The sequence below is a fragment of the Streptosporangium sp. NPDC050148 genome (genome assembly GCF_055586505.1).
In genome coordinates, this window is record NZ_JBVJIA010000020.1 from 17,121 (window position 1) to 71,726 (window position 54,606).

General features: G+C 73.7%; 57 protein-coding genes (1 of these 57 cut by a window edge). 30 read left to right on the forward strand and 27 right to left on the reverse strand.

Annotated features, from left to right (window positions below):
* Together ACZ6RT_RS22550 and ACZ6RT_RS22555 are read right to left on the reverse strand one after the other, a co-directional pair.
* On the reverse strand, positions 1 to 458 hold the 5' portion of the coding sequence (locus ACZ6RT_RS22550) for an SDR family oxidoreductase (protein ID WP_470155837.1). 73 nt of this gene lie to the left of the window's left edge; only the first 458 of its 531 coding nucleotides appear in the window; its start codon is at positions 456 to 458; its stop codon lies beyond the left edge, outside the window.
* A 12-nt stretch (positions 459 to 470) separates the two neighbouring features.
* On the reverse strand, positions 471 to 1,724 hold the full coding sequence (locus ACZ6RT_RS22555; protein WP_470155838.1) for an MFS transporter: 1,254 nt from the start codon (positions 1,722 to 1,724) through the stop codon (positions 471 to 473).
* A 79-nt stretch (positions 1,725 to 1,803) separates the two neighbouring features.
* Here ACZ6RT_RS22555 and ACZ6RT_RS22560 point away from each other — a divergent pair, with 79 nt between their 5' ends.
* On the forward strand, positions 1,804 to 2,703 hold the full coding sequence (locus ACZ6RT_RS22560; RefSeq protein ID WP_470155839.1) for a LysR family transcriptional regulator: 900 nt from the start codon (positions 1,804 to 1,806) through the stop codon (positions 2,701 to 2,703).
* 107 nt (positions 2,704 to 2,810) lie between these two features.
* The gene (locus tag ACZ6RT_RS22565; protein WP_470155841.1) at positions 2,811 to 3,467 is read left to right on the forward strand and encodes a GAP family protein; all 657 of its coding nucleotides are present in this window, start codon (positions 2,811 to 2,813) and stop codon (positions 3,465 to 3,467) included.
* A gap of 76 nt (positions 3,468 to 3,543) precedes the next feature.
* Here the strand turns inward: ACZ6RT_RS22565 and ACZ6RT_RS22570 are convergent, their stop codons facing one another.
* Positions 3,544 to 4,962, reverse strand: a complete 1,419-nt coding sequence (locus ACZ6RT_RS22570; RefSeq protein ID WP_470155843.1) for an MFS transporter — start codon at positions 4,960 to 4,962, stop codon at positions 3,544 to 3,546.
* A 99-nt stretch (positions 4,963 to 5,061) separates the two neighbouring features.
* On the opposite strand from ACZ6RT_RS22570, the gene ACZ6RT_RS22575 reads away from it, so the two are divergent.
* A complete protein-coding gene (locus tag ACZ6RT_RS22575; RefSeq protein WP_399196674.1) occupies positions 5,062 to 5,568 on the forward strand; it encodes a MarR family winged helix-turn-helix transcriptional regulator in 507 nt (168 codons plus the stop codon).
* 126 nt (positions 5,569 to 5,694) lie between these two features.
* Here ACZ6RT_RS22575 and ACZ6RT_RS22580 read toward each other — a convergent pair whose 3' ends face one another.
* From ACZ6RT_RS22580 to ACZ6RT_RS22590, 3 genes are read right to left on the reverse strand one after another with little or no spacing between them, the layout of a single operon-like run.
* The gene (locus ACZ6RT_RS22580; RefSeq protein ID WP_470155845.1) at positions 5,695 to 7,407 is read right to left on the reverse strand and encodes an ABC transporter ATP-binding protein; all 1,713 of its coding nucleotides are present in this window, start codon (positions 7,405 to 7,407) and stop codon (positions 5,695 to 5,697) included.
* Positions 7,404 to 9,242, reverse strand: a complete 1,839-nt coding sequence (locus ACZ6RT_RS22585; protein ID WP_470155847.1) for an ABC transporter ATP-binding protein — start codon at positions 9,240 to 9,242, stop codon at positions 7,404 to 7,406. The genes ACZ6RT_RS22580 and ACZ6RT_RS22585 overlap by 4 nt, the downstream gene beginning before the upstream one ends.
* Before the next feature lie 28 nt (positions 9,243 to 9,270).
* Positions 9,271 to 10,167, reverse strand: a complete 897-nt coding sequence (locus tag ACZ6RT_RS22590) for an alpha/beta hydrolase (protein ID WP_470155849.1) — start codon at positions 10,165 to 10,167, stop codon at positions 9,271 to 9,273.
* A 117-nt stretch (positions 10,168 to 10,284) separates the two neighbouring features.
* Here ACZ6RT_RS22590 and ACZ6RT_RS22595 point away from each other — a divergent pair, with 117 nt between their 5' ends.
* Positions 10,285 to 11,319 (forward strand): PucR family transcriptional regulator, encoded by a 1,035-nt coding sequence (locus tag ACZ6RT_RS22595; protein WP_470155851.1) that lies wholly within the window; start codon positions 10,285 to 10,287, stop codon positions 11,317 to 11,319.
* 104 nt (positions 11,320 to 11,423) lie between these two features.
* Here the strand turns inward: ACZ6RT_RS22595 and ACZ6RT_RS22600 are convergent, their stop codons facing one another.
* Positions 11,424 to 11,870, reverse strand: coding sequence for a DUF6223 family protein (locus ACZ6RT_RS22600; protein ID WP_470155853.1), 447 nt, complete (start codon positions 11,868 to 11,870; stop codon positions 11,424 to 11,426).
* Positions 11,871 to 12,086: 216 nt separating this feature from the next.
* Here ACZ6RT_RS22600 and ACZ6RT_RS22605 point away from each other — a divergent pair, with 216 nt between their 5' ends.
* The gene (locus ACZ6RT_RS22605) at positions 12,087 to 13,214 is read left to right on the forward strand and encodes a sensor histidine kinase (protein ID WP_470155855.1); all 1,128 of its coding nucleotides are present in this window, start codon (positions 12,087 to 12,089) and stop codon (positions 13,212 to 13,214) included.
* Positions 13,211 to 13,873 (forward strand): response regulator, encoded by a 663-nt coding sequence (locus tag ACZ6RT_RS22610; protein WP_399196666.1) that lies wholly within the window; start codon positions 13,211 to 13,213, stop codon positions 13,871 to 13,873. Before ACZ6RT_RS22605 ends, ACZ6RT_RS22610 begins: the two co-directional genes overlap by 4 nt.
* A gap of 10 nt (positions 13,874 to 13,883) precedes the next feature.
* Here the strand turns inward: ACZ6RT_RS22610 and ACZ6RT_RS22615 are convergent, their stop codons facing one another.
* From ACZ6RT_RS22615 to ACZ6RT_RS22665, 11 genes are all read right to left on the reverse strand, one after another.
* A complete protein-coding gene (locus tag ACZ6RT_RS22615) occupies positions 13,884 to 15,263 on the reverse strand; it encodes a sensor histidine kinase (protein WP_470155857.1) in 1,380 nt (459 codons plus the stop codon).
* Positions 15,264 to 15,354: 91 nt separating this feature from the next.
* Complete coding sequence (locus tag ACZ6RT_RS22620; protein ID WP_470155858.1) at positions 15,355 to 16,623, reverse strand: NAD(P)/FAD-dependent oxidoreductase; 1,269 nt, start codon at positions 16,621 to 16,623, stop codon at positions 15,355 to 15,357.
* Positions 16,620 to 18,104 (reverse strand): FAD-dependent oxidoreductase, encoded by a 1,485-nt coding sequence (locus ACZ6RT_RS22625; protein ID WP_470155859.1) that lies wholly within the window; start codon positions 18,102 to 18,104, stop codon positions 16,620 to 16,622. The genes ACZ6RT_RS22620 and ACZ6RT_RS22625 overlap by 4 nt, the downstream gene beginning before the upstream one ends.
* Entirely contained in the window at positions 18,101 to 19,534 is a 1,434-nt protein-coding gene (locus ACZ6RT_RS22630) for an FGGY family carbohydrate kinase (protein WP_470155860.1), read from the reverse strand. Before ACZ6RT_RS22630 ends, ACZ6RT_RS22625 begins: the two co-directional genes overlap by 4 nt.
* Positions 19,531 to 21,120, reverse strand: coding sequence for an amino acid permease (locus ACZ6RT_RS22635; RefSeq protein WP_470155862.1), 1,590 nt, complete (start codon positions 21,118 to 21,120; stop codon positions 19,531 to 19,533). Before ACZ6RT_RS22635 ends, ACZ6RT_RS22630 begins: the two co-directional genes overlap by 4 nt.
* Positions 21,121 to 21,246: 126 nt before the next feature.
* The gene (locus tag ACZ6RT_RS22640) at positions 21,247 to 22,068 is read right to left on the reverse strand and encodes a DeoR/GlpR family DNA-binding transcription regulator (RefSeq protein ID WP_470156040.1); all 822 of its coding nucleotides are present in this window, start codon (positions 22,066 to 22,068) and stop codon (positions 21,247 to 21,249) included.
* A gap of 113 nt (positions 22,069 to 22,181) precedes the next feature.
* On the reverse strand, positions 22,182 to 22,739 hold the full coding sequence (locus ACZ6RT_RS22645; RefSeq protein ID WP_470155864.1) for a CGNR zinc finger domain-containing protein: 558 nt from the start codon (positions 22,737 to 22,739) through the stop codon (positions 22,182 to 22,184).
* On the reverse strand, positions 22,717 to 23,112 hold the full coding sequence (locus tag ACZ6RT_RS22650) for a nuclear transport factor 2 family protein (protein ID WP_470155865.1): 396 nt from the start codon (positions 23,110 to 23,112) through the stop codon (positions 22,717 to 22,719). The genes ACZ6RT_RS22645 and ACZ6RT_RS22650 overlap by 23 nt, the downstream gene beginning before the upstream one ends.
* 3 nt (positions 23,113 to 23,115) lie before the next feature.
* Positions 23,116 to 23,577, reverse strand: a complete 462-nt coding sequence (locus ACZ6RT_RS22655; RefSeq protein WP_470155867.1) for a hypothetical protein — start codon at positions 23,575 to 23,577, stop codon at positions 23,116 to 23,118.
* Between the two features lie 168 nt (positions 23,578 to 23,745).
* The gene (gene rpsR / locus ACZ6RT_RS22660; protein ID WP_470155868.1) at positions 23,746 to 23,973 is read right to left on the reverse strand and encodes a 30S ribosomal protein S18; all 228 of its coding nucleotides are present in this window, start codon (positions 23,971 to 23,973) and stop codon (positions 23,746 to 23,748) included.
* The gene (locus ACZ6RT_RS22665; protein WP_470155870.1) at positions 23,970 to 25,121 is read right to left on the reverse strand and encodes a CobW family GTP-binding protein; all 1,152 of its coding nucleotides are present in this window, start codon (positions 25,119 to 25,121) and stop codon (positions 23,970 to 23,972) included. The genes rpsR and ACZ6RT_RS22665 overlap by 4 nt, the downstream gene beginning before the upstream one ends.
* 120 nt (positions 25,122 to 25,241) lie before the next feature.
* On the opposite strand from ACZ6RT_RS22665, the gene rpmG reads away from it, so the two are divergent.
* The 12 genes from rpmG to ACZ6RT_RS22725 all read left to right on the forward strand — a co-directional run bounded on the left by rpmG (position 25,242) and on the right by ACZ6RT_RS22725 (position 32,327).
* On the forward strand, positions 25,242 to 25,406 hold the full coding sequence (gene rpmG / locus ACZ6RT_RS22670; RefSeq protein WP_470155872.1) for a 50S ribosomal protein L33: 165 nt from the start codon (positions 25,242 to 25,244) through the stop codon (positions 25,404 to 25,406).
* 4 nt (positions 25,407 to 25,410) lie between these two features.
* Positions 25,411 to 25,656: a type B 50S ribosomal protein L31 gene (locus ACZ6RT_RS22675; protein ID WP_470155874.1), complete on the forward strand. Its 246-nt coding sequence runs from the start codon at positions 25,411 to 25,413 to the stop codon at positions 25,654 to 25,656.
* Positions 25,656 to 25,892 (forward strand): 50S ribosomal protein L28, encoded by a 237-nt coding sequence (gene rpmB / locus ACZ6RT_RS22680; protein WP_470155876.1) that lies wholly within the window; start codon positions 25,656 to 25,658, stop codon positions 25,890 to 25,892. Before ACZ6RT_RS22675 ends, rpmB begins: the two co-directional genes overlap by 1 nt.
* A complete protein-coding gene (gene rpsN, locus ACZ6RT_RS22685) occupies positions 25,892 to 26,191 on the forward strand; it encodes a 30S ribosomal protein S14 (RefSeq protein ID WP_470155878.1) in 300 nt (99 codons plus the stop codon). Before rpmB ends, rpsN begins: the two co-directional genes overlap by 1 nt.
* 3 nt (positions 26,192 to 26,194) lie before the next feature.
* A complete protein-coding gene (gene rpmF, locus ACZ6RT_RS22690) occupies positions 26,195 to 26,362 on the forward strand; it encodes a 50S ribosomal protein L32 (RefSeq protein WP_470155880.1) in 168 nt (55 codons plus the stop codon).
* Between the two features lie 197 nt (positions 26,363 to 26,559).
* The gene (locus ACZ6RT_RS22695; protein ID WP_470155882.1) at positions 26,560 to 27,585 is read left to right on the forward strand and encodes an ABC transporter substrate-binding protein; all 1,026 of its coding nucleotides are present in this window, start codon (positions 26,560 to 26,562) and stop codon (positions 27,583 to 27,585) included.
* A gap of 72 nt (positions 27,586 to 27,657) precedes the next feature.
* A complete protein-coding gene (locus ACZ6RT_RS22700; RefSeq protein WP_470155883.1) occupies positions 27,658 to 28,428 on the forward strand; it encodes a class I SAM-dependent methyltransferase in 771 nt (256 codons plus the stop codon).
* The gene (locus tag ACZ6RT_RS22705; protein WP_399191822.1) at positions 28,425 to 29,510 is read left to right on the forward strand and encodes a FecCD family ABC transporter permease; all 1,086 of its coding nucleotides are present in this window, start codon (positions 28,425 to 28,427) and stop codon (positions 29,508 to 29,510) included. The genes ACZ6RT_RS22700 and ACZ6RT_RS22705 overlap by 4 nt, the downstream gene beginning before the upstream one ends.
* Entirely contained in the window at positions 29,507 to 30,295 is a 789-nt protein-coding gene (locus ACZ6RT_RS22710; RefSeq protein ID WP_399191820.1) for an ABC transporter ATP-binding protein, read from the forward strand. Before ACZ6RT_RS22705 ends, ACZ6RT_RS22710 begins: the two co-directional genes overlap by 4 nt.
* 114 nt (positions 30,296 to 30,409) lie before the next feature.
* Entirely contained in the window at positions 30,410 to 30,751 is a 342-nt protein-coding gene (locus ACZ6RT_RS22715) for an ArsR/SmtB family transcription factor (RefSeq protein WP_470155886.1), read from the forward strand.
* A gap of 60 nt (positions 30,752 to 30,811) precedes the next feature.
* Positions 30,812 to 31,930: an ACR3 family arsenite efflux transporter gene (arsB, locus tag ACZ6RT_RS22720; protein WP_470155888.1), complete on the forward strand. Its 1,119-nt coding sequence runs from the start codon at positions 30,812 to 30,814 to the stop codon at positions 31,928 to 31,930.
* Positions 31,923 to 32,327 carry an arsenate reductase ArsC gene (locus ACZ6RT_RS22725; RefSeq protein ID WP_399191814.1) on the forward strand — a complete coding sequence of 135 codons (405 nt, stop codon included), beginning with the start codon at positions 31,923 to 31,925 and terminating at the stop codon, positions 32,325 to 32,327. Before arsB ends, ACZ6RT_RS22725 begins: the two co-directional genes overlap by 8 nt.
* 20 nt (positions 32,328 to 32,347) lie before the next feature.
* On the opposite strand, the gene ACZ6RT_RS22730 is transcribed toward ACZ6RT_RS22725, so the two are convergent.
* A complete protein-coding gene (locus ACZ6RT_RS22730; protein ID WP_470155890.1) occupies positions 32,348 to 33,667 on the reverse strand; it encodes an MFS transporter in 1,320 nt (439 codons plus the stop codon).
* 558 nt (positions 33,668 to 34,225) lie between these two features.
* On the opposite strand from ACZ6RT_RS22730, the gene ACZ6RT_RS22735 reads away from it, so the two are divergent.
* The 4 genes from ACZ6RT_RS22735 (at position 34,226) to ACZ6RT_RS22750 (ending at position 38,226) form a co-directional block, all read left to right on the forward strand.
* Positions 34,226 to 35,143, forward strand: a complete 918-nt coding sequence (locus ACZ6RT_RS22735) for an ABC transporter ATP-binding protein (protein WP_399191810.1) — start codon at positions 34,226 to 34,228, stop codon at positions 35,141 to 35,143.
* Positions 35,144 to 35,310: 167 nt separating this feature from the next.
* Positions 35,311 to 36,096 (forward strand): ABC transporter permease, encoded by a 786-nt coding sequence (locus ACZ6RT_RS22740; RefSeq protein WP_470155892.1) that lies wholly within the window; start codon positions 35,311 to 35,313, stop codon positions 36,094 to 36,096.
* A gap of 46 nt (positions 36,097 to 36,142) precedes the next feature.
* The gene (locus ACZ6RT_RS22745) at positions 36,143 to 37,447 is read left to right on the forward strand and encodes a sensor histidine kinase (protein WP_470155893.1); all 1,305 of its coding nucleotides are present in this window, start codon (positions 36,143 to 36,145) and stop codon (positions 37,445 to 37,447) included.
* Between the two features lie 101 nt (positions 37,448 to 37,548).
* Positions 37,549 to 38,226 carry a response regulator gene (locus ACZ6RT_RS22750; RefSeq protein WP_399191847.1) on the forward strand — a complete coding sequence of 226 codons (678 nt, stop codon included), beginning with the start codon at positions 37,549 to 37,551 and terminating at the stop codon, positions 38,224 to 38,226.
* Between the two features lie 45 nt (positions 38,227 to 38,271).
* Here ACZ6RT_RS22750 and ACZ6RT_RS22755 read toward each other — a convergent pair whose 3' ends face one another.
* From ACZ6RT_RS22755 to ACZ6RT_RS22765, 3 genes are all read right to left on the reverse strand, one after another.
* The gene (locus ACZ6RT_RS22755) at positions 38,272 to 39,339 is read right to left on the reverse strand and encodes a GlxA family transcriptional regulator (protein ID WP_470155894.1); all 1,068 of its coding nucleotides are present in this window, start codon (positions 39,337 to 39,339) and stop codon (positions 38,272 to 38,274) included.
* A gap of 449 nt (positions 39,340 to 39,788) precedes the next feature.
* Positions 39,789 to 40,724 (reverse strand): LysR family transcriptional regulator, encoded by a 936-nt coding sequence (locus tag ACZ6RT_RS22760; RefSeq protein WP_470155896.1) that lies wholly within the window; start codon positions 40,722 to 40,724, stop codon positions 39,789 to 39,791.
* A gap of 59 nt (positions 40,725 to 40,783) precedes the next feature.
* Positions 40,784 to 41,611: a TetR/AcrR family transcriptional regulator gene (locus tag ACZ6RT_RS22765; RefSeq protein WP_470155898.1), complete on the reverse strand. Its 828-nt coding sequence runs from the start codon at positions 41,609 to 41,611 to the stop codon at positions 40,784 to 40,786.
* 85 nt (positions 41,612 to 41,696) lie between these two features.
* Between ACZ6RT_RS22765 and ACZ6RT_RS22770 the strand changes: the two genes are divergently transcribed.
* Genes ACZ6RT_RS22770 through ACZ6RT_RS22780 form a run of 3 tightly spaced genes read left to right on the forward strand, consistent with a single transcriptional unit; the run spans position 41,697 to position 44,009 of the window.
* Positions 41,697 to 42,641 (forward strand): ATP-binding cassette domain-containing protein, encoded by a 945-nt coding sequence (locus ACZ6RT_RS22770; RefSeq protein WP_470155899.1) that lies wholly within the window; start codon positions 41,697 to 41,699, stop codon positions 42,639 to 42,641.
* Positions 42,638 to 43,456 carry an ABC transporter permease gene (locus ACZ6RT_RS22775; RefSeq protein WP_470155901.1) on the forward strand — a complete coding sequence of 273 codons (819 nt, stop codon included), beginning with the start codon at positions 42,638 to 42,640 and terminating at the stop codon, positions 43,454 to 43,456. Before ACZ6RT_RS22770 ends, ACZ6RT_RS22775 begins: the two co-directional genes overlap by 4 nt.
* A 7-nt stretch (positions 43,457 to 43,463) precedes the next feature.
* Entirely contained in the window at positions 43,464 to 44,009 is a 546-nt protein-coding gene (locus ACZ6RT_RS22780; RefSeq protein ID WP_470155903.1) for a DUF1707 SHOCT-like domain-containing protein, read from the forward strand.
* A 34-nt stretch (positions 44,010 to 44,043) separates the two neighbouring features.
* Here ACZ6RT_RS22780 and ACZ6RT_RS22785 read toward each other — a convergent pair whose 3' ends face one another.
* From ACZ6RT_RS22785 to ACZ6RT_RS22800, 4 genes are all read right to left on the reverse strand, one after another.
* Entirely contained in the window at positions 44,044 to 46,500 is a 2,457-nt protein-coding gene (locus tag ACZ6RT_RS22785) for an excinuclease ABC subunit UvrA (RefSeq protein WP_470155905.1), read from the reverse strand.
* Positions 46,497 to 47,048 carry a PadR family transcriptional regulator gene (locus ACZ6RT_RS22790; protein WP_399191790.1) on the reverse strand — a complete coding sequence of 184 codons (552 nt, stop codon included), beginning with the start codon at positions 47,046 to 47,048 and terminating at the stop codon, positions 46,497 to 46,499. Before ACZ6RT_RS22790 ends, ACZ6RT_RS22785 begins: the two co-directional genes overlap by 4 nt.
* 71 nt (positions 47,049 to 47,119) lie before the next feature.
* A complete protein-coding gene (locus ACZ6RT_RS22795; RefSeq protein WP_470155908.1) occupies positions 47,120 to 47,758 on the reverse strand; it encodes a response regulator in 639 nt (212 codons plus the stop codon).
* Complete coding sequence (locus ACZ6RT_RS22800) at positions 47,755 to 48,873, reverse strand: sensor histidine kinase (protein ID WP_399191786.1); 1,119 nt, start codon at positions 48,871 to 48,873, stop codon at positions 47,755 to 47,757. The genes ACZ6RT_RS22795 and ACZ6RT_RS22800 overlap by 4 nt, the downstream gene beginning before the upstream one ends.
* A gap of 167 nt (positions 48,874 to 49,040) precedes the next feature.
* On the opposite strand from ACZ6RT_RS22800, the gene ACZ6RT_RS22805 reads away from it, so the two are divergent.
* From ACZ6RT_RS22805 to ACZ6RT_RS22825, 5 genes are all read left to right on the forward strand, one after another.
* Complete coding sequence (locus tag ACZ6RT_RS22805; RefSeq protein WP_470155910.1) at positions 49,041 to 50,507, forward strand: alpha/beta fold hydrolase; 1,467 nt, start codon at positions 49,041 to 49,043, stop codon at positions 50,505 to 50,507.
* The gene (locus ACZ6RT_RS22810; protein ID WP_470155912.1) at positions 50,504 to 51,421 is read left to right on the forward strand and encodes an ABC transporter ATP-binding protein; all 918 of its coding nucleotides are present in this window, start codon (positions 50,504 to 50,506) and stop codon (positions 51,419 to 51,421) included. Before ACZ6RT_RS22805 ends, ACZ6RT_RS22810 begins: the two co-directional genes overlap by 4 nt.
* A complete protein-coding gene (locus ACZ6RT_RS22815; protein ID WP_470155914.1) occupies positions 51,418 to 52,170 on the forward strand; it encodes a hypothetical protein in 753 nt (250 codons plus the stop codon). The genes ACZ6RT_RS22810 and ACZ6RT_RS22815 overlap by 4 nt, the downstream gene beginning before the upstream one ends.
* A gap of 342 nt (positions 52,171 to 52,512) precedes the next feature.
* Positions 52,513 to 53,253 carry an NPP1 family protein gene (locus tag ACZ6RT_RS22820; protein WP_399191778.1) on the forward strand — a complete coding sequence of 247 codons (741 nt, stop codon included), beginning with the start codon at positions 52,513 to 52,515 and terminating at the stop codon, positions 53,251 to 53,253.
* A 135-nt stretch (positions 53,254 to 53,388) separates the two neighbouring features.
* Positions 53,389 to 53,556, forward strand: a complete 168-nt coding sequence (locus ACZ6RT_RS22825) for a hypothetical protein (RefSeq protein ID WP_470155916.1) — start codon at positions 53,389 to 53,391, stop codon at positions 53,554 to 53,556.
* 121 nt (positions 53,557 to 53,677) lie between these two features.
* On the opposite strand, the gene ACZ6RT_RS22830 is transcribed toward ACZ6RT_RS22825, so the two are convergent.
* Positions 53,678 to 54,400, reverse strand: a complete 723-nt coding sequence (locus tag ACZ6RT_RS22830; protein WP_470155918.1) for a VOC family protein — start codon at positions 54,398 to 54,400, stop codon at positions 53,678 to 53,680.
* Positions 54,401 to 54,606 lie beyond the last annotated feature (206 nt).

Here is a 54,606-nt window from a genome sequence, read left to right on the forward strand (position 1 = left end):
ACGCCCCCCCCCCCCCCCCCCCCCCCCCCCCCCCCCCCCCCCTCCCCCCCCCCCCCCCACCCCCCCCCCCCCCCCCCCTCCCTCTTCCCCCCCTCCCCCCCCCCCCCCCCCCCCCCCCCCCCCCCCCCCCGCTCCACCCCGGCCTGGCGCGCGGCCCAGAGGGCGTTCATGTTGTTCTCCGGGGCGCGCGGGCCGTTCGGGGTGAGCAGCCACAGGTCCTGCACGCCCTCGAAGGCGGGCGGCAGCGACCGGGCGTCGTCGAGGTCACCGGCGACGACCTCGGCGACCTCGGCGAGCCCGGCGAGCCCGGCGACCCTGGGGTCCTGCCCGCCCGGGCCGTCCGCCCCGGGCCGGTCGCGGACGAGGGCGCGGAGCTTCACGCCGGTCCCCCGCAGCGCGTTCGTCAGCGCGGTGGACACGGTCCCGGTGGCCCCGGTGATCAGTACGGTACGTGACACGCTCGTTCTCCTTCAGGAATCGGAGGAATCGGGGGAATCGGAGGGGCGGGGGGAGCGCGGGGAACGGGAGGAGCACCGGCGGCCGGTGACGCGCTCCAGGACCCAGAGCACGACGGTCCCGGCCGACAGGACGGCGCCCAGGACGCACACGCCGGTCCAGCCGCCGCTGACCCAGGCCAGCGACGTCAGCGCGGAACCCGCCGCGCCGCCGAGGAACAGGCAGGTCATGAAGGCCGAGTTGATCCGGTTGCGGGCCTCGGGCCGCAGCGCGTAGAGGACGTTCTGGCTGCTGTTGAGCACCGCCTGGTGCGCCAGGTCCAGCACGAGCACGCCGGCGAGCAGCCAGACCAGCCCGTGCGCCCCCGCGGCGATCGCCGGCCACGACGCCAGCAGCAGGACCGTCCCGGCGCCGGTCACGGTCTGGACGTGCCCGCGGTCGGCCAGCCGCCCCGCCACCGTGGCGGTCAGCGCGCCCACGACGCCGACCAGGCCGACCAGGCCGATGGCCGACTCCGGCCAGCCGTAGGGCGGGCCCGCCAGCAGGAAGGTCAGCGCCGTCCACAGCACGCTGAACGAGGCGAGGCTCAGTGCGCCGATCCCCGCCCGCCAGCGCAGCAGCGGCTCGTACCGGAACATCGCGACCGTCGAGCGCAGCAGCGCCGGGTAGGACAGGCGCCCGCCGTCCCCGCCGAGCCGGGGCAGGAAGACCCGCAGCAGCACGGCCATCAGCGCCATCAGGGCCGCGTGCACCCAGTAGACCGTCCGCCACCCGCCCAGCTCAGACAACGCGCCGGAGGCGGTACGCGCCAGCAGCAGGCCGAGCATCAGCCCGGTCATCACCGTGCCGACCACCCGGCCGCGCTCGGCCGGGGCCGCCAGCGTCGCCGCGAACGGCACCACCACCTGCGCCCCCACCGAGGTCAGCGCGGTCAGGGCGGTGGAGGCCAGGAGCACCGTGCCGTCGGCGGCGGTGGCCGACACCAGCAGGAACACCGCGGTCGCCGCGTAGAGCGACACCGCCAGCCGCCGTCGCTCCATCAGGTCACCGAGCGGCACGAGCAGGATCAGCCCCAGCGCGTACCCGCCCTGGGCGGCCGTCACCACCAGCGCCGCCCGGGAGGGGCCGATCCCCAGCTCCCGGCCGATCAGGTCGAGCAGCGGCTGCGCGAAGTAGTTCCCGGCGACCGCAGACCCGGTCGCCACCGACATGAGCAGGAGCAGCCCGCGCGACAGGCCGCTTCCGGTACGAGATGTCGTCGCCGTCATGCCCCCAGCCTGGGCCAGGGAAGATCGATGAGTCCAACGCATGTTTGTCATCGGACCGATCGCGCGTCACGATTGATCCATGGAGCTTCAGCAGATGCGCTACGTCGTCGCCGTCGCGGAGACGAGCAACTTCACGCGCGCCGCCGAGCGGTGCCTGGTCGTCCAGTCCGCGCTGAGCCACCAGATCGCCCGCCTGGAACGCGAGCTGGGCGCCAAGCTGTTCGAGCGCACCAGCCGCCGCGTCCGGCTGACCCCCGCCGGCGCGGCGTTCCTGCCCGCGGCCCGCCAGGCCCTCGAGGCCGCCGAACGGGCCCGCGCCGAGGTGGCGGCCGCCACCGGGGAGATCCGGGGACGGCTCGCCGTCGGCGCCATCCCCACCGTCGCGGCGGTCGATCTCCCGACCGCGCTGAAGCGCTTCCACCTGCTGCACCGGCAGGTGCGGATCAGCCTCCGTTCGGGCGCCAGCGAGGAGCTGATCGAGGGGGTGCGGCAGGGCACCCTGGACGCCGCGTTCCTGGGGCTGCCGGTGGGCGTACGGCCCAGGGGCGTCAGCGGCCACGAGCTGGCGCGCGGCGAGCTCGTGGCCGCCGTGGCGCCCGGCCACCCGCTTGCGGGCAGGGCACGCGTGGACCTGCGCGAGCTGTCGGACGAGCCGTTCGTCGACTTCCCCCCGGGCACCGCCGCGCGGATCCAGACGGACGAGGCGTTCGCGGCGGCCGGGGTCCTGCGCGAGGTCGCCTTCGAGGTGACGAACATGGACTTCATGGCCCGCCTGATCCGTCAGGGACTGGGCATCGGGATGCTGCCCGCGGCCTTCGTCCCCGAACTCCCGGACCTGCCCGTCCTGCGGGTGCGCGACGCCCCCGCCCGCATGGAGCACCTCATCTGGAGCCGCCATCCCCCCTCTCCCGCGGCCGCGGCGTTCCTGTCCCTCCTCGACGTCCCGGCGGCGGATCCCGCCGGATCACCGGAGCCGTGACGCCGGGTGCCCGGCGCGCGTACAGGACCTTCGTCGACACGGGCGTGTCGTCACGGCTTTCCGGCTCTCGTGAGGAGACGAGTTCGTCGATCGAGACGATCGGGGCGGTGCTCGGGCTCGCCGTGCTCGACACGCTCAGCCCCACCGTGATCGGGGTCACGCTCTACCTGCTCCTGTCCAGGCCACGCCGCCTGGTCGCGCTGCTCGGCGTGTACCTGGCGTCGGTGGCGGTCGCGTACTTCGTCCTGGGCGTCCTGGGCGTCCTGCTCATGCTCGGCCTGGGCGCCGTCGTGCCGCTCGTCGACGACACCGTGTGGGCCTGGGTGCAGGGCGCCTTCGGTGTGGCGCTCATCGTGGGAAGCTACTTCGTCTCCGACGAGGACCCCGAACGCGCGGCCGCCCGGCAGGAGCGGTCCTTCACCGTGCGCGCGATGCTGCTGCTGGGGCTGGGGACCTGGCTGTTCGAGTTCGCCACCGCCGTGCCGTACTTCGCCGCGATCGGCATCATGACCTCGGCCGGCCTGTCCGCCGCCCAGTGGGCACCGCTCCTCGGCGCGTACGTGACCATCATGGTGCTCCCGGGCCTCCTGCTCCTGCTCGTGTGGGCCGTCCTGGGCGAACGGATGCGTGAACGGTTCGAACGGTGGCGCGACAGGCTCTCCTCCGGGTCGCGCTCGACTGTGCGCTGGATGGTCGGGATAGCGGGGGTCCTGATCCTCCTGAGCGCCCTGCCGGGCCAGATCACCTTCACGACGGGGCCCTGACCCCCGCACCGGCACCCCGGTGAGGCTCCCGTACGCCGCGCCGCAGGTCGCCGCAGGTCGCCGCGGGCCGTCGTGGTCAGGGGCGGCGGTCCCGGGGCAGCAGCAGGCCGGCCAGCGCGACGGCCAGGCCGAACCCGGCGGCCAGGAGGAAGACCAGGTCGTAACCGGCGGCCAGGGCGGCCGGGGAACTCCCGTCGGCCTCCATCGCGGCCCTGGCACCGGCGGCCGTGGCGAGCACCGCCAGGCCCACCGCCCCGCCCACCTGGGCGGAGGTGTTGGCCAGGCCGCCGGCGATCCCGGCGTCGCCCTCGGGAACGCCCGAGGTCGCCACGGCCATGAGGGTGGGGAAGGTCAGCCCGATACCGGCCGCGACGAGCAGCGTGGGCCCGAGCACGCCCGTGACGTATCCGGTGCCGACGTGGGCCTGGGCGAGCCAGCCGAAACCCGCCACGAAGCAGGCGCAGCCGGCCGCCACCAGGGGACGCGCGCCGGTCCTCGGCAGCAGCGAGGACGCCGACCGCGCGATCACCACGAACGCCACCGCCGCGGGCGTCTGGCCGAGGCCGGCCTGGAGCGCGGTGTAGCCGAGGACGTTCTGCATGAACAGCGACGTGAAGTACCACATCGCCATGGCGATCCCCCCGAACAGCAGCAGCATGCCGTTGCCGACGGCCACCCGGCGGATCGCGAACAGCCGCGGGGGCATCATCGGCCGGGCGGCGAAACGCGCCTCCACCACGACGAAGACGGCGAGCAGGAGCAGGCCCGCCACGGTCGGCACGACGACCGGCGGGGACGCCCAGCCGTGGTCGGCGCCCTGCATGACCCCGTAGATCAGCGCGGCCAGCCCGGCCGTCCCGGTGACCGCGCCGGCGAGGTCGAGCGGTTCGCGCCGGCCGGCCCGCGCGCCGGCCAGCGACGCCACGGCCACCGCGATCAGCACCGCGCCGATCGGCACGTTGATCAGGAAGACCCACCGCCACGACAGGCCGGTCGTGATGGCCCCGCCCGCGATCGCGCCGGCCATCCCGCCCACGCCTCCCGAGGCGGACCACGCGCCGAACGCCCGGGCGCGCGCGCCCTCCCCGGTGAAACCGGTGTTGATCACGGCCAGGGTCGACGGGGCCAGCATCGCGGCCCCCACGCCCTGGGCGAGACGGGCCGCCACCAGGACCTCCGGCGTGCTCGCCAGGCCACCGGCCAGGCTCGCCGCGGAGAACACGGCCAGCCCCGCGACCAGCATCCGCCGATGGCCGAACAGGTCGGCGGCGCGGCCGCCGAGCAGCATGAAGCCGGCGAAGGTGAGCAGGTAGCCGTTCACCACCCAGGCCAGGCCGGTGGAGGTGAAGCCGAGGTCCCGGCGGACCGAGGGCAGGGCGACGTTCATGATGGACGCGTCCAGGATCACCATGAACTGGCAGGCGCACACCAGCGACAGGACCAGCCACGCGGGGCCCGCGTGGGCTCCGGCCCGCCGGGTCGCGGTACCGGTCATGACATCTTCTTCTTGGTCATATCAGACTCCTGACGGGTCCTGTAGAATTAGTTACGCGCATAATATTATGCACGTAACTAATTCCGTCAAGGAGAGCCCATGGACTTCGAGCACGCAGACGCCATCAACCAGGCCGTCCGCCTGCTGAGCCTGCGCCACCGGGCCAGGGCCGCGACGATGCTGGCCCCGCTGGGCCTGCACCCCGGCCAGGAGGCGCTCCTGCTCGAACTCGACCGCAACGGCGCGATGATCCAGGCCCAGCTCAGCGAGGCGCTCGGCTGCGAGCCGCCCAGCGTCACGCTCATGACCCGCAAGCTGGAGGCGTCCGGTCACATCCGCCGCAGGCCCGCCCCCACCGACAGGCGCGCCAGCATCGTCGAGCTCACCGACAGCGGCAGGGCGCTGGCCGGGCAGGTCAAGCGGATGTGGTGCGTCCTGGCCGAGGAGACCGTGACCGGCCTGCCCGCCGGGACGGTGGCGGAGCTGCCCGGCATCCTCGCGGCCATGACCGCCAACGTGGACACCAGGCGCTCGGGCGACCCCCACGGCCGCAGGCCCGGCCTCGTCGCCGAACCGGGCGGGACCACGACGGACCGGGCACGCTGATCAGGCCTGGACGCGCGCGTTCCGCCCGCCGGGGCCCTCACGACCTCCGGCCCCGCGACCGCGGGGGAGGGCCGGAGACGGTGTCCCCGCCCTCGCCCACGGCGCCCCCGCCCGCGGCGTGCCGGCTCATCCGCCCGCCGGTGTCATGGAGATGTCCCAGAAGTCGGCGTAACGGCCGCCGCGGCGCAGCAGCTCGTCGTGGCCGCCCTCCTCCACGATCCGGCCGCCGTCCAGGAAGACGACGTGATCGGCGCGCCGTACGGTCCGCATCCGATGCGCCACCATCACCACCGTCCGGCCCGCCATCAGGCGCTCGATCCCCGCGTGGACGGCCGCCTCGTTCACCGGGTCCAGGGCCGAGGTCACCTCGTCCAGCAGCACGACGGGCGCGTCCTTCAGCAGCGCCCGCGCGATCGAGACGCGCTGGCGCTCACCTCCCGACAGCAGCGCGCCGCCCTCGCCGACGTTCGCCGCCCATCCGCCGGGCAGCCGCTCGATCACCTCGTCCAGCCGTGCCGCGGTCGCCGCCGCCCGGACCTCGGCCTCACCGGCGCCGGGACGGCCCAGGCGGACGTTCTCCTCGATCGTGCCGTCGAAGAGGTAGACGTCCTGGAAGACGATGGCGATCCGCGCCATCAGCACCCGCGGGTCGATCACGCGTACGTCCACGCCTCCCATGCGCACCGCGCCCGCGTCCGCGTCGTGGAACCGCGCGATCAGCTGCAGCAACGTGGTCTTGCCGCTGCCCGACGGCCCGACGACGGCGAGCCGCCGCCCCTCGGGCACGGACAGCGACACGTCGTCGATCACCGTGCGGTCGCCGTGCCGGAAGACGACGGACGCGAACTCCAGGTCGTGGCGTGCCGGCCGGATCGGCTCGCGGGCCTCCGGCAGCGGCTCGGTGCTCAGCACCGCGTCCAGCCTGTCCAGCTCCGACCGCGCGGCGCGGAGCCTGCCGCCGATGTCCGACAGCGACAGCAGCGGGTCGGCGCAGCGGGCGGCGAGCACCAGGATCGTCAGGAGCTCGGCCGCGCCGATGCTCCCGCCGAGCGCGAGGTAGGCGCCCAGGGCCAGCAGCGCGGTGAAGACCGCCTGCACCGTGAGCGTCAGGCCCACCGCGCCGGGCAGCACCGCCAGCACGGTACGGCGCGACGCGCGCCGGACGTCCCGCAGTGAGTCGTCGAGCAGCGCGAAGCGCTCGCCGGTCCGGCCGCCGGCGCGCAGCACCGGCTGGGCCTGGAGGAACTCGACGACCCGCCCGGCGGCCTCCGTGTCGCGCTCGTGGCGCTCGGCGTCGGCGGCGGCCGTCGAGCGCGCCGTCCAGACCTGGATCACCGCCACGACGGGTACGGCGGCCAGCGCGGCCAGCCCCAGCCGCCGGTCGTAGGCGAGCATCACCGCGACGATCGTCAGCGGGGTCACCAGGGCGGAGACGAACGGTCCCAGCAGGTGCGCCGCCACGCCCATCGCCTGCAGGAGCCCGCGGCCGGCCATGACGGAGACCTCGCCGACCCGGTCGGCGCCGTACCAGCCGATGGGCAGCCGGGCCAGGTGCTCGCCGAGCCGGTGGTACATGCCGCGCAACATCGTGGTCCCGACCCGCATCCCGGACACGTCGCTGACGTAGCGCAGCACCGCGTAGAGCGCGACCGCCGCCCCGAACGCGACCAGCCACGGCCGGGCGTCGCCGGGACGGTCCCCGAGCAGCGCCCGCAGCACCGGGACCAGCAAGGCGTACGACAGGCCCTCGACGACCGCGGTCACCGTCATCAGGACGATGGTGCGGCGCATCGCGCGGGCGTACTCCCGCCCCAGCACGCGGAGCAGCATTCGGATCATCGGGACCCGCCTCCTCGCGGTGCGCCGGCGTGGGCCTCGGCCTCGTCGCCGACCGCCGCCTGATGCGACCGCCAGAACGCGGCGAACCTTCCGTCCCGTTCCAGCAGTTCGGCGGGCCTGCCCTGCTCGACGATCGTCCCGTTCTCCAGCACCGCCACGACATCGGCGCCGGCGACCGTCTCCAGGCGGTGGGCGATGACCAGGACCGTCCGGTCGCCGCCCAGCGTCGTCAGGGCCCGGCGCACCGCCTGCTCGGTCCGCGGGTCGGCGAAGGCGGTCGCCTCGTCGAGCACCAGGACGGGCGCGTCGGCGAGCAGGGCGCGGGCGAGCGCGACGCGCTGCGCCTCGCCGCCCGACAGCCGGGCCTCCTCGCCGATCACCGTCTCGTACCCGCGCGGCAGCTCCAGGATCCGGTCGTGGACGTTCGCCAGCCGGGCGGCGCGGATCACGTCCTCGCGGCCGGCGTGCGGCACCGCCAGCGCGATGTTGTCCGCGACCGACGCGCGCAGCAGGCGGACGTCCTGGAAGACGAAGGAGACCGTCCGGTACAGCTCCCGCTCGTCGATCTCGCGCAGGTCGGCACCGCCCAGGACGACCGAGCCGCCGGTCGGGTCGAAGAAGCGCGGCAGCAGCCGGACCAGCGTGGACTTCCCGCTTCCCGACGGTCCCACGATCGCGGTGACCGTGCCCGGTTCGAGCACCAGGTCGACGCCGCGCAGCACCTCGTGGCCGTCCTGGTAGCCGAACCGGACGCCGCGCAGCTCCACCCGGTGTCCCCGTGGCACGGCCGGACGCCCGGGTTCGGGAAGCGGTGCCACTTCGAGCACCTCCCTGATCCGCCCGACCGCGCGCCGGGCGGCCTGCAGGTCGTCGAAGCCGTGCCCCAGGGCCGCCACCGGAGCGGTCAGGGCCGGCCCGAGCAACAGGAAGGGCAGCAGGCCGGCCGGGGCCAGGCCGCCGGAGGTGATCAGGACCGCGCCGCCGGTCAGCACGACCAGCAGCACGAACGGCGGCGACAGGGCCAGCTGCATTCCCGCGGCGACCAGGGACATGCCGCGCACCCACCGGGAGAAGACGGCCACGAAGTCGTCGGTGGCCACCAGGAACCTGCGGTGGGCGCGCTCGGACCCGCCGAACGCCTTGACCACCGCGATGCCCTGCACGAACTCGATCACGGAGCCGGCGATCCGTCCCATGGCCGCGTCGAACTCCTCCTGCTCGCGCTGCCGGGCGGGGAGCATCAGCAGGGGGACCAGCGCCACCGCCGTCACCACCGGGACCAGCGTGATCAGTGTCAGCCGCACGTCGACGGTGAACAGGTAGACCAGCGACACCAGCGGCACCACGAACGCGGAGACGAGCTCGCCGGGGGCGTGGGCGATGAACGGGTGCACGGCGCCGACGTCCTCGCCCACCACCTTCGCCAGCTCGCCGGTCCGGCGCCGGGAGAACCAGCCGATCGGCACGCGCCCCAGCCGCGCCGCCAGCCTTCGGCGGAGCGCCAGCTGCACCCGGCCGTCGAGGAGGTGCCCGAGCCCGGAAGAGGCGGCCGTGAACAGCAGCCGGACGAACAGGCCGGCCGCGCCCGCGACGACGACCGTCCGGACATGACCGTGGTCGACGGGGCCGGGCGACAGCAGGACGCGGCCCAGCTCGACGACGGCCAGCAGCGGCGCCAGGCCCGCGAGGGCGCCGACGACCTGAAGGACCACGACGGTGGCGAAGCCCCGCAGGTGGGGGCGCAGCAGCCCCGCGGCGTCCCGTCCCGCCTCGGGGCCGGCGTCCGGTGGTGGTGCGGGCCGCTCCCTCGCCTCGGCGAGGTCGGTGGTGGTCATGTCTCTCCCGTCCTCGTCGATCTCGCCGTCACCTCGCCAGGGCCCGGCGCAGGGCGGCGCCGAGCTCGGCGATCTGCCGCTGCGACACCTCGGCGGACAGGATCGCCTGCGACCCGTGGAAGGTGCCGGGCCACTGGTGCAGCTCGACCGACACGCCCGCCTGCAGCATGCGCAGCGCGTAGTCGATGTCCTCGTCGCGGTTCGGGCAGAACTCCGCGGAGGCGACGTAGGCGGGCGGCAGGCCGGACAGGTCGGTCGCCCGCGCCGGGGCGGCGTACGGCGAGGCGGGGGTGGAGCCCAGGTAGTGCCCCCACAGCTGGGTGGTCTTGTTCCTGTTCATCCAGGGCGTGTCGGTGAAGTTGCGCGCCGACCACGTCTGCTGGCGGTCGTCGAGACCGGGCTGGTTGAGCAGCTGGAAACAGATCGGCGGCCCCTGCAGGTCCCGCGCCCGCAACGCCACCGCGGCCGCGAGGCCCGCACCGGCGCTGTGGCCCCCGACCGCGATCCGCTCGGGGTCGACGCCGAGCTCGGCCGCGTGCCGGGCCGTCCAGGTCAGCACGGCGTGGACGTCGTCGAGGGCGGCCGGGAACGGGTTCTCGGGGGCCAGGCGGTAGTCCACCGAGATCACCACCGCGCCGGAGGCCTCCGCCAGCCGTGTGGCCCACGGGTGCTCGGTGTCCAGGTCGCCCATGACGAACCCGCCGCCGTGCATCCAGACGATCGCGCCCTGCGCCGGGTGCGGGCGGTAGATCCGCACGGCCACGTCCGGGTCCGCGGGTACCGTGCGGTCCTCGATCTCCATGTTCGAGGTGTCCGGTACGGGCATCGCGGTGGCGAGCCCGGCGAAGTTCGCGCGGGCCGAGACCGGGTCGGACAGGTCGGTCGAAGGGAACAGCGGGACGAAGGCATCGAGTTCGGGATCCATGCCGACCATCCTCACGGCCGTCACCCCCCGGGGCACCCGCCATCCGTCGGGCATCCCGCCCCGCTCGCGCGCCGATCGGCGCTCACCCCGCCGCCCGCGCGGTCCTATGCTCCTGGCATGGAGGCACTGGCCGTACGGCTGTCGCACCTGGACTCGCAGGCCGGGGGAGCGATCCGGGTGATCATGTTCTACGACACCCTGATGCGCAGGCGGGTGGACCTGCCCGCGCTGGCCCGCGCCTCGGCGGTGCTGGCCGAGTGCGTGGCCGGGATCCGGCTCCACGGCACGGGACGGGTGATCCGCGCCTCGTCCGACGGCGGGCAGGCCCCCGCCCCGGCGTCCCCCGCGTCCAGCGCGGCGCCGGTCACGCTCGACGAGGAGGAGATCGGCACGGTGTGGCTGGAACGCCCCGGCCCGCCCAACCCGCTCGACGACCTGCTGCTGGACCGGCTCGCCATCGCCTCGGCGGCGGTCGTCGAGCGGTACGGCCCGGCCCGTACCACCATGGCCGATCCCGCCCTGATCGAGCTGGTGATCAGCTCCGGGGGGGACGAGGCCGCCAGGGCCCGCGCGTTGCGGCTGCTGGGATTCGCCGCCGATCTGCCGGTCCGCGTCGTCGCCGTACGGTCGCCGCTCCCGCTCGACCGGATCGGCGGCCTGGTCTGCCCGGCCCGCCTGGTGAAGGCGGCGTCGATCGCCGGCACGGGCGTCCTGCTGGCCACCACCGTGGACCCGGCCCGCTTCCCCGAGGGCGTACGCGCGGGCATCGGCGCCGCCGAGAGCCCCGACCGGTCGTGGCGGGAGGCCCGCACCGCCCTGCGCTTCACCACCCCGCGCAGACCGGTCGTCCCCTACGACGACCTGGGCGCGATGGCCCTGCTCGCGCAGGTGCCCCGGGAGGCCGCGCGGGGCAACGCCGACGTGGCCGCGATCGCCCGGACGGCCGCGAACCCGGAGGACCTGGAGACCCTGGAGGCCTACTGCGAGACCGGCTCCCTGCGCCGGGCCGCCGACCTTCTCCACCTGCACCACAGCAGCGTCGCCCGCCGCGTCGAGCAGCTCGGGAGGGAGCTGGGCCTCGACCTCACCGAGCCCACCGGGCTGGTGCGGGCCAGGCTCGCCCTCACCGCGTGGCGGCTGCTCGACGACTGAGCACGGCCCGCCCCGCTCCCGGCCCGTCCCGCCCGCGGCGTGACCGTGTCGGCGACGCGATCGTGCCGGCGACGCGGGAGCAGGGGCGGGACCGGGCGGCGCGGTCAGGCGCCGCGGCCGGAGGACGCGGACGAGCGGCGGGAGCGGGCCAGGACCAGCCCGCCCAGGGCCGTGGCGACCAGCCCGACCACCAGCGATATGTAGCCCCCGACGATCCCGTAGCCGGTCCCGGGACCCCCTTCGGCGGCGGCCACGACCAGCCCGCCGACGACCACGCCGGCCGCCCCGGCCACCAGGGCCACGATCGCCCCCCTCCTGCCGTCGCCGTTGCCGATCCGGCCGGTGGAGCGGGCCAGGGCCAGCCCGCCGACGACCGCGCCGGCCAGCCCCAGTACCCCTCCCACCATGGACCAGGCCCGCCCGGCGGTCAGGGTGTACGACCCGACGGGCTCCGGCTGGACCAGGGCGTGCGCGGCCGCCGGTGCGGCGAGAGCGACACCCGCGAGCAGGACGGCCGCGACGGCGGCGGCGAGCAGATGACGGACGGGCATGGGTACTCCTTCTCCCTGCGGATGGACGTCGTCCGATCATGTCCACCGGACCGGCCCCGGGTCGTCCCCCGGGCGCGGACACCTCGCGCTGCCACCGGCGGCGGACCCCGGCCACCGCGGGCGCCGCAGGATCCGGGCGCCTACCACGGCCGCGGTAGGCGGGCCCTCGTCCGTGCGCGGGAGTCGCCCGGGCGCACATCCGGTTAGGGTGCGCCCATGAGCACAGGACGGCCCGGTCTCCGGGCGGGCGTCACGGACTGGGTGGTCGCCGTCGGCGTGGCGGCGACGCTGCTGTTCACCGGGCTGTCCGCACGGCACCCCGGAACCCACCCGGACCTGCTCGGCCACGCGCTGCTGACGGTCGGGGGCCTGGCGCTGGCCGCGCGCCGCCGGGCGCCGGTCGCCGTCCTGGCCGTCACCGGGCTGTGCGCGGCGGGGTACCAGGCGGCCGGTTTCGACGTGCCCGCGGTCGCGTACCTGTTCGCGGTGTACGCGGCCGTGCGGGCGGGACACCGCGCCGTCACGGTGGCGGCGAGCGTGGCCATGCTGGCCGTTCTGCCCCTCGCGGCCATGGCCTCGGGCCTGCACGACACCGGTGAGGCGTTCGCCCAGGCCCGGGGCGCCCTGGAGCTGGCCTGGCTGATCGCGGCCGGGGCCGCGGGGGAGGCGCTGCGCCAGGCCGAGCGGCGGGCGGACGAGGCCGAGCGCACCCGGGAGGAGACCGCGCGGCGCCGCGCCGACGAGGAGCGGCTGCACATCGCGCGGGAGCTGCACGACTCCCTCACCCACCAGATCTCGATCATCAAGGTGCAGGCCGAGGTCGCCGTCCACGTGGCCCGCAAGCGGGGGGAACAGGTGCCCGAGGCCCTGCTGGCGATCCGGGAGGCCGGTCGCGAGGCGGCCCGGGAGCTGCGGGCGACCCTGGAGGCGCTGCGCGACGACGACACGACCCCGCCGCGCGGCCTCGACCACGTCGCCGAGCTGGTGGAACGGGCCCGGACGACCGGCCTGGACGCGAAGCTGACGATCGAGGGACAGCGGCACGACGTACCGGCCGCGGTGGACCGCACCGTCTACCGGATCGTCCAGGAGTCGCTGACCAACGTCGCCCGTCACGCCGCCGCGGCCACGGCGTCGGTCCGCATCGACTACCGTCCCGACACCCTGGTCGTACGGGTCGACGACGACGGCGAGGCCGCGGCCGGCAGCGTGCCGGTGCCCGGCGTCGGGCTGCTCGGGATGCGCGAACGGGTCACCGCCCTGGGCGGACGGCTGCGCGCGGCACCGCGCAGCGAGGGCGGCTTCACCGTCCACGCCGAGCTTCCCGTGGGCCGGACGTCGTGATCCGCGTCCTGCTGGTCGACGACCAGGCGCTCATCCGCAGCGGGTTCCGCGCGCTCCTCGACCTCGAGGACGACATCGAGGTGGTGGCCGAGGCCGCCGACGGCGGGGAGGGCGTGGAGCTGGCCGGGCGGTACCTGCCCGACATCGCGCTCATCGACATCTCGATGCCGGTCGTCGACGGCATCGAGGCGACCCGGCGCATCGCCGCGGACCCGGCCCTGGCCGGGGTGCACGTCGTCATCCTGACCAACTACGGCCTGGACGAGCACGTCTTCGACGCGCTGCGCGCCGGCGCGGCCGGGTTCCTCGTCAAGGACATCCTGCCGGAGGACTTCCTGCACGCCGTGCGCGTCGCCGCGCGCGGCGACGCGCTGCTCGCACCGTCGATCACCCGCAGGCTGATCGACCGGTACGTCAGCCGGCCGCTCCACACCGGCACCGGCACCGGGCTGAAGGAGCTGACCAACCGCGAACGCGAGGCCGTCGCCCTGGTCGCCCAGGGCCTGTCCAACGACCAGATCGCCGACCGCATGGTGATCAGCTCGCTGACCGCGAAGACCCACGTCAACCGGGCCATGACCAAGCTGCACGCCCGTGACCGCGCCCAGCTCGTGGTCCTCGCCTACGAGTCCGGCCTGGTGGTCCCGCGCACCTGTTGACCCCCTCGGCTCACGGAAGGGGACGCCGCCCCGCCTCCTCGGCGGCGCGGAGGGGGAGCCTCGCCACGAACCGCGCGCCCCGCTCGGAGTCCTCGACGGTCAGCGTCCCGCCGTGCTGCTCGGCGATCCCCCTGGCGATCGCCAGGCCCAGTCCCGTGCCGCCCTCGTCCTTGCTGCGGGCCGAGTCCAGCCGGGTGAAGCGCTGGAACACGACCTCCCGCTGGTCGGCGGGGATCCCGGGGCCGTCGTCGCTCACCTCCAGCAGGGCGTCGGAGCCCTCGCCGCGGACCGAGACCGTCACCGCGTGGGCGGCGTGCCGCTCGGCGTTGTCCAGCAGGTTGCCGAGCAGCCGGGTGAGCTGGAGCCGGTCCCCGGTGACCGTCAGGCCGGGCGCGAGGTCCGCCGTGATCCGCGTCCGGTGGCCGCGGTGGGTGAGCTCGGAGGCGACCAGCTCGCCCAGGTCCGTGCCGTCCCCGGTGCCGTCGGCACCACCGAGGTCCGCGTCGAGGCGGGCGAGCGTGAGCAGGTCGGTGACGATGGCCTGCAGCCGGTGGAGATCGGCGAGCAGGGCCGCCGAGACCGCGGGCCAGTCGGTCTCCCGCGGGTGCAGCAGCGCCTCCTCCACCTGGACGCGCATGGCGGTGATGGGGCTGCGCAGGTCGTGCGAGGCGTCGGCGGCGAAGCGCCGCTCCCGCTCCACGGCGGCCTCCAGCCGGTCCAGGGTCTGGTTCACGGTCCGCGCCAGCTTCTGGATCTCGTCGGGGGACGCGGGAACGGGGACCCGGCGGCCCAGGTCGGTCGCGGTGATCTCGGCCAGTTCCGCGCAGATCGCCTCCACCGGGTCGAGGGAGCTCGCGACGGCGCGGTAGGCGCCGAACGCGCTGAGCCCGGTCAGGAGGGCCGAACCGGCCAGCAGGGCGGCCAGCAGCCTGAGGTCGGTGTACCAGGGGACGGCGTGGTCGGCGCCGTAGACGATCCATTCCCCCCCGGCCTCGGGCACCCGCAGGGCCACCAGGATCATGCACGTCCCGGCCAGGCCCGGCGCGTCGCAGACGGTCCGGTCCGCGTACCTGCTGTCCTCCGGCGGCAGGAAGGAGGCGATGCGCGCCCTGCCGGCCAGCTCCCTGCTCGCCGAGACGACCCGTCCCCGGGGATCCACCACCTGCAGGATCGGCATCCCCGCGCCGGGGAGCACGGCCGGCAGCCGCCGGTCGGCCGGGATGAGGGGGGCCACCCCCAGCTGCGTCGCCAGGATCCGGCCTCTCCGGTCCTCGGTGACGTGGTGATGGGCGTTCGTCAGGGTGAGCGCGCAGAAGCCCCCGGACACCAGCGCCATCACGGCACCGCACCACACGGCCATCCGACTCCGCAGCGACCAGTACCGTCGCACGCCCACCTCCCCGCCCCTGGTGATCACGCTAAACGGGTGTCGTGCCAGAAGGGCCCGGCGAACGTTCAAGGCGGCATAAATACCGTGGGCGTCAGGAGTCCACGCCGATGTGCACGGGACCGTCGTCGGGGTCGACCGCGGACAGGATGCCCGCCGGGACGCGGAACACCCGGCCGGGGGCCGCGGGCCACCACACCCGCCTGCGGGCGACGACCCTTCCCCCCTGCCGCAGGACGATCCGGGGGAAGGGGATGTAGCGGTCGCTCCACAGCAGGAGCCGGTCGCGGGCGGGGGCGGGGTCCCGGGGGCGGAAGACCTCCGGCGACACCCAGCGGAAGGGCGCGTCGGCGAGGAGCCGCACCTGCTCGGCCGGTGGGGTCACGCCGTCCAGCCAGGCGACGACCGAGCGGGCCACGTGGGCACCGTCGATCGCCGCGATGTCGGCCGTGTCGACCGGGTGGAGCAGGTTGCCCGCGGCGAACACCCCGGGCCGTTCGGTCCGCATGGCGCCGTCGACCAGGGGTCCGTTCGTGCCGGGGTCCAGGGTGATCCCCGCGGCGCGCACCAGCTCGTGGTCGGGGATCCAGCCGCCGGTGAGGACGAGCGTGTCGCACGCGACGACCCGTCTCGCGCCGGTGTCGATGTTCTCGATCTCGACCGCTTCGAGCTCCGGCCGGCCGATGACCCTCGTCACGCGGGTGCGGGTGGCGACCCGGGTCCGGAACAGGATCCTGCCGGGGACGCTGAACAGGGCGTAGGAGTCGGCCCGCGGGTACTCGGTGGTCATCAGGACGGTCCGGCAACCGGCCTCGCGCAGCGTCAGCGCGGCCGACCAGCTGACGAGCTCCGCCCCGACGACGACGGCCCTGCGGCCGACCCTGCCGTGCCGCAGGTGGACGAGGTTCTGCAGGTGGCCGGTGGTGTAGACGCCGTGGGCGCGGTCCCCGGGGATGAGGCGGGCCGGGCGCGGGCGCTCGCGGGCGCCGGTGGCCAGGACGACGGCCCGCGCCTCGACCCGGATGCGGCCCTGCGGGGTGGTGGCCTCGATCGTGCGGTCACCGGCCCAGTTCGTCACGGTGGCCTCCGTCAGGATCGTCGCCCCGGCGGCCTCGGCCTCCCGCACGAGCCTCCTGGCGTAGGCGGGCCCGCTCATGAAGCGCCGCATGTCCCTGATCCCGTAGCCGGGGTGGTCACTGTGGCGGGGGATGCCCCCGGCCGTGTTCTCCCGGTCCAGGACGAGCACGTCGCCGTCGACCCTCGGCGCGAGCTCGCGGGCGGCGCTCAGCCCGGCCGGTCCGCCGCCGACGATGACGACGGAGGGGGTCAGGACGGTGACGCCGGTCAGGTCGGTGGACGTCATCGCCGGGCCTCCAGCGGTACGCGGGGGTGTCCGCCGGTACTCTCGTCCCCGCCGTCGCGGATCTCGCCCCGGCGTTCCAGCAGCCCGCCGATCTCGGCGCCGCAGTAGAACCCCTGGCAGCGCCCGTTCATCGCCCGGGTGCGGCGGCGAAGCCCCTCCAGGCCGGTCGGCGGGATCGGGGAGCGGAAGGCGTCGCGGATCTCGCCCGCGGTCACCCGCTCGCAGAAGCAGACCACCTTGCCGTACGCGGGGTCGGCGGCGATCCGGGCGGCGTCCTGGTACGGGCGCGGGTACGCCTCCCCGAGGTTGGGCATGCGGGGCGGCTCCGGCAGGTCCTCGCGGGGCACGAGCGCCAGCCCGGCGTCGCGGGCCAGGTCGGCGACGTACTCGGCGATGGCGATCCCGGCGGTCAGGCCGGTCGAGCGGATCCCGCCGACCAGGACGTAGCGCCGCTCGGAGTCGGCCTCGATGAGGTAGTCCGGGTGGTCGCTCGCCGCGCGCAGCCCGGCGTAGGTCGCGGTGACCTCCTCCCGCAACAGGTCGGGCATCAGCTTCTCGCCCTTGGCCATCAGGAACTCCAGCCCCTTCTCCGAGGTCCCGGTGTCGGTGCGGTCGGTGAGGTCCTCGGCGGTGGGGCCGAGCAGCACGTTGCCGTAGACGGTGGGGCTGATCAGCACGCCCTTGCCCCGGGAGCTGGGCACCGGAAGGATGATCTTGCTGACCAGCGGCCGGGCGAGCTTGTCGTACACGACCAGCTCGCCGCGCCGCGGCGTGACGGTGAAGCGGTCGTGGCCGAACAGCCGGTCGACGACGTCGGCGCCGAGCCCGGCCGCGTTGACGACCCAGCGGGTGCTCACGTCCCCGCCGGAGGTGCGCAGCACGGTCGTGCCGCCGAGGTCCTCGGCCGAGCGGACCGCCCGGTTCAGCAGCAGCGTCACCCCGCGGCCGACGGCGTCCGTGGCCAGGGCGAGGTTGGTGGTCCAGGTGCAGACGATGGACTCGTCGGGGACGGTGAGGCCCCCCAGGACCCCCTCGCCGAGGTGGGGGAGCTGCCGGTACACCTCGGCGGAGTCGATGATCTCCGTCCTGTCGTAGCCGTTCCGCTCCGCCTTCTCCCGCAGGCCCGGCAGCGCGCCGAGCTCCTCGTCGGTCCAGGCCACCAGCACGGCCCCGGTGCGCTCCACGGGGATGCCGGTCCGCTCCGCGTAGTCCGACAGCAGGTGGTACCCCTCGCGGACCAGCCGGGACTCGAGCGTGCCGGGCGTGGCGTCGAAGCCGGTGTGCAGGATGGCGGTGTTCGCCTTGCTCGTGCCGTCACCGACGTCGTCCCGCGCGTCCAGCAGCGCGACGCTCAGCTCGTAGGACGCCAGCTTCCTGGCGACGGCCGAGCCGACGATGCCGGCGCCGATCACCACCACGTCGAACACGGTGGTGTCCGTGGCGGTGGGCGTACCTGTGATCTTGCCCGTGGTGTCGTTCACTGGCTTGCCTCCTGGGTCAGGGCGGTGGCGACGGCGTCCCTCCAGCGGGAGCGGAAATCCGCCGCCCGGTCCGCGGACCATCGGGGTTCGTAGGTCGTGCTGGGCTCCCACGCGTTCACCGCGTCCCGCAGGGAGAGCGACGGGTCGAGCGCGGTGCGGGCCAGTGCCACCGCGCCCATCGGGGTGGCGTGCTGGGAGGGGTAGACGTCGATCCGGATCCGCATCAGGTCGGCGACCGCCTGCATGAGGACCCGGCTCCGGGTGAGCCCGCCGTCCACCCGCAGCCGGGTCAGCGGCCGTCCGAGGTCGGCGGCGACCAGGTCGCCCAGCTCGGCGACCTGGGCCGCGATCCCCTGCAGGACGGCCAGCACGAGATGTCCCGGGCCGGTGGAGAGGGTCATCCCGGAGAAGGAGGCCCTGGCGTCGGGACGCCACCACGGGGCGGCCAGGCCCGCCAGCGCCGGGACGCACAGCACCCCCTCGGCGTCGCCGGCCGCGACCGTGTCCAGGTCCGCGGCGGCGGTGACGAAGCCGAGGTCCTGCAGCCACCGCACGGCCGAGGCGGCCGTGTAGACCTGGCCGTCGAAGCAGTACGAGGTCTCGCCCCGGACCCGCCAGGCGATCGAGGCGGCCAGCCCGGCGGTGGAGCGCGCGGCCGAGGCGCCCGTGTTGGCCAGCAGGAACGCGCCGGTGCCGAAGGTGCACTTGGCCTCGCCGGCCCGCAGGCAGTTCTCGGCGAGCAACGCCGCCTGCTGGTCGACCACCAGCCCGGCGACGGGGACGTGCCCGCCGAACGCGGAGGTGTGGCCGGCCACCTCGTCGGAGGAGACGATCCGCGGCAGGCGCTCGGTGCCGAGGCCGAACAGCTCCAGCAGCCCGGAGTCCCACTCGCCGTCGTCGAGCCGGGTGACCAGCGACCGGCTCGCCGTGGCGACGTCGGTGACGAACTCCCCGGTCAGGTGGTGGAGGATCCAGGAGTCGGAGGTGGTCACCACCCCCTCCCGGGTCACGTTCCGGCGCAGCCAGGCCATCTTCGGCGCGGAGAAGTACGGGTCGAGGACCAGGCCCGTGGTGGCGGCCACGTGCTCCGCGGACCCGCCCAGCTCCGCGCAGATGCCCTCCGACCTGCGGTCCTGCCAGACGACGGCGGGGGACAGGGGGGTGCCCGTCGCCGGGTCCCAGGCCAGCACGGTCTCGCCCTGGTTGGCCAGCGTGACGGCGTCGACCGGCACCCCGGCCCGCGCGACGGCCTGGCGGCCGGCGTCGAGGACCGAGCCGAGCAGTTCCCGCGGGTCCTGCTCGACCCCGCCCCCCGGCAGGTAGGCGGGGCGGACCGGCAGCTCGGCGAGGCCCAGCACCTCGCCGCCGGCGTCGACGACGATCGCCTTGGTGGCGGAGGTGCCCTGGTCTATCGCCAGTACGGTGGTCACCGCTGGTGTCTCCCCTCTGCGCGCCCGTCCCGGACGCCCCCGGTCCCGTTCGCGGTCGCGGTGCCGGTCCCGGTCGCGGTGCCGGTCGTGTCGGCGGTCAGCGCCGCGTCGATGGAGTGCATGTCCGGCATCGCCAGGCCCCTGACGCCCTTGGTGGCGAGCAGGTAGGCCAGGTACGCGGCCCCCAGGGCGAGCATGATGAGGACGTAGATCCACGGTTCCACGAACGAGGCGTCACGGAACAGCAGCAGCTCGAACACGAGCCAGACCAGGGCGACGACGATCACCGGGATCTCCCACCGTCCCAGGTCGAAGCCCTTGCTCGGCGGCAGCGTCCTGCGCTTGACCACGTACATGACGACGGTCCCGGTGTAGATGATCGCCGGCAGCAGGGTGGCGGCGGCGAACAGCCCGAAGAGGGCGTCGGTCCGGGTGGAGAAGACCGCCAGGATCAGCTCGCCGACGACGAACATGAACACGGTGGCCTTCAGCGGCGTGCCGAAGCGCGGCGAGACCTGGCTCAGGGCCTGCCAGCCGGGGAACCGCCGGTCGCGGGACATCGCCCAGACCAGGCGCACCCCGGTCATCAGGATCACCATCCCGCAGGCGAAGATCGCGATCACCACGAGCACGAGCAGGGCCGTGCCCACGACGGGGCCGAGCACCCGGCTGATCACGTCCGCCACCGGCGTCCCGGACTTCGCCAGCTCGACCGGGTCACCGGCGAGCAGGGTGACCGCGACCAGGAACAGGAAGCCGAGCACCCCGGAGGCGAGCACCGCCTGCCACATGGCGCGGGGGACGACGCGGGCGGGGTCCTTGGTCTCCTCGGCGAGGTTGGCCGCCGACTCGAAGCCGACGATCGTGAACGCGCCGAGCAGGAACCCCAGCATCCACGGCCCGGCCGAGGTGAGCGTGCCGAAGCCGAGGTAGTTCTCGGAGGGGACGGCACCGGTACTGAACAGGTTCGCGAAGTCGACCTCCTTGGCGACGAAGCCGACGCCCAGCAGCAGCAGGACGAGGGCGATCATGCCGATGAGCTCGGCCGTCACGGCGAAGTTGTTGACCCGCTCGGTCCACTTCGTGGAGAAGGCCACCAGGACGGCCTGGGACAGGATGACCACGCTGGTGATCACCCAGGCGTTCAGCGGCGTTCCCTCGTACCCCAGGAGCACGGGCATGACGGTGGAGGCGATCGTGTAGTCCACGGCCACGACCACGATCGCCAGGAACGTGAACGAGATCCAGCCGATGATCCAGCCGAGGACGGGGTTCGCCAGCCGGGACATCCACTGGTAGGAGTACCCGGTCACCGGGATGCGCGCGGCCAGCGAGCCGAAGATGAACGCGACGGCGAGCTGCCCGATGATCACGATCGGCCAGGTCCAGATACCGGCCGGCCCCGAGCTGTTCAGCACCGCGCCGTACGTGGTGAAGATGCCGGTGGCGATCGAGACGAAGGCGAACGCCACCGCGAACGAGGCGAAACGCCCGGTGCCGCGCTGCATCGCCTGCCGGTAGCCGAACTCCTCGACGTTCCCGCCGGTTTCGCGATCTCCCCCGGCGGGGGGTGAATAATGGGTCATGGATTACCAGCTCCTGTGTTTCCTGTCAGATGGCGCATCGGTGTGGTGATCCGAGCCGGGTGGCGTTGCCGCGCCGCCCGGCTCGCTTGATCGCTGCCGGAGAGCTTCATGGTCGACGGGGGGCGGTCACGGCAGGACGATCACCCCTCCCTCGCGGGTGACGGCGTCCCGGACGGCGGACGGCGGTTCGGCCTCGGTGACGAGCCCGGCGACCTCCCCCAGGCCGGCGACCCGGTGCCGGGCGACCAGCCCGAACTTGCTCGAATCGGCGAGCACGTACGAGCGCGTCGCGTTCCTGAGGATGATCCTCCGCGTCGCGATCTCGTCCAGGTAGTAGTCGGTCAGCCCGGCCACCGCGTCGACGCCGCCGGAGCCGAGGAAGGCGACGTCCGGGTTCAGGTCGGCGAAGAACGCCTGGGCGAGCGAGTTCGAGAGCGCGAGATCCCCGGCCCTGAGCCTGCCCCCGCAGACCAGGACCTCGACGCCCGGCCGCTCGGACAGCTCCGCGGCGACCAGCAGGGAGCACGTGGCGACGATCCCGGAGAAGTCCAGCGGCAGGGCCCGGGCGACCTGCACGGCGGTGGTCCCCACGTCGATCACGACCGTCTGGCCGGGACGCGCCAGCCCCGCCGCGGCACGCCCGATGCGGCTCTTGGCCTCCGCGGCGGTCCCGGTGCGCTCGGCGAACGGAGCCTCCTCGCCCGCGGCCTGCCCGAGCGCGATCGTCGCCCCTCCGTGGACGCGCGCCAGCATGCCCCGGCGTTCGAGCAGCACGAGGTCGCGGCGGATCGTCTCCGCCGACACGCCCAGCTCGCGCGCGAGATCGTCCGTGCTGACGACCCGGGAGGCCCGGAGCGCCTCACCGATCCGCGCGTGCCGCTCAGTGGGCAGCACTGCTGACCGCTTTTGTGGACTTCTGTGGCTCCATGAGGAAAAGTATGCGCTGATGTTGTGACAGGGTCAATGCACCCGTGTCACAACTGGATTTTTTACCTGACCGAATGCAGCCCACCGGCCTGGGACTCCACGACCCGATCATGAGCGCCGCGGGCGGGCCCGGGTCAGGTCTCCTCCGGGGTCCGGCGGCGGTAGGCCTGCGTCTTCATGCGGTTGCCGCACAGGTGCGGTGAGCACCACCGGGCCCGGCCGGGACGGGACCGGTCGTAGAAGACCCACTGGCAGTCGGGGGCCGGGCAGATGCCGAGCCGCCGCCAGGTGCCGTCCGCCGTGGCGGTGACCGCCGCCGCGACGATCCGGCCGAGCGCGACGGTCACCGGGTCGCCGAGGGCCACCGGCTCGGCGCCGCGCGCGGTCAGCCTGACCCGCACCGGGAGGTCGAGCAGGACCTCGCCCCGCTCGCCGAGGGCCCGGCGAAGGGCCGCGCGCAGGTCGCGGGCACGGGCGAGGTGGGTGTGGTCGGCCGCACCGCCCGGATCCGGCAGGTCGTGCTCGCGCAACCAGCATTCCAGGTCGGCGGGTGTGGCCAGGCGGTCGTTCGCCTCGAGGCGCCGGCCGTGGACGACGAAGGTGCGCCGGTCGTCGGTGTTGGTGAAACGGTGGATCAGCGCGACGGCGTCGGGCAGGCCGGTGACCTCCTCAGGAGTGGCCGGTGGCAGCATCGCCGATGTCCCCGCGCACCCTGCGGTAGGCGTCCTTCACCCGGATGCGGCCACCGTCGAACTCGAAGAGGTCGCAGCCGTGCACCTCGTGCACCCGTCCGTCCTCGTCCGTACGCGTGTAGGACCACTTCGAGGCGCCGCGGTCACCGGCGACGAACGCCTCGCCGCCCCGTGACTCGTATCCCTCGTCGTAGGCGAGCATCAGCGCGAAGCCGCGCCGTACCTCCTCCCGCCCGCGGAAGGTGGTTCCGGGCTCGGCACCGACGGAGGCCACGAAGACGCAGTCGTCCGTCATGAAGTCCATGAGCAGGTCGAGGTCCTTCCTCCTCCACGCCGCGCCGAATCCGGCCAGCCTCTCCGGTGTCATCCCCATCGCTCAGATCCTTCCTTCGAAGTGGCCCGCCATGTAGGCGTCCAGATCCGGTCCCTCCGGGTTGGCCAGCACGTGTCGCAGCCAGGCCCGCCGCTCGAAGTCGGTGGCCTCCAGCTCCCAGACGCACCCGATGGCCCGGCCCGGATGGGGGCGCAGCTCCGAGGGCCGATCCAGCGGTGACGAGAACAGTCGCTGATGCAGCTCGTTGTCGCCGGACCACCAGTCGATCAGCGCGAAGCAGAGGTCGGCCGCGTCGTGCGCGATGGCGAAGCCGACGCCGTGCCGTCCGCCGCCGTGCGCCCGCCGCGGCAGCGCCGAGGCCGCGATCTTCGCGGTGGCGGTCAGCAGGGCGGTACGCGGGGCCTCGGCGTGCGCGGCGATGCCGTACATCTTCACCGCCCACCCGCCGCCGACCGGCTCGACGCCGTGAAAGCCGATCGTGCGGGGTCGATATCGAACGCTCATCGCGGCCCTCCCATGGCGACACCTGTTAAATAGATAACAGGTGTCGACTGTCTCCGGCAAGGCCGCCGGGAGCGCGAGTCCGTGACCGGCCGCCGGGCGGTGGAGCCTCGGGAAGGTGCGCCGGGTCCGCCCTCGCGCGCGGCCGGTGGCGGGGAGCGGAGGGCGGTGTCAGCCGCGGGGGCGGGTGGCGTAGGGCAGCAGGGCCATCTCCCGGGCGTTCTTGACGGCCCGGGCGAGTTGTCGTTGCTGCTGGACGGTGACGCCGGTGACGCGGCGGCTGCGGATCTTGCCGCGGTCGGAGATGAACCTGCGCAGCAGGTCGGTGTCCTTGTAGTCGACGTAGGTCGCCCCGCGCAGCGGGTTGCTCTTCTTACGGGGCGTGCGGTGGGTCTTCATGCGATCTCCTTCAGGTCGAGGAGGTGGGCGAACGGGTCGTCGTAGCCGGCCCAGACGTCGGAGCCGGCCAGGATCTCCTCCTGGGTGAGCAGGCAGGAGTCGAGCAGGGCGTGCAGGCGCTCGCGGTCGAGGTCGGGGCCGGTGAAGACCAGGTGCTGCACCCGGTCGCCGGTGATGTCGTTCCAGTCCAGTGCGGCGGCGCTGCGGCGGGCGGGGGAGACCATCTCCCAGGCGGCCTCGGGAAGGGCGGCCAGCCACGGCCCGGCGTCCTCGACCGAGACGACACCGGCCACCGCGTCCCACGCCAGCAGGCGCTCGTGGCGGGTGGCCAGCCAGAACCGGCCGCGGGAGCGGACCGACTCGGTGACCAGCTCGTCGACGGCGTCGAACAGGCGCTCGGGGTGCAGCGGGCGCAGCCGGTGCCAGACCACGGTGGTGATCTCGTCGGTACGGGCGTCGACGGGCAGCTGGGCGGTGGCCGGGTCGACGCGCTCGGCCAGCGTGACGGTGCACAGGGCGGCGCCGGTCACGGCGGGAGGTGCGCCGACGTCGAAGACCGGGGTGACGGGCGCGAGGTGGCCGAGCACGGCGCGGGTCAGCTCGTCGTCCTCGGGGTCCTCGGTGTCGCCGCCGTGCAGGACCAGGCCGGTGGCGTACTCGATCTGGCGGGCCAGTACCTCGGCGAGGTGGCGTTCGTCGCCGTGGGCGGCGATCTGGCCGGTCTCGGCCAGGCGGTCGCCGCGGGTGATGTCGACCGGCATGTGCTCGGCGTCCAGCGCGGTGAGCACGGCGGTCAGGCGCAGGATGTCGCGGGCCTCGTCGCAGTCGATGGCCTCGGCCACCGGCCGGGGCTCGACCGAGTCCCACAGGTCCACGACCAGCAGGGAGGCGGCCGGGGCGCGCCGGACGAGCTCGGGGAGCAGGTCCTCGCGGACGGTGCAGGTGACGCAGCCGTGCGCGAGGCGGACGTCGGACAGGTCCAGGACGCCGGAGCGGTCGCGGACGAGGCGCTCGACGCGGCCGCCGGCCACCGAGCGCAGGTCGTGGTGGACGGCGACGGCGCCGGGATGGTCGTGCAGCAGCCGGTCGACGGTGGCGGTGCGGGCGGGCGCGTGCAGGCCGGCGACGAGGACGACGGGGGTGGACACGGGTCTCCTTCCGAGGGTGGGCACGGTCTCGTGCCCGGTCTCGCGGCACCGGGCTCCGATGTGCGAAATGAAAATCGTTCCCGTTATCATTGCATGTCTCAGCCGCCAGAGAGGAACGCCATGGCCAGAAACGAGCTCCGCCCCGTGATCAAACTCAGATCCATCGAGGGCACCGGCTACACCTACGTGACCCGCAAGAACCGGCGCAACGACCCCGACCGCCTCACCCTGCGCAAGTACGACCCGACCCTGCGCAGGCACGTGCTCTTCCGAGAGGAGCGATGACCCCGTGAAGAAGGGCCTGCACCCCGACTACCACCCCGTGGTCTTCCGCGACCCCGGCGCGAACGTCGCGTTCCTGACCCGATCCACCATGACCAGCACCAAGACCATCGAATGGGAGGACGGCAACACCTACCCCGTCGTCGACGTCGACGTCTCCTCGGCCAGCCACCCCTTCTACACCGGCCGCAGCCGCGTGCTGGACACCGCCGGCCGCGTCGAGCGCTTCAAACAGCGCTACGGGAGGAACTGATGTCGGCCCACTGCCAGCTGACCGGCACCGCACCGGTCTTCGGCAACAACGTCTCCCACTCCCACCGGCGCACCCGCCGCCGCTGGAACCCCAACATCCAGCACCACCGCTACTGGCTGCCCACCGAGAACCGCTTCGTACGGCTCACCCTCAGCGCCAGGGCGGTCAAGACCATCGACAAGATCGGCATCGAGGCCGCCGTGGCCCGCATCCGCGCCCGGGGAGGAAAGGTCTGATGGCCAAGAAGAGCAAGATCGCCGCCAACGAGCGCCGCAAGACCGTCGTGGCCCGCCACGCCGCACGCCGCACCGAGCTCAAGGAACTCATCCGCACCGGCACCCCCCAACAGCGCGAGCAGGCCGTACGGGCCCTGGCCCGCCAGCCACGCGACGCCTCCGCCACCCGGGTGCGCAACCGCGACACCGTCGACGGCCGCCCCCGCGGCCACCTGACCAAGTTCGGCCTGTCACGCATCCGCTTCCGCGAGATGGCCCACCGCGGCGAACTGCCCGGCATCACGAAGGCGAGCTGGTGAACCATGGCCGTCCCCAAACGCAAGACCTCCCGCAGCAACACCCGCCACCGCCGCTCCCAGTGGAAGGCCACCGCCCCCGACCTGGTCCCCATCACCATCGAGGGACGGCAACTACTGGTCCCCCGCCCCCTCGTCCGCGCCTACCAGCGCGGCCTGATCACCCCGAGATGAGCCGCGTCCCGGCCCCGTGACGACACGGTGACGGCACAGTGACGACACGGTGACGGCGTGACCGCGCGCGGCCGGGCGTGTCCGGCCGGGCGCGGTCCCGGCCGGTGGGGCGGTCGCGTTGCGAGGTCCGGGCCGACGAGAGAGGTATGTACAGGTTCGTCGCTTCTGTACATTTTCCTCCTGTATAGTCCGCGGATATGAAAATCATTCCCATCGGGATGGTCGTGTGCCTGGTCGCGGTTCTCACCGCCTGCGGCAGCGCGGGGGGAGCGTCCTCCGGCACCACCGGAGCCCCGGCGAGCGGCACGAGCGGCACGAGCGCCGCGCGCGCCGCCACGGAGCTGACCAGCTGCGGCCTGCCCCTCCGCGTCACCGCGCCGCCGCGCCGCGCGGTCTCCATGGAGCAGAACGCGACGGAGATCATGCTCACGCTGGGCCTCGCGGACCGGATGGCCGGTACGGCCTACCGGACGGACCCGGTGCTCGACGAGCTCAGGAGCGACTACGACAAGGTCCCCGTCCTGTCCGCCCAGTACCCGGGCCGCGAGGCCCTGCTGGCCGCCACCCCCGACTTCGTCTACTCGATGCGCGCCTCGGCCTACGCCCCCGACGCCGGCGGTACGCGCAAGGACCTGGCCGCGCTCGGCGTACCGGCCTACCTGTCCTCCAACGACTGCGAGGACCGCGCGCTGATCCCCGCCGCGGTGTCGTTCGACGCCGTCTTCGCCGAGATCGGCGACATCGCGAAGATCTTCGATGTCGAGGAGCGCGGCCGGAAAGTGGTGGACGACCTGCGCCGGCGCCTCGAAACCGCCAGGACCGCGGCCGGCACCGCCGGGAAGGTGAAGCTGATGTGGTACTACTCCGGCACCAAGACCCCGGCCATCGCCGGTCGCGGAGGGCTCCCCGACACCATCGGCACGTTCCTCGGCGCCGGGAACGCGTTCTCCGACATCACCCAGCAGTGGGCGGAGGGCGACTGGGAGACGATCGCCGAACGCGACCCCGACGTGATCGTGCTGGCCGACCTCACCCGCGGCGGCGACGGTGACAGCGCCGAGGCCAAGAAGGCGTTCCTGCGCTCCGACCCCGTCGCCTCCAAGCTCACCGCCGTCAGGAACGACCGCTTCATCGTCGTCCCCGGCTCGTCCATGGACCCCTCGATCAGGAGCGTCAGCGCCGTGGAGCAGGTCGGCAGGGGACTGCGGGACCTCGACGGCTGACCCACCGCAGGGCGCCCGCCCGATCCACGCCCGTCCACGCCCGTCCACACCCGGCCTTCCCAGGAGTTCCCGATGACCGTTCCCCTCACCGCGCCCACCCTCGACGACCTGTTCTCCCGGTGGGAGCGGCAGCAGGCCGCGTACGTGGCACACCGGCAGAACCGCTTCCAGGTGATGCTCGACGTGCTCGACCTGCACTGTCCCGCCGACCTCACCGTGCTCGACCTGGCCTGCGGGCCGGGCTCGATCGCCGACCTGGTGCTGCGCCGCTTCCCGGGCGCGCGTGCGGTGGCCGCCGATTTCGACCCGGTCCTGGCGCGGATCGCCCGGTCGGTCCTCGCGCGGCACGACGACCGCGCCACCGTGGTCGAGACCGACCTGGTGAGCGCGGACTGGCCGTCGGCCCTGCCGGAGGAGCGGACCTTCGACGCCGTGCTCAGCTCCACGGCACTGCACTGGCTGTCTCCCGGGCAGCTGCTGGCCGTCTACACCGAGCTGGCGCGGCTGCTGCCTCCCGGAGCCGTGCTGCTCAACGCCGACCACCTGCGGTTCGGTGACGACCGGCCGGCCCTGCGGCGGCTGTCGGCCGAGCACGACGCCGCCGTGCAGCGGGAGGCGTTCACCGGCGGCGCCGAGACCTGGGAACGGTGGTGGGACCTGGCCGCCCGCCATCCGGACCTCGCCTCCCTGATGCCCGAGCGCGAGCGGCGTTTCGCCGACCGCCCGCCGCAGCCCCCGGCGTCCCTGGAGTTCCACCTCGCGGCCCTGCGGAACGCCGGTTTCACCGAGGTGGGCACCGTCTGGCAGTATCTGGATGACTACGTCGTCTTCGCCCGGCGATGACCTCCCACGCACCACCGCGCACCACGAAACCCGCCGATCCGGAGGCCCCCGGCGCCGCGACCCCCGGCAGGCGGTGGCCGGGCGCGATCTCGCTGGGCGGCGCCGGCCTGGCGGTGCTCGTGCTGTCCGTGGCGTTCGCGGTGGCCGTCGGCGCGGCGGGCCTGTCGGTGGGGGAGGTGCTGCGGAGTTTCGCGGCGCACCTGGGCCTGCCGGTGGTGCCGCTCCCCCCGCTGCAGGACGCGATCGTCTGGGAGCTGCGCCTGCCGCGCGTCCTGCTGGCGGTACTGGTCGGTGGCGGCCTGGCCGTGTGCGGGGCGGTCCTGCAGGCGCTGACGCGCAATCCGCTGGCCGACCCCTACCTGCTGGGCATCTCCTCCGGCGCCTCCACCGGGGCCGTCGCGGTCCTGATCCTCGGCCTCGGATCCGCCGCCACCCTGACCACCGGAGCCTTCGCGGGAAGCGTCGCGGCCTTCTGCTGCGTCCTGGCGCTGGCCGGTACGGGGTCGGCGAGCGCCGTCCGCGTCGTGCTCGCCGGGGTCGCGGTGTCACAGCTGTTCAGCGCGGTGACCAGCCTGATCGTCATCTGGGCCGGTGACGCGCACGGCACCCGCAGCGTGACGTTCTGGCTGCTGGGCTCGCTGGCCTCGGCGTCCTGGAGCGGTGTCGCCCTGTGCGCGGCCGCCGCCGGTGTCACCCTGGCCGTCTGCTGGGCCGCCGCGCCCGCCCTGGACGCCTTCGCCTTCGGACGCGAGACCGCGGCCTCCCTGGGCGTCTCCCCGGTCAGGACGCAGGTCACGCTGATGGTCGTCACCGCTCTCGGCACGTCGGCACTGGTGTCCGCGAGCGGGGCCATCGGGTTCGTGGGCCTGGTCGTACCGCACGCCGTCCGCTTCCTGACCGGCTCCCGCCACCGCCTGCTGCTGCCGGCCTGCGCCCTGTACGGAGGGGTCTTCCTGCTGTGGGCCGACACCGCCGCGCGGGTCCTGTTCACCCCGCGGGAGATCCCCGTCGGCGTGCTCACCGCGCTGATCGGTGTGCCCGCCTTCGCGGTCCTCATGCGCCGAAGGAGCACCCCCAGATGAGCCTGGACGCCCACGACGTCACCTGGAGCGCCGGCGGCGCGCCCATCATCGACGGGATCACGGTCTCCATCCCCCGGGGCCGTCTCACCGGGCTGCTGGGACCCAACGGCAGCGGGAAGTCGACCCTGCTGCGGCTGCTGGCCGGCCTGCTCCGCCCGCGGACGGGAACGATCCTGCTGGACGGGCACCGCATCGGCGAGCTGCCGCGGCGCGAGGTCGCCCGCCGGCTGGCCGTGGTCGCCCAGGAGACGTCCACCGACATCGACATGACCGTGACCGACGTCGTGATGCTGGGCCGCGTCCCGCACCGGAGGGGACTCGCCATGGTGGGCCGCGACGATCCGCGCGACGTGCTGGAGACCGAGAAGGCCCTGGCCCGGTGCGGCCTGGAGGGCTGGGGGGAGCGCCGGTGGTCGACGCTGTCCGGCGGGGAGCGCCGGCGCGTCACCATCGCCCGCGCCCTGGCCCAGGACCCCACCGAGCTCCTGCTGGACGAGCCCACCAACCACCTCGACATCCACCATCAGCTCGACCTGCTGCGGATGCTGGCCGACGCGCCGGCCACCGTCGTCGCCTCGCTGCACGACCTGAACCTCGCGGCCCAGTACTGCGACCACCTGCTCCTGATGGAGGCCGGGCGCCTGGTCGCCTCCGGCCCTCCTGCGCAGGTGCTGACCGAACGGTGGATGGAACGCGTCTACCGCGTCCGCGCGACGGTGAGCCTGTCGCCGGACGGACGCCCGCACCTGCGCTACGCCCCGCTGGACCCCGCCCCCGCACGGTGAAGCCGGTGGCGTGGGCGTGGAACGAAGGACGGCCCCGCCGTATCTCGGCCTGATAGACGTGTGTCAATATAGACAGTGGTCGACTTCGATTAGCGTCTATATGGAGGATGTCCGATGGAGCCGCTGGAGCTGTCGGGGTGCAGCCCTCCGCTGACGCGCGAGCCGCTCAGCGCCGAGCGGAGCGCCGCGGTGGCGCGCGTGTTCAAGGCGCTGGGAGATCCGGTACGGCTGCGCATCGTGTCGATCGTGGCCAGCCACGCCGGCGGCGAGGTGTGCGTGTGCGACCTGACCGGCGCCTTCGAGCTGTCGCAGCCGACCATCAGCCACCATCTGAAGGTCCTCAAGGAGGTCGGGCTGCTGGTCTCCGAACGCCGGGCCTCGTGGGTGTACTACCGCCTGGTCCCCGAGACCCTGGCCGACCTGTCGGCCCTGATCGACGTTCCCGCCTCGGCCTGAGCGCGGACCACGAATCGACGTTCCCGCCTCGGCCTGAGCGCGGACCACGAAGGAAGCGCGATGTCCTCACCCCCTCGCACCACCGCCCCCGTCCCCACGGCGAAGGGCGGCGTGGTCGCTGCCCTGTCCACCCTGGACCGGTTCCTGCCGGTGTGGATCGGGCTGGCGATGGCCGCCGGGCTGCTGCTCGGCCGCCTGGTGCCCGGCCTGAACTCCGCGCTGGAGGCGGTCAGGGTCGGTGGGATCTCGCTGCCGATCGCGCTGGGCCTGCTTTTGATGATGTACCCGGTGCTGGCCAAGGTCCGCTACGACCGCCTGGGCACCGTCACCGGCGACCGGCGCCTGCTGTTCGCCTCACTGGTGCTCAACTGGGTGCTGGGCCCGGCGCTGATGTTCGCGCTGGCCTGGCTGCTGCTGCCCGACCTGCCCGAGTACCGCACCGGCCTGATCATCGTCGGCCTGGCCCGCTGCATCGCCATGGTGCTGATCTGGAACGACCTGGCCTGCGGCGACCGCGAGGCCGCGGCCGTCCTGGTCGCCATCAACTCGATCTTCCAGGTCGTCGCCTTCGCCGCGCTGGGCTGGTTCTACCTTCAGGTCCTGCCCGGCTGGTTGGGCCTGGGCGAGGGCGCCGAACTGCGGGTCTCGGCCTGGGACATCGCCCGATACGTGCTGATCTTCCTCGGCGTCCCGCTGGCGGCGGGCTACCTGTCGCGCCGGCTGGGCGAACGCGCCCGGGGCCGTGAGTGGTACGAGACCCGTTTCCTGCCCAGGATCGGACCCGTCGCCCTGTACGGCCTGCTGTTCACCATCGTCGTCCTGTTCGCCCTGCAGGGGGAGACCATCACCTCCCGGCCCGGGGACGTGGCCCGGATCGCGCTGCCGCTGCTGGCCTACTTCGCCCTCATGTGGGGCGGTTCGTTCCTAGCAGGCCGGGCGATCGGCCTGACGTACGAGCGCACCACCACGCTGGCCTTCACCGCGGCCGGCAACAACTTCGAGCTGGCCATCGCGGTCGCGATCGGCGTCTTCGGCGTCACCTCCGGCCAGGCCCTGGCCGGGGTGGTCGGCCCGCTCATCGAAGTGCCCGTCCTGGTCGCCCTGGTCTACGTCAGCCTCTGGGCACGCCGCCTGTTCACCCCCACCCCCACCACCTCTGAGGGATCGCTTCATGCCTGACAAGCCCAGCGTGCTGTTCGTCTGCGTGCACAACGCCGGCCGCTCCCAGATGGCCGCCGGCTGGCTCACCCACCTGGCGGGGGAGCGGATCGAGGTCCGCTCGGCCGGATCCGAGCCCGCCGACCAGATCAACCCGGTCGCGGTGGCCGCGATGGCCGAGGTCGGCGTCGACATCACCACCGGACACCCCAAGGTCCTCACCGTCGAGGCCGTCCAGGACTCCGACGTGGTGATCACCATGGGCTGCGGCGACACCTGCCCGTACTTCCCCGGTACGAGGTACGAGGACTGGAGCCTCGACGACCCCTCCGGCCGGGACATCGACGCCGTCCGCGCCATCCGCGACGAGATCCGCGCCCGGGTCGAGAACCTGATCGCCGGCCTCGACACCCGCTGACCCGGGCCGGGCGGCTCCGCTCATGCGCGGTGGTAGGCGACCAGTGCGAGCGCGGCGACGGCGCAGGCCACCGCGACGGCCGCCATCACCCACGTGTACCCGGCCGCCTGGGCCAGCGTGATCGCGCCCAGCGGGGCCAGGGCCTTGTCGGCGACGGAGAAGGCGGCGACGCGGCCCGACAGTGAGGCGTAGGCGCTCGTCCCGTACCGCTGCAGCAGCAGGTGCGGCAGGGTGACGGAGGCGATGCCGAAGCCGAGCCCGAAGCCGAGCACGCAGCCGACGGCGCCCGGTACCGTGCGCCCGGCCAGCGGGAGCAGCGCGGCGGCGACGCCCTGCAGGGTGAAGATCGCGGCGGCGATGAGGGCGGGCAGGCGGCGCTGCAGGCCGGTGGTGAGCAGGCGGCCGGTAACCGACAGCACCCCCAGCAGCCCGGCCAGGGTGGCGGCCAGGACGGGGGAGTGGCCCAGGTGGACGAGGTAGGTGATGAGCAGGACCGACATCACCGCCGCCGCGCCGCCGTTGGCGGTGAAGGCGATCACCAGAAGCCGGAACGGCCGCCCTCGGGTGGCGGCCCTGACGACCCGGGCCCGCTCGCGGGTCGTGACCGGCCGACGTCCGGTGCGGGCGGGGCGGCGCACGACGAGCGCGTGCAACGGGATCGCCGCCGCCCCGTAGACGACGGCCAGGACCACCAGGGCGGTGCGCCAGCCGTGGGCGTCGACCAGCCGCCCGCTCAGCGGAAGGAAGATCGTGGAAGCGAACCCGGCGACGACGGTGAGCGCGAGCAGGGCGTTGGCCCGGCCGTGACCGTCACCGCGGACGGGGCCGGGGCCGTGCCCGTGACCGCGGTCGGGGTCGTCGGCGGGGGAGTCGTGAGCGGGACCGGGGTCGTCACCGCGGGCGGGGGCGTCGGACCAGCCGACGATGACGGCGAACGCGCTCTCGTAGAGCACCATCGCGCACGCGACGCCGATCGCGGCGAAGACCGCGTACAGCTGGGGCAGGGTCTCGACCCGTGACCAGGCCAGGACGGCGAGCGTGCCGACGACCGACCCGGCGGTCATCAGGCCCCGGCCGCCGTGGGCGTCGAGCAGGCGGCCGACCAGCGGGGCGCACAGCGCGGCGATCAGGATCGAGCCGGTCAGCGCGGCCGTGATCTGAGGACCGTCGGCGTGCAGGTCGGCCGCCATGGGAATGAGGAAGACCGAGAAGGAGTAGTACAGCACGCCGTAACCGGTGGTCTGCGTCACGGCCAGGGCGGCGACGATGCGCCACCCCTGGGCCGGGCGCCATCGGCCGCCGTTCCTAGGGACGAAGGCGGTTCCGGCGGTGGAGCTCACCCGAGGTCACCGGCGCAGCCGATCGGCTCGTGCTCCGAGATCAGGCGCAGGGCCTCCTCCTGGGGTGCGGTGGGGTGTCCCTCGGACATCTGACGCTCCTCGTGCCGTGCTCCGGCGGCTTCCCGATTGTTTAGAAGAATGTCTAAATATCGTCAGCCTGTCCCATTGATTCGATGACTGTCAATATAAATGGACGCCTGGATCCCGAGGGGCGGGCATCCGGTGGTCCTCGCCGGTTCGGCCGTCACCTCCGTGAGGATTTCCCGCCCGTGCCCGCGCGAACCTCGGGCGGCCGTCCGATCGGCGGATCGCCGTCCGGACTCCGGGAAGGCCCCTCACCCGCGACGCCCTCGCGGAGCGGCCGGCCCCCCGCCCTGCCGCGTCACCCCCGCCCTCCCGCGTTCCCCCGTCCGGGCGCCGAGTCAACCGATCGGCTGACTCGGCGTCCCCACCGTTCGGCGGCCAGGTCCCGTCCCCTGGCCGGTGCCGGAAAAGGGGCCGCTCCAGCAGGCTGAAGGCAGTCGATCCCCCGCTGAGACGAACCCGGAAGGACACCGCATGCCGCCAGTGATCGAGGTACGCAACCTCCACAAGCGCTACGACGACAAGATCGCGGTCGATGACGTCTCGCTCACCGTGCAGGAGGGTGAGATCTTCGGGATCCTCGGCCCGAACGGCGCCGGCAAGACGACGACCGTGGAGTGCATCGAGGGCCTCCGTACGCCGGACCGGGGCGAGATCAGGGTGCTCGGGCTCGACCCCCACCGGGACCGCGCCGAGCTGACCCGGCGTCTGGGCGTCCAGCTGCAGGCAGGTCAGCTCCCCGACCGGCTTCAGGTCGCCGAGACCCTGGAGCTGTACAGCTCCTTCTATCCCGAGCCGGCCGACTGGCGCGCGCTGATGCACGGACTCGGCCTGGCCGACAAGGCGAAGACCGGGTACGCCAAGCTGTCCGGCGGCCAGAAGCAGCGGCTGTCGATCGCGCTGGCCCTCGTCGGCAACCCCCGGGTGGCGATCCTCGACGAGCTCACCACCGGCCTCGACCCGCAGGCGCGGCGCGACACCTGGGACCTGATCGAGGGCGTGCGCTCCCGCGGGGTGACGATCGTGCTGGTCACCCACTTCATGGAGGAGGCCGAGCGTCTGTGCGACCGGCTGGCGCTGATCGACGCGGGCCGCGTCGTCGCGGTGGACACCCCGGCCGGCCTCACCGAACGGGCCCGCATCGAGCAGCGCATCCAGTTCTGTCCCTCCAGGCCGATGGACGAGCGCCTGCTGGCGGACCTGCCCGAGGTCTCCCGCGTCACCCGCCGGGGGGAGTTCGTCGTCGTCAACGGCAACGACAACGCGCTCAACGCCGTCACCGCCGTGCTGGCCCGCAACCAGATCGTGGCCGAACGGCTGCGCGTCGAGCAGGCGAGCCTGGAGGACGCGTTCGTCGAGCTGACCGGCAGACGTCTCGACACCACCGCCTGACCTCCCCGGACCGATCTCCCCGGACCGCCCCACCCGGACCGACCTGACCTGACCCGACCCGGGTCGACCCGGACCGCCCCACCCGGCCCGGACCGCACCGGCCCGCACCGCACCGGCTCGACCTCCACCGAACCCGCCTGACGAAGACCACCGAGAGGAAACCCCCCATGTCAGCTCTGACCACCGCCACGGCCCCCGTCACCGCCAAGCGCGGTTCCATAACGTGGAAGCTCATCAAGGCCGAGAGCAGGCTCTGCCTCCGCGACAAGGTCGGCCCCATCTGGGGCGTCGGCTGCCCGCTGCTCGTGCTGATCATCCTCGGCAGCATTCCCGCCCTGCGGGAACGCCAGGAGGCCGCCGGCGGACTGACGATCTTCGACCTCTACGTCCCCGTCCTGATCCTGTTCAACCTGGCCATCCTGGCCATGACCGCCCTGCCGACCACGCTCGCGGGGTACCGGGAGAACGGCGTGCTGCGCCGCATGCGGACCACGCCGGTCGGCCCGGTCCGCCTGCTCGCCGCCCAGCTCGTGGCCAACTTCGCCATCGCGCTCGTCGCGATGCTCCTGTTCCTCGCGGTGGCCGGGTTCGGCTTCGGCGTGCAACTGCCGCGGCACCTGCTCGGCTTCACCGTCGCCTGGCTGCTCGGGGCCGCCGCACTGCTCGCCATCGGCCTGCTGGTCACCGCGCTGGTGCCCGGACGCAACGCGGCCTCGGCGACCGGCACGGCGCTGTTCTTCCCGATGATGTTCTTCGCCGGGCTCTGGGTGCCGATCACGCAGATGCCGCCGCTGCTGCAGACCATCAGCCACTACACCCCGCTCGGCGCCGGCATGCAGGCCTTCCAGGACGCCTACCTGGGCCACTTCCCCTCGGCCGTCCCCCTCCTGACGCTGGCGGCCTACGCGGCCGGGTGCGCGCTCGTCGCGGTCCGCTGGTTCCGCTGGGAATAGATCCGCAGGTTTCCCCGCAATAGACTCGGCACGAAGGAGGAAGATCGTGAGCAGGCAGAGGTGGCCGGAGGACCGGTGCCCGGCGGGGACACGGCCACCGTTCCTCCTCGTCACCGCGGTGCCCTACACGCTGCTGGCCGCTCTCGCCGTCCTCAAGACGGTCAGGGAGATCGGGGCGGGTGACTCACCGCTCGTCGACCTCGGCCTGTGCGGGCTGGCCGCGGCGTGGATGCTCGGCATGTTCACCCTGCGTCCCGACCGGTGGGAACGGCCCCGGCTCATGGCGGTGTTCTTCACCGGGATCCTGGTGATCACCGCGATCCTGGTGGTGCGCGACCCCGCCTTCGGGCTGCTCACCCCGGTGCCCTACATCTACGCCTTCACCGTCCTGCGCTGGCCGTGGCGGCTCCTGGGCGTGGCCGCCACGGCGGTCGTGGCCGGCGCCGCGCAGGCCTCCAGCGTGGACAGGGCGACAGCGTCCGGCCTGGTGCTGTCGGCGGCCATTGTCGTCGCCAACGTCGTCCTCATGGGCGGCACCGCCTGGGTGCTCCGGCTCGCCGAGCGGGAGGAGGAGCGGCGCGAGCAGGCCCTCGCCGAGCTGAGCCGGACGAACCGGCTGCTGGAGGCGACGCTCGCCGAGAACGCCGGCCTGCACGCCCAGCTGCTCGCCCAGGCCCGGGAGGCGGGGATACTCGACGAGCGCCAGCGGATGGCCCGCGAGATCCACGACACCCTGGCCCAGGGGCTCACCGGGATCATCGCGCAGCTCCAGGCGGCCGAGCAGATGCACGAGGTCCCGGAACAGTGGCGCCGGCCCTTCGGAGCCGTCAAGACCCTGGCCAGGGAGAGCCTGGCCGAGGCGCGGCGCTCGGTCGACGCGCTGCGGCCCGAGCCGCTGGAGACCTCACGCCTGAGCGACGCGCTCGCCGACGTGGCCGACCGGTGGTCGAAGCTGCACGGGATCGCCGTCCAGGTGACGACGACCGGCACGGTACGGCCGATGGCGCCGGAGGCCGAGTTCGCGCTGCTGCGCACGGCACAGGAGGCCCTGGCCAACGTGGCCAGGCACGCGCACGCGACCAGGGCCGGGGTGACGCTGTCCTACCTGGAACACGAGGTGGCGCTGGACGTACGTGACGACGGCAGGGGTTTCGACCTCGTGGGTCTCGAAGCCGGAACGGCCGCGGACCGCGGGCCGAACCCGCCGTCCCGCGACGGCGGGTTCGGCCTGACCATCATGCGCCAGCGCATCGAAGGGCTCTCCGGGAGCCTGCGGATCGAGTCCGAGCCCGGCGCCGGCACCGGGATCTCGGCCCGCCTCCCCTTCCTGGCGGCCGGGAGCCATACATGACCGACCCCTTCCTGCCGGCCGGGAGCCGCACATGACCGACCCCTTTCTGCCGGCCGGGAGCCGCACATGACCGACCCCTTTCTGCCGGCCGGGAGCCGCACATGACCGACCACGCGGCCGACCACCCGGCCGAGCCCCCGATCCGGCTGCTGATCGCGGACGACCATCCCATCGTCAGGGACGGGCTGAGCAGCATGTTCGCCTCCGCGCCCGGGTTCGAGGTGCTGGGCGAGGCCGCGGACGGCGCCACGGCCGTACGGCTGGCCCGGGAGCTGCGGCCCGACGTGATCCTGATGGACCTGCGCATGCCGGGCATGGACGGGCTGACCGCCATCACCGAGCTCGCAAGGCTCGGGATCGGCGCGCGCGTGCTGGTCCTGACGACCTACGACACCGACACCCACGTGCTCCCGGCCATCGAGGCGGGCGCGACCGGCTACCTGCTCAAGGACTCCCCCCGGCAGGACCTGCTGCGCGCCGCGCGCGCCGCCGCCAGGGGTGAGAGCGTGCTGTCCCCCTCGGTGGCGGCACGGCTGATGAACCGGGTCAGGACGCCCGCGCCGCAGCTGCTCAGCGGGCGGGAGCTGGAGGTCCTCGAACTCGTGGCGGCCGGGAACACCAACCGCGAGGTGGCCGCCCGGCTGTTCATCACCGAGGCCACGGTCAAGAGTCACCTGCTGAACATCTACGCCAAGCTCGGCGTGAACGACCGCGCCGCGGCCGTCACCGAGGCGTTCAACCGCAGGCTGCTCGTCCCGCGAGCGCCCGGACGGCCCTGACCCTCACGCCCTCGCCGGCGGGCCGCGGCGAGGGCGTCCCCCGTCTCAGGGGGTGTGGCCGAAGGCACGCCGGTAGTCGCGGGGAGGGACCCCGTGCCGTCTGGTGAAGTGGCCGCGGAAAAGGCCCTCGGAGCGGAACCCCGCCTGCTCGGCGATCGTGCGGATCGGCAGGTCGGTGGTCTTCAGGAGCTCTTCGGCCCGGTCGAGCCGCTGCTCGCGCAGCCAGGCGTAGGGCGTGGTGCCGGTGGCCTCCCGGAAGCGGCGGGCGAAGGTGCGCGGGCTCATCAGCGCGTGCCCGGCCAGATCGCCGATCGACATCGGCTGCTGGAGCCGGCTCCTGGCCCACAGCAGGACCTCGGCCAGGGGAGCGCCGCCGGACACGGCCCGGACCCCGGTGCCGTCGGCCGGGGTGGGGGCGTAGCGCACCTGCCCGCTCTCGCGGCGCGGTGCCGCCATCGCCTCCCTGGCCACGGCGTCGGACACGGCCACGCCGTGTTCGCGGTGCAGCAGGTGCAGGAAGACGTCGATGCCCACGGCCGCGCCGGCGCCGGTCACGACGGACCCCTCGTCGGCGTACAGGGCCTCGGGGTCCACGACGACCCCGGGACGGCTCTTCGCGAGCCGGTCGGCCAGGCGCCGGTCGGTGACGGCCCGGCGGCCGTCGAGCAGCCCGGTCTCGGCCAGCAGGAACGTTCCCGTGGAGTAGGCGGCGATGATCGCTCCCCGGCGGTGGGCGTCGTTGAGCGCGTCGACGACGGACCGGCGCAGGGTCAGCGGCCTGCCCTCGGTGGGCAGCACGATGATCAGATCGGCGCCGCTCAGGGCCTCCAGGCCGTGTTCGACCTCCATGTGCATGGAGAGGTCGGTGAGCAGATCCTCGCCCCCGTCGGAGCAGACGGTGTACGTGAAACGGGGCAGGCCGAGGTGCGACCGGTCGGCGAAGACCATGCCGGCCACGCTCAGCCCGAGCGAGCTGACCCCCTGCGTGGCGAACGCGGCCACCGACCGGAAGGGCCCGGCCGGGGTGGTGCGGGAGCGGCCGGGAACGCCACGGCTCGTCTCCGCCCGGCATCGGACCACGCCGGGTCGCGATTTCTGCACGGTCGCGGACATCGGTGTTCCTTTCCTGCGAGACCGGTTCCGAACTGGGCACGCGACGGCGATGTCTCCCCCCGCGATCGCTCCGCCGAGCGTAGGAGAACGGGATGACCGCGGGCTGGACGCCGCCTGTACCCGCCTGCCTCTCCCCGGCCGCCCTCGCGGTCCGCTGACCTGGTCCGACGTCCCCTCGGCGGGAACGTACCGGCAGAAGCACCCGCCACCGGCACGAACCGGGGGCCCGTCGCGGCGGAACGCGGTGGCCTCAGGCCGGGGAGCACCGGCCGGGGAGGCGTCCGGGAGCGGGTGCGGTGCCGCCGTCACCGTGGCGTCGTCAGCGTGGCGTTCACCGTGGCGTCGTCACCGTGTGTCGCCGTCAGCGTGCCGCCGTCACCGTGGCGTCGTCACCGTGTGTCGCCGTCAGCGTGCCGCCGTCACCGTGGCGCCGTCACCGCGTGCCGCCGTCAGCGTGGTGTCGTCGCCCAGGACGGGAGCCAGACCGTCCCCGGGAGCCTGGGCAGGCCTTCGAGGTGGGCGAGGACTCCCCGGAGCCCCGGATGCGGGTTCGTCCCGGGGAGGATGAGGGAGAGCGGGTAGGCGAGGACCGGGTTCACGACGGGGATGCGGCGCAGGTCGTGCCCGGCCGGCCAGACGTACCGGTCGCGTGCCCCGACGAGGGTCGCCACGTCCGCCGAGCCCGCGAGGACGTCCAGGAGCACCTCGTCCCCGAAGTGCGGGCCCGCCGCGTCGATGCGCAGGTCGAACGCGGTGGCGAGCTGGTCGTAGAACTCCGCCCACTCGCTCCGGGGGGCGATGCCCGGAACCCATATCCGGTGCCTGCGCAGCTGCGCGGGCGTCAGTTCCCGCGCGGAGGCGAGCGGATGCGCGGGGCCGACGAGCAGCTCCAGCGGGGAGTCGAACGCGCGGATCGTCCGCAGGCCGGGCCGTGCCGCGCCCGGGGCGACGACGGTGCGGAACGAGGCGTCGACGTCGCCCGCCTCGACGGCCGCGGCCGCCACGCGCGGGTCGTCGACCCGGAGGGTCACCACGTCGAGGTCGGTTCCGGGACGCGACCGCCAGTAGTCGTGCAGGACGACGGCCTGCGCGCTCCGCAGGCCGAGGACGTCGATCCGCAGGGCCCGGGAGCCCGGCCGGACCGCGGCGACGGCGCGTTCGACACCCGCGACGATGCTCCGCGCGTGCGGCAGGAACGCCTGTCCGTCGGGCGTCGGCTCGACCCCCCGGGCGGTACGGGTGAACAGGCGGACCCCCAGCTCGCGCTCCAGGGCGGCGATCCGCTTGGAGACGGCCTGCTGCGTCACGCCCAGCTCGTCGGCCGCATGCCGCAACTGCCCGAGCTCGGCCGCCCGGACGAACGATCGCAATGCCTCGGTGTCCACCGGCTCACCTTAGGCGTGCACAACCGGTCGTTGTGGCTCGCCGCGGGCCGGTTGTCCGGTCACGCCCCGGCGCGTGACCGGGACGTCCCGGCCTCCCGCGGCCGGTCGTCGCGGTCCTGTCGCCCTCCCCGGTGCGCCGTCGCCGCGGGGCCGGCCGTCGCGGGTCGGTTCGTCGGCGGGAGGGCGGCGGCGATGCAGTCGAGGACGCGCTCCAGCCCGTACCGGAACCGGTCGTCGCGGCCGAGGCGCGGCTGGCGCGCCTCCATCGCGATCTTGGTGAAGATGGGGTAGTCCCCGCTCTCCAGCACCTGCCGGATGCGCGGCAGGCTCCGCGCCGTCCACTCCGACTCGCTGAGCCCGCTGCGGCGGACCTCCTGGGCCTGGCTGACCTCCTCGCGGACGGCGCCCTCGACGTAGCCGTTGAGGATGGCGAGCAGGCCGAGGTTCTCGTCGATGGAGACGTGGGCGTCGAGGACCCCCATCACCCGTTCGATCAGGAGCAGCTGGTTGGGGCCGTAGCCGGGCAGCGACCGGTGCACGGTGGCGATCCACGGGTGGCGCAGCCACATCGCCCGCATGCCGTCGGCGTAGCGCGTCAGGTCGGCGCGCCAGTCACCCGACGGCAGGCCCGTGACGTCGATCTCGCCCATCAGCCGGTCGGCCACGAGCTCGATGAGGTCGTCGCGGCTGGGGACGTAGCGGTAGAGGGACATGGCGCCCGCGCCGATCTCGGCGGCGATCCGCCGCATGGTGGCGGCCTCCAGCCCTTCGGCGTCGGGGGGCCGGATCGCCGCCTCGGTGATCTGCGCGCGGCTGTAGGCCGGTCGCGGCCCGCGGGCCGGGCGCTCGGGCCGCATCCAGATGTTCACGTACTCGGTGTCGGTCACCGCTCCACCCCCTACTTGCGTACATGGTACCCAGTAATCTAATCTGGCCGCCGTAACCGCGTACAACGTACCCAGTGGAGGGTTCATGACGGATCCGATCGTGCTCGCCGAGGGGCTGCACAAGTCCTTCGGCGAGACCCGCGCGTTACGGGGCCTGGATCTCAGCGTCCCGGCGGGAACGATCTGCGGCGTGCTCGGGCCGAACGGCGCGGGCAAGACGACCGCGGTGCGCATCCTGGCGACCCTGTCCGACCCCGATGCCGGGCACGCCCGCATCGCCGGATACGACGTCGTCCGCGACGCCGGCGAGGTGCGGGCCAGGATCGGGCTCGCGGGCCAGTACGCCGCCGTGGACGAGAAGCTCACCGGCCGCGGCAACCTGCGCATGTTCGGGCGCCTGTGCCACCTGTCCCGGCGCGAGGCGCACGCGCGGGCCGACGAGCTGCTCGAACGCTTCGGCCTGGCGGACGCCGCCGATCGGCAGGTCGCCGGCTACTCCGGCGGCATGCGGCGCCGCCTCGACCTGATCACCTGCCTCATCCAGCGCCCCCGGGTGCTCTTCCTGGACGAGCCGACCACCGGCCTGGACCCGCGCAGCCGCGGCGAGATCTGGGACAGCGTCCGCGCGCTGGTGGCGGACGGCACCACGGTGCTGCTCACCACGCAGTACCTGGACGAGGCCGACCGGCTGGCCGACGACATCGCCGTCGTCGACCAGGGGCGGGTGATCGCCACGGGCACCCCCGACGAGCTGAAGGCCACGATCGGGGACCGCCTCGACGTGGTGGTCGAGGACCCCGCCGCGCTGTCCTCGGCGGCGGCCGTGCTGAACTCCCTGGCCGGCACCGACCCCGCGGTGACGGGCACCGACCGGCTCAGCGTCGCCCTGCCCGGCGGCGGCCTGCGGCTCGCCGGCGTCGTGCGCGAGCTCGACCGCGCCGGGGTCGCCGCGGCCGACGTGAGCCTGCGCCGTCCCACCCTCGACGAGGTGTTCCTGCGCCTCACCGACCCCACGGAGACCGTCCGATGACGACCCTCGCCCCCGTGTCCCGCCGCCTGCGCTGGGCGGTCACCGACGGGCTGACCCTGGTCGGCCGCGAGCTGGGACGGCTGCGGCAGGACCCCGGGGAGCTCGTCGCCGCGCTGGTCTTCCCGGCCATCATGGTGGTGCTGTTCGGCTACGTCTTCGGCAGCGCGATCCAGGTGCCGGGCGGCGGCGACTACCGCGAGTACCTCATGCCCGGGTTGTTCTCGATGGTGACCTTCTCGGCGCTGATGGGGGTCATGACGCGGGTGGCCGCCGACGCCTCCCTGGGGGTGATGGACCGGTTCCGCTCCATGCCGATGGCGCGCCTGGCGGTGCCGTTCGGGCAGACCGGCGCCGACTCCCTGGTCGGCCTGCCGCTGATGGCCGTCATGGTGGGGGCGGGCCTGCTGGTGGGCTGGCGGCCGCACCTCGGCCTCGTCCCCACGCTCCAGGCGTTCCTGCTGATGATGGTGCTGCGGTACGCGCTGAGCTGGGTGGGCGTCTACGTGGGCCTGGCGGTGCGGAACGAGCAGGTCGTCGCCCAGCTGGTGCCGCTGTTCCTGCCGTTCACGATGGTGTCCAACTCGTTCGTCCCGACCGACGGCATGCCGGGGTGGCTGCGGTTCCTGGCCGACTGGAACCCGGTGAGCGCGCTCACCGCCGCCTCCCGGGAGCTGTTCGGCAACCCCGGGGCGCCGTCCGGGGACCCGGTCTGGCCGCTCGCCCATCCGGTGGCCACCGTCCTGCTCTGGTCGGCCGCGCTGCTGGTGGTGTTCGTCCCGCTGTCGCTCCGCGCCTACGGCCGCAGGGGACGGTGAAGGCCCGGTGAGCGCCCGGCCCGGCGGGCCGGACCACCGGCGGGCCGGCGACGACGACCGCGAGGCGGCCGTGCGGCGCGTGCGGGAGGCGTACGCCGAGGGGCACATCCCGTACGAGGAGCTGGACGGACGCCTCCACCGGGTGCTCACCGCCACGACGCGCGGCGAGCTCGCGTCGGCCCTGGACCCGCTCCCGGGACAGGACGCGGGCACCACGTCCACGATCACCGCGGCCGGCGGGCGGATCCGGCGGCGCGGCGCGTGGCGGGTCCCCCGGACCCTCAGGATCGAGTCCCCGCTCGCGCGGGTGCACCTGGACCTGTCCCGGGCGGTCATCGAGCATCCGGTGGTCGACATCGAGGTGCACCTCGGCACGGGCGGGGCCACGATCACGGTGCCCCGCGACGCGGTCGTCGACCTGGAGGACCTGCGCGCCGGGTGGAGGCAGCCGCTTCACCGGGCCCGGCGGCGCCCCCGCCCAGGCGGGCCGAGGATCCGCGTCTCCGGGACCATGGGACTGGGACGGCTGACGGTCCGCCACGCGTGGTGGTGAGGCCCTGCCCGGACGGGTGGGGTTCCGGGGCGGGTCAGGTGAGGAGCCGCCGCAGGAACGGCGCGGTGGGCCCGTCCCCGGACGCGACGTGCGCGGGGGTGCCCGCGTCGACGATCCGGCCACCGGCCTTCCCGGCTCCCGGGCCCATGTCGATGATCCAGTCCGCGCCGGCCGCCGCGTGGACGTCGTGCTCGGCGATCACGACGGTGTGACCGCGTTCCAGGAGCAGGTCCAGGCCCCGCACCAGCCGTTGCGCGTCGTCGGGGTGCAGGCCGGTGACGGGCTCGTCGAGGACGACGAGACCCGGCTCGCCGCCCCGGCGGCCGCGCAGGGTGGCCTTGGCGAGCTTGATCCGCTGGGCCTCGCCGCCGGACAGGGCGGTGCCGCTCTCGCCCAGGGCGAGGTAGCCCAGCCCGATCCCGGCCATCGCCTCCAGCAGCGCCGTCAGCGTCTGCGGCCCGTCGAACACCCGGGCGGCCTCGGCCACCGTGAGGCCCAGCACCTCGTCGATCGCGAGGCCGTGACAGGTCACCGCCAGGACCTCCGGGGTGTAGCGGCGCCCGTCGCAGGCTTGGCAGGTGAGGTAGGTGTCGCCGAGGAAGTGCATGTCGAGCCTGATCCGGCCGAGGCCCTGGCAGGGCTCGCACCGGCCGCCGGGGGAGTTGAAGGAGAAGACCGACGGGTCGCCGAGCCCGCGGCTCGCGGCGGCGTCCGTGTCCGCGAAGAGCCTGCGGATCAGGTCGAACGCCTTGGTGTACGTCGCCGGGTTCGACCGGGGGGTCCGGCCGATCGGGGTCTGGTCCACGACGGTGACCCAGCGCAGTGCGGCCAGTCCCGACACCCTCCCCACCGTGGTGAACGGCCTGCCGGCCAGCCCGGCCGCCACGGAGTCGGCCAGGATCCGGTTCAGCAGGCTGCTCTTGCCGCTGCCGCTGATGCCGGTCAGGCAGGTGAGCCGGTTCAGCGGGACGCGGATCTCGGCGGCCGTGACGTTGTGGGCGGACGCGTCGTGCAACGTCAGCCAGCCGGTGTCGCCGTCCGGTGCCCGCCCGGCGCGTTCCAGCAGGTAGCGGGGCTCTCGCAGGTAGCGGCCGGTCACCGAGCGCGGGTGCGCGGCGATCGCGGCGGGCGTCCCGGCGGCGACCAGCCGCCCGCCGTCGCGCCCGCCGCCGGGACCCAGGTCGACGACCCAGTCGGCGCGGGCGACCAGGTCGGGGTCGTGCTCCACGAGCAGGACGGTGTTCCCGGCGTCGCGCAGCCCCCGCAGGATCTCGAACAGGTGGTTCTTGTCGGCAGGGTGCAGCCCGGTGCCGGGCTCGTCGAAGACGTAGGTGAGGCCGGTCAGCGCCGTGCTGATCTGGGCCGACAGCCGGGCCCGCTGCAGTTCTCCCCCCGACAGGGTCGGCGCGCCCCGCCACAGTTCCACGTGCCCGAGGCCGAGGCGGATCAGCAGGTCGAGCCGGTCGCGCAGCTCGGGGATGAGGACCGCGCCGACCTCCCGCTGGGCCTCGTTGAGGCCGGTCTCGACCGCGTCGATCCACGCGCGGACCTGCCGCACCTGGCTGTGGACCACGTCGCGGAAGGTCTCCTGCCGCAGCCTCACGGTGCGCGCGATCGTGCCGAGCCCGGTGCCCTCGCAGGCCGGGCACGGGCGCCTGTCCACGAAGGGGTGGTAGAGCCGCTTGGCCTCGTCGGTGGCGGCCGCCGCGTAGGCCTTCTCGATCTCGGCGATCGCCCCGTCCAGTGCCCGCCTGGCCCGGTAGGAGAACTCGCTGCCCTTCTTCGCGTTCGTGCCGGTGACGGTCACGTCGACGGTCGCGCCCGCCGTGCCGTACAGGACGGCCCGCCGGAACTCCTCGGGCTGCTCGTTCCACGGCAGGGCCGGGTCGGTGCCGTGGTGCGCGGCCAGCGAGGGGAGGAACGCGGCCTCACCGGACAGGTTCCCGCCGAACCAGGGGGAGGCGCCCTCCGTCAGCGGCAGCCCCGGCTCCGGTACGACGAGCTCCGGCCGGGCCGTGACGACCTCGCGTGCCCCGACGCACGCCGGGCAGATGCCGTCGCGGGTCCAGGGGTCGAACTGGGCGGGGTGCAGCGGACCCGTCCAGGTGCTCCCGGTCGCCAGTGGCGCCAGCCTGGCGAAGACCAGGCCGAGGTAGGACTCCACGCCGGTCAGCGTGCCGAGCGTGGAGTTCGGGTTGCGGTTGCCGTTGCGCTGGTCGACGGCCAGGGTCGCGGTCAGACCGCGGACCCGGTCGATGCGGGGCCGGTCGCGCGGCGTGAGGAACTTGCGGACGTAGGGGTCGAAGCCCTCCACGTACCGCAGCTGCGCCTCGGCGTGCAGGGTGTCGATGACCAGCGAGCTCTTGCCGCTCCCGCTGACGCCGGTGAACGCGGTGATGGCGTTGTGGGGGACCCTGACGTCCACGCCGCGCAGGTTGTGCGTGCGCACGCCGGTCAGCTCGATCCAGCCCGTGGCCCCGACGGCGCTCACCGCTCCTCCCCGCCGGTGGTGATGGCGGGGGCGTGCTCGTCCAGCCAGCGGATCTCCGCCTGGAGCAGTGTCTCCTGGCGCCGGAACAGTGCCGCGTCCAGCGTGCCGATCCGGCCCTCCCGGACAAGCTGGGCGCGTTCGGCCTCGAGGTCGGAGATCGTGGAGGCCAGCTGCTCGCGGCGCCTGGCCAGCAGCCCGGCCAGCTCGGCCGGGTCCTGCGCCCGGCCGAACAGCAGGGCCACCGCCAGCGCGTCGGGGCCGAAGCGCAGCTCGCAGATCGCCGCCTCGCGCAACGCCGCCAGCTCCCGGCGGCCGGTGCCGGTGATCTCGTACACGGTGCGCACCGGCCTGCGTCCGACCTGCTCCACCGCGACCTGGCGGATCAGCCCGGCCTCGTCGGCCTGCCGCAGCTCGCGGTTGATGGCGCCGACGCCGACCCCGCCCCACTCCGACACGTCGGTGTACGCGGCGATCCGCTTGATCTCGTGACCGTGCAGCGGGCCCTGGGCCGCCATCAGGCCGAGGATCATCAACCGAGTTAGATTCATGAATCTAGTATCATGAATCCAATCGTGTGGATCAAGTGGAAGGCGGCCGTCGCGCCGTCCGGTGAGGGGACCTATCCCGGCGTGACCAGGCCCGCCTCGTAGGCGGCGATGACCAGCTGGGCGCGGTCGCGGGCCCCCAGCTTGGACAGCAGGCGGCCGATGTGCGTCTTCACCGTCCCCGGGCTCAACCGCAGGTGATCGCCGAGCTCGGCGTTGGACAATCCCTGCGCGACGAGCGTGAGCACCTCGCGCTCCCGGTCCGTCAGCGTGCCGAGCCCGTGGAAGACCTGCCGGGCCGGACGCCGGACGAACTCCGCGATCAGCCGGGTGGTGACGCTCGGCGCGAGCAGCGTCTCGCCCGACGCGACCACCCGGATCGCCCGCAGCAGGTCGTCCGGCGGCGCGTCCTTGAGCAGGAACCCGCTGGCGCCCGCCCGCAGCGCCGCGTAGACGTACTCGTCGAGGTCGAACGTGGTCAGGATGAGCACCCGGGTGTCCCCGGCGATCTGCCCGGTCGCGGTGATGCCGTCCATCTCCGGCATCCTGACGTCCATGAGCACCACGTCGGGTGCCCGCGTCCGCGCGAGCGACACCGCCTGCCGCCCGTCGGCCGCCTCCCCGACCACGACGAGGTCGTCCTCCGAGTCGATCAGCAGGCGGAAGCTGCCGCGCAGCAGCGCCTGGTCGTCGGCGACGAGCACCCGGATCACGAGACCTCCCACGAGGCGTGCACGCCGAACCCGCCCTCCGGCAGGGGCCCGGCCTCGAAGGAGCCGCCGTACATCATGACCCGTTCGCGCATCCCCACCAGGCCGTGCCCGCCCGTCCCGCCCGGTGGCACCCGCCGGCCGGGCCCGTCGTCGACCACGGAGATCCGCACCCTCCCGCCGGTGACCGACACGGTGGCCCGGCACCGGGCCGGAGCGGCGTGCCTGACGACGTTGGTGATCGCCTCCTGGACGATGCGGTAGACGGACGGCTCCATGCCGCCGGGCACGGCCCCGCTCACCGAGAGGTCGACCCGCACACCGGCCTCGGCCGCCCGCCGCGCCAGGGACGGCAGGTCGGCGAGGCCGGGCGACGGGGCGCTCTCGGCCGTGCCGCCGGGTGAGCGCAGCACGCCCAGGAAGCGGCGCATCTCCACCAGCGAGCCGCGCCCGATCTCCTCGATGGCCCGCAACGCCTCACGTCCCTCCTCCGGGTGCCTGTCCAGCACCTTGGCCGCGACCCCCGCCCTGACCGTGATCACGCTCAGCGAATGGGCCACGACATCGTGCAGCTCGCGCACGATGCGCAGCCGCTCGTCGGCCGCGGCCTGCTCGGCCCGCCTGCCGGCCTCGCGCGCGGCGGCCTCGCGGCGGGTACGCGCCGCCGACCCGAGACTCCAGCCCGCCCCCACGACGAGCCAGGCCGTCCCGACGATGAGGACGGGGTCGGGCCAGCCGTCCACCCGCGGCGGCGCGCTCGCCACCGAGACCAGCAGGACACCACCGGTGACGAGCAGTCCCGCCACCAGGGCGATCGCCGACCGCCGCACCGGCAGGGCTACCGACACCGGGTAGAGGGCCAGCGCCACCACCGCGATCACCGCCATCCGGTTCACCGGCGACGCGAGCATCACGGGACCGGCCAGCAGCGCGCCGCAGTACGCGGGCACCGGCCACACCCGCCGCACCGCCACCGGCAGCAGGCACACCAGCGCCGAGGCGGTGCTCACGTTCAGGCCCGGCCGGTCCGTCGCGGACGCCAGCGCGAGCGGCACCGCGACGACGGCGTCGGCCAGGACGAGCGACCACCGCGGGGGCCGCCGGGCGAGCAGGTTCACGTCCCGACGGTATCGGGCCGCGACCGCGGGCGGATCGGAGCACGAGCCGTCGGAGCACGGTCCCACCCTCCCGCCGCGCGGCCCGTACCGTACGACCCCGCTCCGACCGGCAGGACCGGATCCGGCTCCGATGCGCGGGCCCGTCGCCGGGCGGGATCGTTGCCGGCATGAACCGACGCACACTCATCGCCCTGTGCCTGGCCGTCTGCCTGGTCGCGTCGCTCGGCGGTCTCGCGGTGGCCTCGGCGCGGGCGTACCACCTCCTGTGGAGGGACTGCGGGGACGGCCTGCGATGCGCGGAGCTGGTGGTCCCCGTGAACTGGGCCGACCCGGCGGGGCCGAGGACCTCGGTGCACGTGGCCAAGCTGCCCGCGACGGGCGACAGCATCGGCCCGCTGATCGTCAACTTCGGCGGCCCCGGCACCAGCACGTCGATGCTCAGGCCGTCCGGCGACCCGGACCTCCCGGCCGAGCTGCCGATCCTGCTCAGGGAGCTGCGCACCCGCTTCGACGTCATCGCCGTCGATCCGCGCGGCATGTCCGAGCCCGCGAGCGGCAGGGCGGTGAGCTGCGCCGAGCCCGAGGCCTCCCACTTCGGGCTGATCATGGCGCGGACGAGGCGGGACTGGGACGCCCACGCCGCCCGGAACGCGGCCCATCAGGCGAGCTGCCGCACGGCGGTCAGGTCGGCGTGGTACGGGCTGACGTCGTGGAACGTGGCGCACGACCTCGACGCGCTGCGCGCCGCGCTCGGCCAGGACCGGATCCGCTACGCGGGCAACTCCTACGGGACCGTCTACGCCCAGGCCTACCTGGAGCTGTTCCCGCACCGGGTGGAGCGGATGTACCTCGACGGGACCGCCGACCACACCCAGCCCGGCCTCGAACCCTGGCTGCGCAACTACGCGCTCACCCAGGAGCGGCACCTCACCCTCTTCCGCGACTGGTGCGCCCGACGCCGCGACTGCGCCCTGCACGGCAGGGACGCGGGCAGGGCCTGGGACGAGCTGGCCGCGCGGGCCCGCCGCGCGCCCCTGCCTGCGTCGGCCGGCAGGACGGTGCACAAGGGACAGCTGTACGCGGGCGCGGTCAAGGGCATGAACCCGGCGCTGTGGCCGCTGCTGGCGACCGCCGTCCGCAAGGCCCTCGACGGCGACGCCGCGAACTTCCTGACCGAGCTCGCGCCGGATCCGGGCGGCTCGTCGGTGGGCGGGGACTCCCTGTGCAACGACTTCATGCCCGAGCTCCCGACGTACGAGGAGTTCCAGACCGTCGAGGCCCGGCTCCGCCGGATCGCGCCGAGGTTCGGCTGGATCGAGGGACGCCACGAGCTCGGACGGTGCTGGGGACGCGCCGGGGGCGCGTCCTGGGCGCCGCACCCGCTGCGGGTGGGGCACGTCCCGCCGATCCTGTTCGCGATCGGGGAGCTGGACAACAACACCAACCATCTCGGGCAGCGGCACGTGGCCGGGCAGATCCCCTCCGCGCACGTCCTGTGGCACGGCGACGGCCACGCCTCCTGGGCGGGCAACACCTGCCTGCGCCGGCACGTCCACGCCTACCTCACGACCGGGGCGCTGCCCGCGCCGGGCACGCGCTGCCCGGCCGAACGGATCCACCGGGTGGGAAAATGATCCAGGTCATCGAGCTGACGAAGACCTACGGCGCCACGCGGGCGGTCTCGAACCTGACGTTCGACGTCCTCCCCGGGCAGGTCACGGGCTTCCTCGGGCACAACGGGGCGGGCAAGTCCACCACCATGCGGATGATCCTCGGCCTTCACGCGCCCACCTCGGGCACGGCCCTGATCAACGGCGTCCGCAGGCGCGACCTGGGGGACCCCATGCGCGAGGTCGGCGCCATGCTCGACGCCGCCGAGGTGCAGGGCGGGCGCAGCGCGCTCGCCCACCTCAGGGCGCTGGCGTACGCCGGCGGGATCCCGCGGCGCAGGGTCGTCCAGGTCCTCGAGGAGGTCGGCCTGACCGGGGTGGCGCGCAGGCGGATCGCCGGGTTCTCCCAGGGGATGCGCCAGCGCCTCGGCATCGCGGCGGCACTGCTCGGCGACCCGGGGGTCCTCGTCCTCGACGAGCCCGTCAACGGCCTCGACCCCGACGGCATCCGCTGGCTCAGGACGCTGCTGAGATCCCTGGCGGCCGAGGGACGGACCGTCCTGCTGTCGAGCCATCTGATGACCGAGATGTCCCTCACCGCCGACCGGCTCGTCATCATCGGCCGCGGCCGGCTCATCGAGGACACCACGACCGCGGCGCTGCTGGCCCGCTTCCAGGGCGAGGTACTGGTCCGGTCACCTCACGCCGACCACCTGGCCGCGGCGCTCGAGGCGGCGGGAGCGACCGTGCGCCGCGCGCCGGGAGAGGGCACGCCCGCCGTGTCCGCCCCCGTCCCTGGGGCCGGGGGAGAACTGCTGGTGACCGGCCTGTCCGCGGCCGCCACCGGGGACATCGCCCTGGCGAACGGCTGCGCCGTCCACGAACTCGCGACGCGCAGGCCGTCGCTGGAAGAGGCCTTCATGGAGACGACCCGATGATCGACGCCGTCGCGTCGGAGTGGCTCAAGCTGCGCTCCCTCCGATCCACCTACCACGTCCTGGCCTCCACGCTCTCGGCCCTGGCGCTCACCGGCTTCGCGGCCCTGTCGATCTCGAAGTACTTCGACACCAAGGGGCCCGGTGCCGAGCCCGTCGGCACGGGACTCGCGTTCAGCGCCGACATCCCCCCGGTCCTGTTCGGCATGCTGGGGGTGCTCGCCATCTCCGGCGAGTACGGCACCGGCATGATCCGGCTGACCCTGACCACGGTCCGGCGCCCGTGGATCGTCGTGGCGGCCAAGGCCGTCGTGGTCGCCGCCGTCGCCGCGGTCGCGGGCCAGGTGCTGGCGTTCGCCACCTACCTGACCGCGCAGGCGGTGGTGGGCGGGCGCCCGATCGGCGCCTCGCTCTCCGAACCGGCCGTCCTGACCCAGATACCGGCGGCGGGCGTCTGCTGTGCCGTCGCCGCGGTGACGGGGCTGAGCCTGGCCACGCTCCTGCGTTCGACGCCGGGGGCGCTCGTCGCCCTGGTCGCCCTGCTGCTGGTCCCGGCGGGTGTCGAACGCTTCCTGCCCGCCCCCTGGAACGACCTGGTGGACTCCCTGGCGCTGTCGTCGCTGGCGGAGCAGCTGGCCGGGGTCCCCGGCTCCGGTGCCTTCGGCCCCTTCTCGGCCGTCGCCGTCCTGGCCGGTCAGGCCGCCCTCCTTCTTCTCGCGGCGATGCTGGCGATCACCAGGCGCGACGCCTGACCGCGTCCGTCCGGATGAGCATTGACCCCCGGTTCACCTGTCGACCGTCGCCGATACATGTCCGCGCCATGTGATTCAAGGACCTTGATCAAGCGTCGCTTCCGTGATTCCGTTGTGCCGGAAAAGCGTGAAGCGTCCCCATTTCGACGTGGGGAATGTCGGCGATGTCCCCACCGTGCCGACGCGCCGTCAGGTCATGAGCCATTCCTTCGAAAAGGCGGAAGAGTGCGAAAGCTGTCGTCGTTCACGTCCACCGCGAGAGCATCGAAGTCAGTGACCGTCTCAGGGGGGAGTACGTCCTCCCGCACACCCCTCAGGCACAGGCGTTCCCGGCTCGGGATCGTGCTCGGCGTCGCCGCCCTGGGGGTCGTGATCCCCGCGTCGGCGGCCCATGCCGACCCACCGCGCAACCTGCCCCAGTCGGCCGGGCAGTACGAGACGTCGTTCTCGCCGGCCTACGACTACGACGGCGACGGCTGCTACGCCACCCCGGCCATCGGGCCGGACGGGACCCTCGCCACGGGGCTGAACCCGACCGGCGCGGTCAACGGCAACTGCCGTGACCGGTCGGACCTGGACAACTCGCAGACCTACGCCCGCTCCAAGTGCAACAACGGCTGGTGCGCCATCGTGTACGCCAGCTACTTCGAGAAGGACCAGGCGCTGCCGGGCATCAGCCTCGGCGGCCACCGCCACGACTGGGAGCACGTCATCTCCTGGGTCAGCCAGGCGTCCGGCCAGGTGGAGTACGTCTCGACCACGCAGCACAGCAACGTCGTGACCTACACGCGCTCGCAGGTGCGTTTCGACGGGTCGCACCCCAAGGTCGTCTACCACAAGGACGGGGTGTCCACGCACTTCATCCGGCTCGCCAACGGCAACGACGAGCCGCCGGAGAACCACTACCACAACTGGCGCTACCCCCCGCTGGTGGACTGGAACGGCTGGCCCAGCACCTCGCTGCGCGACCGGCTGATGAGCGCCAACTTCGGCTCCGCGACCATCAAGATCAATGACGGCAGGTTCACGGACCTCCTCTCGCGCGCCAAGCCCGCGGCCATCCCCTTCAACCCCTCGGCCTGACGCGCCCGCCGGGCCGTACGACGGGGTACGGCTCCGGCGGCCGCCGGTTCCCGGATCTCGGCGGCGCGCATGGCGAACCGATCGACCGGCTTCGGCATCTACATCACTGAAACGCCGTCAAGCCGGAGAAAAGCCATGAACAGCCGACGAAAGACCCCGGCACGACCCGCCGTCGCCCGCAGGAGCGTGACCCTCTACGCCCGTCGTCCGGGCGGTGAGGTCCACCCGAAGTGGCGCAGCTCGCAGTACGGCGGGGTCGAGGCCGCGAAGATGGCGCGCAGGCTCGCCGGCGACCCTCTGTGACGAGGGGGTGAAGCACCGCCACCTCCTCCGCAGCCGTGGTGGTGCGGGTGCCGGGCCGGGACGGGACGGACGGACGGACGGCCGGGGGACCCTCCGGTGACCCTGTTCGGGGGCCGGCACCCTATCGGGGGGTCAGCACGCAGAACTCGTTGCCGTCGGGGTCGGCCATCGCGACCTGGCCGGGCTCGTGCCGGTCGATGTCGATCCGGGCCGCTCCGAGGGAGACGAGACGGTCGACCTCGGCCCGCTGGTCACCGTCCGCCGGGGGAGCGAGGTCGAAGTGCAGCCGGTTCCTCCCGGTCTTCGGCGCCACCGGCGGACCGCCCCACGTGACCTTCGGGCCGCCGTGCGGCGAGCGGACGGCGGTCCCCTGGTCCTGGTCCCAGACCAGCGGCCAGCCCAGCGCCTCGCTCCAGAAGTACCCGACCTCCTGCGAACCGTCGCCCGCGAGCGCTCCGATGAACCCGCAGTCGGCGAGGAACGCGTTGCCCGGCTCGATGACGCAGAACTCGTTGCCCTCGGGGTCGGCGAGCACCACATGACCCTCCTGCGGGAGCTGCCCGACGTCGATGTGCCGCGCGCCGAGTCCGAGCGCCCTGCCCACCGTCCGCCGCTGGTCCTCCAGGGACGTGCTCGTCAGGTCGAAGTGCATCCGGTTCGGGCCGGTCTTCTCCTCCCGCGTCGGAAGGCACCGGATCCGGAACCCGGTGTCGTCGTTCGGCAGGAGCGTGACACCGTCGCGCGGGTCGTCGATCATCTCCCAGCCCAGGACCCCGGCCCAGAAACGGGCGAGACGGAGCGGGTCGTTCGCATCGAAGCAGAGGGCGACGAGCCGAGCGGTCATCCCGCGTCTCCCATCCGTCGGCTCACGGGCGCGGACGGGACGCGCCCTTCCGGCCATGACGGGAGCAACGCTAGCCCGCCCGGCGACCGCGACGCCAACGTATTTACGTCCGGGGGCGACGCCCGCTGCGCCCGCGACGCCCGCTGCGCCCGCGACGCACGCTCCGCGAGCTGGACGATGCCGGGCAGGGCGCGGCGAAGCGCGGT

Coding starts and splice junctions, on each gene's coding strand:
- ACZ6RT_RS22555 (WP_470155838.1), bottom strand. CDS start 1,724: ATGACGGCGACGACATCTCGTACCGGAAGCGGCCTGTCGCGCGGGCTG.
- ACZ6RT_RS22560 (WP_470155839.1), top strand. CDS start 1,804: ATGGAGCTTCAGCAGATGCGCTACGTCGTCGCCGTCGCGGAGACGAGC.
- ACZ6RT_RS22570 (WP_470155843.1), bottom strand. CDS start 4,962: ATGACCGGTACCGCGACCCGGCGGGCCGGAGCCCACGCGGGCCCCGCG.
- ACZ6RT_RS22575 (WP_399196674.1), top strand. CDS start 5,062: ATGGACTTCGAGCACGCAGACGCCATCAACCAGGCCGTCCGCCTGCTG.
- ACZ6RT_RS22580 (WP_470155845.1), bottom strand. CDS start 7,407: ATGATCCGAATGCTGCTCCGCGTGCTGGGGCGGGAGTACGCCCGCGCG.
- ACZ6RT_RS22585 (WP_470155847.1), bottom strand. CDS start 9,242: ATGACCACCACCGACCTCGCCGAGGCGAGGGAGCGGCCCGCACCACCA.
- ACZ6RT_RS22590 (WP_470155849.1), bottom strand. CDS start 10,167: ATGGATCCCGAACTCGATGCCTTCGTCCCGCTGTTCCCTTCGACCGAC.
- ACZ6RT_RS22595 (WP_470155851.1), top strand. CDS start 10,285: ATGGAGGCACTGGCCGTACGGCTGTCGCACCTGGACTCGCAGGCCGGG.
- ACZ6RT_RS22600 (WP_470155853.1), bottom strand. CDS start 11,870: ATGCCCGTCCGTCATCTGCTCGCCGCCGCCGTCGCGGCCGTCCTGCTC.
- ACZ6RT_RS22605 (WP_470155855.1), top strand. CDS start 12,087: ATGAGCACAGGACGGCCCGGTCTCCGGGCGGGCGTCACGGACTGGGTG.
- ACZ6RT_RS22620 (WP_470155858.1), bottom strand. CDS start 16,623: ATGACGTCCACCGACCTGACCGGCGTCACCGTCCTGACCCCCTCCGTC.
- ACZ6RT_RS22635 (WP_470155862.1), bottom strand. CDS start 21,120: ATGACCCATTATTCACCCCCCGCCGGGGGAGATCGCGAAACCGGCGGG.
- ACZ6RT_RS22645 (WP_470155864.1), bottom strand. CDS start 22,739: ATGCTGCCACCGGCCACTCCTGAGGAGGTCACCGGCCTGCCCGACGCC.
- ACZ6RT_RS22650 (WP_470155865.1), bottom strand. CDS start 23,112: ATGGGGATGACACCGGAGAGGCTGGCCGGATTCGGCGCGGCGTGGAGG.
- ACZ6RT_RS22655 (WP_470155867.1), bottom strand. CDS start 23,577: ATGAGCGTTCGATATCGACCCCGCACGATCGGCTTTCACGGCGTCGAG.
- rpsR (WP_470155868.1), bottom strand. CDS start 23,973: ATGAAGACCCACCGCACGCCCCGTAAGAAGAGCAACCCGCTGCGCGGG.
- rpmG (WP_470155872.1), top strand. CDS start 25,242: ATGGCCAGAAACGAGCTCCGCCCCGTGATCAAACTCAGATCCATCGAG.
- rpmB (WP_470155876.1), top strand. CDS start 25,656: ATGTCGGCCCACTGCCAGCTGACCGGCACCGCACCGGTCTTCGGCAAC.
- rpsN (WP_470155878.1), top strand. CDS start 25,892: ATGGCCAAGAAGAGCAAGATCGCCGCCAACGAGCGCCGCAAGACCGTC.
- rpmF (WP_470155880.1), top strand. CDS start 26,195: ATGGCCGTCCCCAAACGCAAGACCTCCCGCAGCAACACCCGCCACCGC.
- ACZ6RT_RS22695 (WP_470155882.1), top strand. CDS start 26,560: ATGAAAATCATTCCCATCGGGATGGTCGTGTGCCTGGTCGCGGTTCTC.
- ACZ6RT_RS22700 (WP_470155883.1), top strand. CDS start 27,658: ATGACCGTTCCCCTCACCGCGCCCACCCTCGACGACCTGTTCTCCCGG.
- ACZ6RT_RS22705 (WP_399191822.1), top strand. CDS start 28,425: ATGACCTCCCACGCACCACCGCGCACCACGAAACCCGCCGATCCGGAG.
- ACZ6RT_RS22710 (WP_399191820.1), top strand. CDS start 29,507: ATGAGCCTGGACGCCCACGACGTCACCTGGAGCGCCGGCGGCGCGCCC.
- ACZ6RT_RS22715 (WP_470155886.1), top strand. CDS start 30,410: ATGGAGCCGCTGGAGCTGTCGGGGTGCAGCCCTCCGCTGACGCGCGAG.
- arsB (WP_470155888.1), top strand. CDS start 30,812: ATGTCCTCACCCCCTCGCACCACCGCCCCCGTCCCCACGGCGAAGGGC.
- ACZ6RT_RS22725 (WP_399191814.1), top strand. CDS start 31,923: ATGCCTGACAAGCCCAGCGTGCTGTTCGTCTGCGTGCACAACGCCGGC.
- ACZ6RT_RS22735 (WP_399191810.1), top strand. CDS start 34,226: ATGCCGCCAGTGATCGAGGTACGCAACCTCCACAAGCGCTACGACGAC.
- ACZ6RT_RS22740 (WP_470155892.1), top strand. CDS start 35,311: ATGTCAGCTCTGACCACCGCCACGGCCCCCGTCACCGCCAAGCGCGGT.
- ACZ6RT_RS22750 (WP_399191847.1), top strand. CDS start 37,549: ATGACCGACCACGCGGCCGACCACCCGGCCGAGCCCCCGATCCGGCTG.
- ACZ6RT_RS22755 (WP_470155894.1), bottom strand. CDS start 39,339: ATGTCCGCGACCGTGCAGAAATCGCGACCCGGCGTGGTCCGATGCCGG.
- ACZ6RT_RS22770 (WP_470155899.1), top strand. CDS start 41,697: ATGACGGATCCGATCGTGCTCGCCGAGGGGCTGCACAAGTCCTTCGGC.
- ACZ6RT_RS22775 (WP_470155901.1), top strand. CDS start 42,638: ATGACGACCCTCGCCCCCGTGTCCCGCCGCCTGCGCTGGGCGGTCACC.
- ACZ6RT_RS22790 (WP_399191790.1), bottom strand. CDS start 47,048: ATGAATCTAACTCGGTTGATGATCCTCGGCCTGATGGCGGCCCAGGGC.
- ACZ6RT_RS22805 (WP_470155910.1), top strand. CDS start 49,041: ATGAACCGACGCACACTCATCGCCCTGTGCCTGGCCGTCTGCCTGGTC.
- ACZ6RT_RS22810 (WP_470155912.1), top strand. CDS start 50,504: ATGATCCAGGTCATCGAGCTGACGAAGACCTACGGCGCCACGCGGGCG.
- ACZ6RT_RS22815 (WP_470155914.1), top strand. CDS start 51,418: ATGATCGACGCCGTCGCGTCGGAGTGGCTCAAGCTGCGCTCCCTCCGA.
- ACZ6RT_RS22825 (WP_470155916.1), top strand. CDS start 53,389: ATGAACAGCCGACGAAAGACCCCGGCACGACCCGCCGTCGCCCGCAGG.
- ACZ6RT_RS22830 (WP_470155918.1), bottom strand. CDS start 54,400: ATGACCGCTCGGCTCGTCGCCCTCTGCTTCGATGCGAACGACCCGCTC.